Raw genomic sequence first — 57,671 nt, forward strand, 5'->3', positions numbered from 1 at the left:
CTAAAAACGTAGTGTCAGTGCGTTTATTAAGGGGCGTTGGTTTAGAAACGACAAGAGATTACCTAACAAAATTTGGTTTTGAGCGCTCAGAAATACCCCTTGACGAAACCATGTCGCTTGGTTCTGGCGCACATACACCTATTGAGGTAGCAACTGCTTTAGCGGTGATTGCGAACGGCGGCTTTGCCGTTAAGCCTTACTTTATTGAACGAATAGAAAATAGCGCTGGCGATGTTTTGTGGCAAGCAGAGCCTTTGTATGCATGTGATCCATGTACAGACCTAAATCGCGATGGCAGCCCTAAAAATAGCCAGGGTGAGGCTACGTCATCACCGCAAACCGGCACCGATGCTGATATTGAAGCGATGCTGGCAAACCAGTTAAGTGGCATTGCTAATGACACTGGCACTGAAGATGCCACCGATACTAGAGCGCCTATGCAATCAGCTCCGCGCGCCATTTCTGAGCAGACCGCGTTTTTAGTCGCAGAAATGATGCGCACCGCGGTGCGAGGTAACGGGCGCAATGATACGTATTGGTTGGGTACAGGGTGGCGTGCACGAAGCTTATTACAGCGCACCGATATAGGCGGCAAAACCGGAACAACAAACGATTCAAGAGATACTTGGTTTTCGGGGTTTGCGCCCGACTTAGTGGCCACATCTTGGGTCGGTTTTGATGACAACATACGTCAGCTAGGCAGAGCCTCACGCAATCAAAATTTGATCAATAAAAACCCGACGCGTTTTAACTATATCGGCAATGCCTTGATTGGTGCAGAAGATGGCGCAAAGGCAGCGCAACCTGCATGGATTCGTTTTATGGAAAAAGTGCTTGATGGTAAACCCGAAACAACAAAGGCAATACCTGAAGGAATTGTAAGAGTGCGTATTGATCGTAAAACGGGTTTGCTTTCTAGAAAAACAGATGCATCATCGATGTTTGAGTATTTCAAAAAAGGGACAGAGCCGACAACCTTCGTCACCCAAGACACCTTCGATTTGAATATTGAAGACGAAGAAACGCCAGAACCTATACTCGACGAATTATTTTAACTGATTGATTACTTGCAAAGGCCCTACATGTCTGCAAACGATACACAACGTTATTTATACACCCACTATTCTGGTCCAGCTTTACTTGAAACACCGCTGCTAAACAAGGGTAGTGCATTTACTGAACGCGAGCGTAAGTCATTCAATATTTTAGGGCTCGTACCACCGCGCTATGAATCGATAGAAGAGCAGGTCGATCGAGCTTACATGCAATATAGCAGCTTTGTTAGCCCCTTGAATAAACATATATTTTTGCGCGCAATCCAAGACAACAACGAAACCTTGTTTTATGGCTTGCTGCAAAAACATATCGAAGAAATGATGCCAATTATTTACACACCAACGGTGGGTGAGGCGTGTGAGCGTTTTTCTGATATCTATCGTTCTTCACGTGGTTTATTTATTAGCTACGATGAGCGACATATGATGGCAGACATTTTACGCAATGCGACTAAGCGTAAGGTAAAAGTTATCGTAGTTACTGATGGTGAACGTATTCTTGGTCTGGGCGATCAAGGGATAGGTGGCATGGGGATCCCGATTGGGAAATTATCACTTTATACCGCCTGTGGTGGTATTAGCCCTGCGTACACCTTACCGGTGATGCTTGATGTGGGTACAAACAATCAAAAACTACTTGATGATCCAATGTATATGGGCGCAAGGCACCCGCGTATTTCGCAGCAGCAATACGATGAATTTTTGGATATGTTCATTCACGAAGTGAGTGTGCGCTGGCCAGAAGCGATGATCCAATTTGAGGATTTCGCCCAGCCAAATGCCATGCCACTGTTACAAAATTATCGCGACAAAGTCTGTTGTTTTAACGATGATATTCAAGGGACTGCAGCGGTCACTTTGGGTACTATTTTAGCGGCTTGTCGAGCGCGTGGTGACAAGTTGTCGCAGCTGAAAGTCGTATTTGTTGGCTCAGGCTCGGCGGGCTGTGGAATTGCCGAGATGTTAATTCAGCAAATGCTGCACGAAGGTTTAAACGAGAGTGAGGCAAGGGCACGCGTGTTCATGATTGATCGCTTTGGTTTATTAACTGAAGGGATGGACAACTTGCGTGACTTTCAAGAAAAGCTAATGCAGCCGCTTGCGAGTATTGCATCTTGGTCTTACAGCACCGAGTATCCATCATTACTTGATGTGGTGACTTACGCTAAGCCTGATATTTTGATTGGTGTATCTGGTCAGCCCGGTTTATTTACCGAGCAAGTCATAAGGACCATGTCTGAAAACTGTAAAACGCCTATTATTTTTCCCTTAAGTAATCCTTCAAGACAAGTAGAAGCAAGACCAGAGCAAGTAATAGAATGGACCAATGGCAATGTTGTAATAGCGACGGGTTCTCCGTTTAACGCGGTCACTTATAATGATAAAGTGTTTCCTATCGCACAATGCAATAACTCTTATATCTTTCCTGGTATTGGTCTGGGTGTTATTGCCTCTAAAGCGCGTCTTATTAGTGATGAAATGCTAATGGCAGCGAGCAATGCACTGGCCGAAGAATCCCCGCTGGCGAAAGGGGAATCTGATTACTTACTTCCTCGCTTAACACAAATAAGCGTGCTTTCACGTAAAATCGCGTTTGCGGTGGCGAAGGTGGCTATGGAACAAAATTTAGCCTTAAGCTTGTCTGATGAAGTGTTAGAGCAACGCATCGAAAGTAATTTCTGGAAAGCGGAATATCGGCCCTATAAGCGCGTAAGTTTTTAGGATGGTTAGCGAGTAATCACTTACTCGCTTTATCATTTTAAATCGATGTTTCAGGCCATTACAAAGGCATAATAAATACTTTGGAATTGCGCGTGAAATTGTAGATGTCCTTCTTAGAGCTAGGCAAATCGTCTATGCTTTGCTCTACAAAGCCTTGCTCTAAAAACCAATGGCTAGTCACGGTGGTTAGCACAAACAGTTTACTAATGTTTGCATCAATAGCCTCTAATTTTAGTGCATGTAGCAACCGTTCACCCCTGTTTTTACCTCGGTAATCACGATGTATGGCGACGCATGCCACTTCACCCATCTTCTCTTCTGGGAAGACATACAAGGCTGCGCAGGCGATAATCATTCCGTCACGTTCAATCACTTTGAACCTTTCGATTTCGTTTTCTAATTTCTCTCTAGAACGGGTGAGTAAAACGCCGCTTTCTTCTAAAGGCTTAATTAATTTAAGAATGCCACCAACATCGTCAATGGTTGCCGTTCTGAGTTGCTCATAATGAGTTTGCATAACGAGCGAGCCGTGGCCGTCCCGTGTAAATAACTCTTTTAGAATTGCGCCATCATTGTGATAACTTACACAGTGTGCCCTCTGAATACCCGCGGTCACAGTATCTACCATGGCACTTAAGCAAGTGCTCTCGGCTTGAATTTGATTGCTCTCGATGAGTGGCTTTAACCGATCTAATTCTATGGTGCGAATTAATTCGTCAGCTTTATATATGCCGTCGCCATCACTTAGGGTAATTAGTTTGTCGGCCTTTAAGGCTATTGCTGCTTGGGTCGCCACATCTTCATGAGAGAGATTGAAGACTTCTCCTGTAGGCGAATACCCCATTGGTGACAGCAGCACAATAGAGCCGTTGTCAAGTTGGTCTTGCACCCCTTGAATGTCAATCCTACGCACACTGCCGGTGTGTTCAAAGTCTATACCGTTGCGTACGCCCAAGGGCTTCGCAATCACCATGTTGCCAGAACAAACACGAATACGCGCACCGTGCATAGGCGAGTTAGGTAGGCCTAAGCTCAGCAGGGCTTCGATTTGGCTGCGTAATGAGCCTGCAGCATCTTTTACGCACTCAAGGGTTGCCTTATTGGTAATTCGCAAGCCATCAACAAACTGCGCCTGTATAGATCTTAAGGCTAGGCGTTCATCTATTTGCGGGCGCGCACCATGCACAATTATTATACGAATTCCCAAACTATGCAGTAGAGCAATGTCTTGAATGAGTCGCTCGAAGTTTTCACTTAGCACCGCTTCTCCACCAAACATGATGACGAAGATTTTTCCGCGGTGCGCGTTCATATACGGAGCAGAGTTTCTAAATAAACGTACACTATCTTGATGAGATAAACTCATTGACCTGACACTCCTAAGTCGCTTGTGCCGTTAGTGCATCCCAATTCTCTAACTCTACATAGAGGGCTTGGGTAACTGTTTGTTTACTGGTACCACCTAATTGGTCGCGTTTATTTAAAACAGCATCGAGTTCTAGCCATGGATAAACGTCTTCATCGATATCTTTATGGATAGCTTTTAATTCAGCTATTGGCATTTCTTCAAGCGCGAGGCCTTTTGCTATAGCAGCAACTACTGCTTGGCCTGAGATATCATGAGCGGTTCTAAAGGGAATATTTTTAGCCACTAAATAGTCAGCCAATTCTGTTGCATTCGCATAGCCTTGCTGAGCGGCCCTACGACACGCTTCTTCATTGAGTGCCATGCCGTTTAAAACTTCAACGCCAATACATAAGCAAATATGCCATTGGCTGACGGTATCAATCGCGCCTTCTTTATCTTCTTGCATGTCTTTGTTGTAGGCTAAAGGTAGGCCTTTCATGGTAACCAGTAGCGCTTGTAAATGGCCAAAGACTCGGCCACATTTTCCGCGCATTAATTCGAGCGCGTCAGGGTTTTTCTTTTGCGGCATTAACGACGAACCCGAGGTAACGTCATCTGATAGCTGTAAAAAACCAGCCTCACCAGAATTATAGAAAATAAGATCTTCAGCCATCCGCGATAAATGCATCATGCTGGTACTGGCCACAAATAGTAATTCGAGCACGAAATCACGGTCTGACACCGCATCTAGGCTATTCAAACATGGGCTCGAAAAGCCTAAGCTTTCAGCGATTTGATGGCGGTTAACAGCAAAGGTCGTTCCAGCTAATGCACCGCTCCCTAATGGACATTGATTCATCCGTTTGGTGAGGTCGTCGATTCTGCTGATGTCACGCTTTAGCATTTCAACGTAAGCTAAACACCAATGCGCGAAGTAAACCGGTTGCGCGCGCTGCAAATGGGTGTAGCCTGGAATAACCACATCTTGATGACGATTTGCACAATGCAAAAGCGCACCAAGAAGGTTAACGCAATCTTGTTTTAGAGAGGCTAAGTGGTTTTTGACCCATAGTCTAAAATCGGTTGCGACTTGGTCATTGCGACTGCGGCCTGTATGTAGCTTACGCCCTAAGTCTTGCAGCTCCTCAGTAAGGTAAGCTTCTACAAAACTATGGATATCTTCTTCCTTTGATGCCGCAAAGTCGATTTCGCCATTTTGTGCTTTGTCTTGCAAATCACTCAAGACAGTCTCTATTTTTGCTTGTTCATCTGCACTTAATACACCTGCTTCTTTCAGTGCTCGTGACCACACGATTGAACCAAAGATATCTTCAACCGCCATAACGTGATCAAAAGGTAAAGAATCATTTACCTGTTTGAACATGTCACTGCTGCCTGCCTTAAAGCGTCCGCCCCATAAAGCCATAGTTGTTATCCCTTATTTCAATTTGTTTAAATGACTGATGCGGCTCGACAAGCTGAATAGTCTTATAAACCCTTCTGCGTGTGATTGGTCGTAAACGTCATCTGCACCAAAGGTTGCAAAGTCTTCTGAGTATAAGCTGTTGGGCGATTTACGCTGTATAACTGTAGCGTTGCCTTTATATAGTTTGACTACAATCTCGCCCGTTACAAGCTCAGCAAAGCTATTTGCGGCGGCTAATAGAGAGTCATTTAGGGCCGTGAAATAGCGACCGTCGTACATTACATGGGCGTACTCTAGGCCGATTTGCTCACGAAACTTAAACGCAGATTTGTCGAGTACTAAACACTCTAAGCCTTTATATGCTTTCATCATGATGGTGCCGCCGGGAGTTTCATAACAACCACGAGATTTCATGCCAACCAAACGGTTTTCTACAATGTCGATTCGACCTACGCCGTGGGCCGCACCTATGCGATTTAGCTCTACTAAGGCTTGATAAGGAGACAACGCTTTGCCGTTTACATGGGTAAGCTCACCTTTTTCATAGCTTAGACTTACGGTTTCAGGCGTGTTGGGCGCATCTTCAGGATCTACCGTCATGGTCCAAATTTGTTTACCAGGTGCATTCCAAGGATCTTCAAGCTCACCGCCTTCGTGCGAAATATGCCAAGCATTCGCATCTCGGCTATAAATCTTAGTTGCTGACGCGCTTGACTTCACATTACGACTGGCAAGGTAATCGAGTAAATCTTCGCGTGAAACCATGTCCCATTCACGCCAAGGCGCAATAACGGGTAAGTCAGGTGCTAGGGCAGCAAAGGCCCCTTCAAATCTTACCTGGTCGTTTCCTTTACCGGTACAACCATGACTCAATGCATCAGCCCCGACTTTACGGGCAACTTCTACTTGCGCACGCGCAATAATAGGGCGAGCCATTGACGTACCCAACAAGTAATCGTCTTCATAAACGGCACCTGTTTTTATGGTTGGGTAGATAAACTCTTTAACGAATTGTTCTTTTAAATCAACAATATGGCATTCACTTGCGCCCGAGGCAATTGCTTTGGCCTCTAGTCCTTCAAGCTCTTCTTCACCTTGACCAACATCAGCGGCAAAGGCAACCACCTCACAATCGTAGTTTTCTTTTAACCACGGCACGATGGCACTCGTATCAAGTCCGCCTGAATAGGCTAGAACCACTTTTTTCACGTCTAATTTCGCTTTACTTGCTGTATTTTTCACAATGACCTCTAAAACTGACTAATATCAAATTCGGTTAATAAATAGCAAAGAATGGCATTTTGCGCATGCATGCGATTTTTGCTTTCTTGCATAAGTAGGGATTGCTCTGAATCCATCAACTCACCTGTTATCTCTAGGTCTCTGTGCGCCGGCTGACAGTGCATCACATAACTTGCACCTGCTTGTTGCATAAGTGCTTTGTTGACCTGATAAGGCATAAATTTATCTTTTATATCGCTCAGTGGCGTATCGTCGCCCATCGACAACCACGTATCTGTATAAATCACGTCGGCTTTAGTAAGTGTATCGATATGATTACTAAGGGTAAATTCTACCTTAGCATCACTCGCCATTTGTGCGACTTTTTGGGCGATACTAGGGTCAATTTCGTGACCTTTTGGGGTAATAACAACTTGGTGGCAGCCTAACAAAACCCCTAAAATCAAAAGCGAGTGGGTAACATTGTTGCCATCACCGACATAAGCTAAGGTCTTACCTTTAATATCGCCAAAGGCTTCTTTCATAGAAATGTAATCAGCTAAGGCCTGGCAAGGGTGATACATATCACAAAGTGCGTTAATGACTGGAATGTTGCCAACCGAGGCTAAATCTTCAAGGGTACTGTGCTTATACACACGGGCGACTATGGCGTCGGCCCATTGCGAAATGTTAGCAGCGACATCTTTTGGGTCTTCGCGTTTGGCCATGGGCTGTCCTTGGCTATCGACATACACCATATGACCACCGAGCTTATTAATGCCAATGTCAAAACTAACTCGTGTGCGCAATGACGGCTTTTCGAAAAGTGCAACTACCGACTTACCTGCCAACGGCTGACCAAAACGCTCAGGCGTTTGTTTAAGCGTAATCGCAAAATTGAGGAGTGAATTAGCGTCTTTTGCTGTCCAGTCGCTGAAACTAAGTAAATTCACAAGCGTTCCTTTTTAAGTTCTATTGTGTGTAACACGTATGACCGATTGCAGCGTCTATACGTTCGTGGTTATTATTGCTGGCTTGGCTGTTTTTCAGGTAGTATTTCAGTACCGCAATGCACATTCTCTATAAAGAGCTGTGTCGCGTCATCCCAACTACCAATGGTGACATTCTGCTGTATCGAGTTAGCTGCAAATTGCGCTGCTTTTACTTTTACCGCCATGCCGTCTTTGATGACACCTTCGTTTATGAGTTGTTCACTTAAACTGGGGCTTAGCTTTTCAATCAATTGTTTGTTTTCGTCTAGTACGCCTTTCACATCGGCGAAAAAGTACAACTTAGTTTTTAATAGTTGGGCAATACAAATGGCGGCGTGATCAGCATTAACATTGTACAAACGCCCATTTTTATCTTTTCCGATTGAAGCGACTATAGGGACCATATTGGCTTGAATCAATGCCTCAAGCAAGTCTGCACTTTCAGCAACAGGTACACCCACTGCACCTATCTTGGCAGGGTGCTCTGTACAGTTGGCGATATTTCCGTCGGCTAAACTGACACCCACAGCATTAATACCATATTTTGCCGCTTCTGCGACTAACTGTTTATTCAATTCTCCCGCCAGTACGCTTGTTACGATGGGCATATGTTCATCGGGCGTAATGCGTAAACCATTTTTGCGGGCGCTCGCGATCCCAAGATCATTGAGGCGGTTTAGCACTTGATCGCCACCACCATGCACGAGCACTACAGCGCGATTATTTTCTTTAAGCTTTTTAATGGTGCTCAATAAGCTTGAGTCAAGGGTATTGTCATTGCTTAAAGTAGAGAAAAAGCTACCGCCAATTTTAATGACTATCGGAAACTCTGCAGACGAAACCGCCATGTTATAGAAGCCCCATTGTTTGTGTTAAACCCAAACGAATATTACAACATTGCACTGCTTGCGAGGAAGCCCCTTTTAGCAAGTTGTCAATGGCGCTTGTGACAACAACACATTGTTTCGTTGGGTCAAACGCAAAACCTAAGTCACAAAAAGGTGTGTGAGTCACTTGGTCTAGTTTAGGCATGCTTTGCTTAACTCTGACTAAAGGCTGGTGGTCATAATATTGGGCATAAGCTTGTTGAATATCTTCTAAACTTACGTTTTTATTGGTAAAAGCGGTAACCGTAGACAAAATGCCACGCTTAAAGGCGCCAAGGTGGGGCGTAAAAATGACCGGCGTATTTGCATATGTCTCAATTTCAGGTGTGTGCCGGTGTCCCAAAACACCATAGGCTTGCAAGCTTACTTCATAGAAACTGGTGGTAGCCGAGGCTTTTTTGCCGGCGCCGCTTACACCGCTGGTTGCATTAATAACGGGCATTTTATTGCTGTCTAGCAAGTTGTTTTCTAAAAGCGGTTTTAAGGCTAATAAGGACGCGGTTGGATAACAGCCAGCAACAGCTACATATGGCGCGCTTTTAATTGGATCGCTATACCATTCAGCAAGACCATAAACGCCTTTTTCAACAATGTCACCATGTTGATGAGCAAAGCCATAGAAGGATTCGAAGATATTCGTGTCGGGTAAACGATAAGCGCCAGATAAGTCAAATACAGCCGCTTTTTTATTGATCATACTCGGCAGATGATCGTGACTAAACTCATGTGGCGTTGCTAAAAAGATAACGTCAAAATCATCGCCAAGCGTGCTGATGTGTTCATTTGTTAAGGCTTGTAAACTCAAGTCACAGATGCCGCTGACTTCGGCGTGAACCTCATTTACTTTCAAGCCGTCGTATTGACTGTTCTCAGACACAAAACAGTGCGTTAAGGAAAGTTGCGGGTGACGGCTAATAATCTTGATTAGCTCAGCCCCAGTGTAACCACTGGCGCCTACAATACAGGTTGTATACATAATGAATTAACTTTATCGATAAATTATTGAGTAAAAAAACGGTGGCTGGCATTTACGATTCGACTATTACAGCACGAAATCATGCCAAGCGCACCAAGCGCTATCTAATATTTACATCCAACGATATCGTCGGCCTCTAAAAGAACAGCGTATTGAGGGAGGAACTAAAATGAAACTACATAAAGTTGCAAACACACATAAACCTATTTAATCAAGCTGATGGCAACTAACCATATGTTTAACGTATGTGCGTATATTAACGAAAAAATATAAATATGCAATAATAATGTATATATATTCATTAATTTTTTATTGTAATTGTTGCCAGCTTGTTTCTATTTGGTTTTGTTCAGTGCTAATAAAGAGTGATTCATCGCTAATGGTGATTGACCAATCCATGGTGCGCTTTATTTCTTTGGCTAAATCCTGAATTTGCGCCCATTCAAAACTAAATACTTTTATTGGTAAATCAGCAAACTGTGCTTGATTTTGCTTCCACCACACCGCCGACTTGCTATTGAAGCTGTAAATGAAGGTTTCGTTAGATAGCCTGCATGCTTTTTTCATACGTTCGTAACTGGGTTCGCCAACATCAATCGAAAAATTAAGTTGGTCGTCAAGGCCTTTGTGCCAAATATCAGGCTCGTCTAAAGCACTAAGGCCTTTTGTAAAACGCATGAGTTGGTCACTATCGGCATGAGAATGCAGGCAAAACGCAAGCAAGCGTACTAGCATTCGCTCACTTGTCTCAGAAGGATGCTGACCAACGGTTAGGTTGAGTGTTGGGTAGTGTTGATGGTTAAGATCGGCAAGGGCGATACTAAACTTGTATATGGTAGGTTTTAGAGCCATAAAATATTACTTATGTACAAATGTGTACGCTAGCATAAGCTTTATATTGGGTAGATATCAAATGCTTATGAATACTCTTTTTGAATGTGCTTAATTTAAAGCTTAGTACTTGTTTTATTCTTGTCCATGGCCCATCATTGTCTTGTTAAAGGGCAGTCTCCCCTCACTATTTTCTGTTTTCACTAATCCTGTTATTTATTTTTGGAATCTACTTGTCTCGACTTTCGACTACCAATAGCGCACTTTTCGCGGTATGCGCAGGCTATCTTATTGCTCCAATGGGCATGGCGGCAGTAAACGTTGCCATTCCGGCAATGGCCGAAGACTTGCACGCTAATGCAACGAAAGTCGCATGGTTACCTACGCTTTATATTCTCGCAAATGTTGCACTCATGTTGCCCTTTGGAAAGCTAGCTGATAACTACGGTCGTAAGCGTATTTACACTATTGGGCTAGCCTTAAATGCGCTCAGCGCATTAATGTGTGCAATTGGCACAGATATTAATTGGATATTGTTTTGGCGTTTTGTACAAGGTGGTGCAGGCGCTATGATTTTTAGTACAGGCGTTGCCATTATTACGTCGGTTGCCCCAACCCATAAACGAGGTGCTGCGCTAGGTGTATTAGCGGCTTGTGTTTATATTGGTTTGACCTTAGCGCCTGCAGCGGGGGCTGGCTAACTGAGTTTTTAGATTGGCGAGCAGTGTTTTATTTCCAAATCCCGCTAATGCTAGCACTTATCATTTTTATAAAACTTGCTTTGCACGGAGAATGGAAAAATGAGAAACACTCACGCTTTGACTGGGCAGGCTCTACCATATTTGTTCTTTTTTCGTTCAGCCTCGTTTATGGATTTAGTAAATTGCCCTCTGTTTTCGGGTTTATATTAATGTTCGTTTCATTTGCCAGTTTAGTTGGATTTATTATTCATCAAAGCCGTGACAAGCAACCTCTCATTCGCGTGCAAATGTTTCGAGAGAGCCGATTATTCAGTTTGTCGTTATCGACCTCTTTTTTAATGTACGCAAGCAATTTTGCCATCATTTTTTTGCTTAGTTTATATCTACAATATATTAAAGGCTTTAGCCCAGCCTATGCTGGACAAATCTTACTTGTACAGGCCTTATGTATGGCCGTTGTTGCGCCTTTTGCCGGGACGTTGTCAGATCGTTTTGGGCCCCGCTTTATCGCAACCATTGGATGCGCGATTGTCGCACTCGGATTTTTGTTTATGAACCAGATAGATATGACATCAACTGCCTTATATATTGCCGTCTGTTTATCGTTACTTGGTTTGGGCTTTGGTTTGTTCTCAACGCCAAACAACAGTGCAATTATGGGCGCGGTGCAAGAGCAAGAAGTTGGCGTTGCCTCCGCATCAATGAATTTATCGCGAACTATTGGTAATTTGGTCGGTATGAGTATCGTTAATTTGATGATTCATTATTATCTTGGAGATGCCACCTTCAGTAGTGAAAATAACCTGGCATTGATGGAGACTATTTCACTCGCCCTTATGATGTCATTGGTTTTTGTCATAATCGCGACCTTTATATCAGCTCTGCGTGGCAAACAATAAAGTATAAGGGCTTATGTCAGTTACATTGTAAGCGATATGAGCTTAAGGTTGTATTAGACGCGTGTAAGCTCCTCTTTATTAGGTTTTTTTGCCGCCATTTTTTTCCTTAATTATTTACCGTCACAGCCGATACCCTTCTATAATGTTTTAACCAATAACGTAATAGAGCCTCACTATGCAACCCACTATGCAAAAAGACCCGCGCCATTTAGAAAATGTATCCACGCTCAGGGTGTTTGTGTGGGTGTTGTTGGCACAATTTGTGTTGAGCGTCATCATTGGCTTTGTGAGCGATACGTTAATAATGGGCGTCACTACAAGCTTAGTTATCATTAGCTTGCCATGCTATTTTATTTTCAGCAAGCCAGACCTAAGCGCTAGCAAACACATCGTTGCCATTGCTACGCAACTTATGGTCTCTTTGCATCTACAACAAACCATGGGCATGACCGAAATGCATTTTCAGGTTTTTGTGATGCTTGCATTTTTGTCATTTTTTCGTGATTGGAAAGTTATCGTCACAGGTACGCTTGTTGTTGCTGTTCATCATGTCGCTGGATTTGCATCGCAACACATGGGCGGTGCGCTTGTGGTTTTCGAAGCAGCTGAACCTGCATTCTTAATACTTGCCATACATGCCTCGTTTGCGGTTTTAGAGTGTGTCGTTTTAGCGTTAATGGCAAATAAGGCACAAAAAGAACATGCGGTGGCCTATCAAATGAATAGGGCGATTTCCAAAATCATGGCAAGGTCGGGTACTGTTGATCTTAGCGATGAGCATTTTCCTACCGAGCCAGCATTAAAAGAGTTCAGGCATTTGCTGATATCTGTTAAGTCTTTAGCGCAGCGTTCAAGCAATGTTGGTCAAGGTCTGCTAACTATTGCAGAAAAAGTTAAAGTATCTTGCGTTGCCCTAGACGGCACGGTTGAACAGCAAAACATGCAAGTGACCAGTATTTCTGAATCAATGAAAAATATTACCCAAAGTATTGGAGAAGTGGCCCAACTATCTCAAAATGCCAACACTATTGCCGATGGTGCAAAAACCAGCACACAAGATACCCGTGTATCGATAGATTCAAGTCAAACGAATATTGCTCGCCTTAAATCTACTCTGCAAACGACGGCGGGCGCGATTGGTGACTTAAGCGGCAAATGTGAAAATATTTCTCTGGTAATGCAGTCAATAAAATCTGTTGCTGAACAAACAAATTTACTCGCATTAAACGCGGCGATTGAATCAGCAAGAGCTGGCGAACATGGCCGCGGTTTCGCTGTGGTTGCTGATGAAGTCCGAAACCTTGCGATAAAGTCGAAAGAAAGCGCTGAGGAAATTGAGTTGATCACTTCTCAACTCACCGACAGTGCAAATAACTCTGTTGGCAATATGAACGAATGTGTTTCTATGGTTGAATTAGCGGTTGAATCATCTGAGTCTGCCACCGAAAACATGGGCCAAGTGTTTGTTAGTATTGAACAAGTAAACAATAATGTTACTCATGTTGCAAAATCTGCAACTGAACAAGCTGAGGCATCTAAATTAATCAGTAGTTCGACAGATCATTTATACAACTTGTTTAAGAATGAGCATGAGCAAGTTGAAGCATTGACGCATGATGTTTTTGAGCTAAATAAACTGGCAGATGAGCTGAGTGCTCAATTGCAATACTTTCGATTCAACTAAGATGCTCACTCCATTTTAGGTATGAATAAACACAAGCTAGTTGTTGGCGTAGTGATTATCACGTGGTTCATGATAGCGTCAATTGCGATATTTTGGTTGTCAACGGCAAGTAAATCTGACTTTGATCCAAACATGACTTTGTCGCAGGCGATAATGTCATTGTCATTCGAGCAAGACCTTGCTTCAGCCCTTTCGCAAACACAGCAAATCTCATTGTCTGCAAATTCACCGACTATTTTCCACCTCACGCAGGGTAGCTGTTATTGTGAGTTTTTGGCTAAAACCCACCAGTCTTCACTAAAGAACTGGTCAAGCGCTGAGGGTTTTGAAAATGTAGAACTTGATGTAAACGAATACCCACAAATAAAACGCTTTGTTCCTTCTACACCAGCAGTTGTAGTGCTTGATGCTGACAAAAACTTACTCTATTTAGGACCGTATAGTCGAGGCAGTGGCTGCTTTGCAAATAGCGGTGAGGTCGATATTTATTTGCAAGAATGGGTAGATACTAAAGACAACTTAGCGAACCCGCCAAAGGCGCTTATCGATACCGATGCGAGTGGTTGCTACTGTAATACTTAGGCCGCAAGTAGATGCATAAAAAAGCTCGCAGTATTACGTGCGAGCTTTAAATGTTTACTTGGAACCCATCTGGATTAGCTTTACGAAGCGCGCTTTCCTCGCTTTTTCATCTTTTCCATAATTTTGCCCAACTTTTCTTTTTGGACCGCGCTTAATACAGCTGCTTTTTCGTATCTCGCCTTGGTTTTTATCAAACCATGCTCAAGCATATTACTTTTAGCATTATCAAACATCGCTGACCACGAGGCTTCATCAAAGCTTTCAGCCATCGTAATTGCTTGCATTTGGTCGCGATAAGATGTGGAGTTTGCTTTCAAATTTTCCATCATCTCTTTACTTTGCGTATCAATGGCGTCCATTGCTGCGATTTGAGTATCGCTTAATTCAAGTATTTTGTTTAAGCGTTTCTTGCCTATTTCACCTTTACGGCCTGAGCCGCGTTTGTGCGCTTTGTCGCCTTTGCGGTCTGAATCGCGTTTATGCGCTTTGTCGCCTTTCTTACCGCGTTCTTTTTTCTCAGCTTTTTCACTTAAGCTAACTTTTTGCTCGTCCGTCAACAAGTTGTATGCCTGGTTGCGTGCTTTAGCGCGGTTAAGGGCGATTGTTTTACCTTGCTCAATTTGACTAAGAAGGATACTTCTCGCTGTTGCTTCATCCCAAGCCGGCATATCCATTAAGTCTTTCATTTGTGCTCTTATGGATGATTTCTCGCCTGTATATACGCTATTGTTCTCGCGAGTGGTCTTAAAAATACTGCGTATCTCTTGCTTCTGTTGCGTAGATAAATCTAGCTTACTGAACACCCTCATTGGGTCTTCTTCGTGGCGATCGCCTTTGGCCATCGCTAAGGGCACGCTAGCTAAAGTGAAACATGCTAAAGTAGCAAGGGTTAGGATTTGTTTTTTCATAATCATTCCTCAATATTCATCTCATGTAGTTAATATAATAGCTTCACTATGCTGACTTACATTGAATGAAGTTATTGCTTGAGATAATAATACCTATATTAGTGCAAAGTAGTGCCAAGCAATTGTAAAGCTTGTGTAAAGATAGTTCTTTTTCAATAAGATGTTTTTACACTAAGCAGCATAATTGCATTACACTTATTCAATGCAAGCATCTTACAAAAGGATGATGATGAACAAAATCCTCATAATTGACGATGACAAAGATCTTACTGAATTGTTATCTGCCTACTTGAGCCAACAAGGGTTTGAGATAAGCGTTGAAAATTCCCCCTTAGTGGTTTGGAAAAGCTTAAAAGCAATGTGTTTGATATTCTTTTACTCGATGTGATGATGCCGGATATCGACGGTTTTGAAACGCTCAAACGTTTACGTGGTTTTTCGGCAATCCCGGTAATTATGCTCACGGCAAAGGGCGATGATTACGATAAAATCCTAGGCCTAGAGCTTGGCGCAGACGACTATCTTCCAAAACCCTTTAACCAAAGAGAGCTGGTTGCTCGAATTAAAGCCTTAATTAGGCGCATGGACCCACAACAAGGTTTTAGTCAGCCGCAGCAGCTTAGCTTGCACAATATCTTTTTAAATGAAGCTAATCAAAGCGTGAAAGTTGGTAGTGCTGGGATAGAGATGACCTCTACTGAATTTATGCTGCTTGCACAGTTAATGAAAAATCCAGGCCAACTGCAGACCAAAGAGAAACTAAGTGAAAGCGTACTCGGACGTAAACTTAGCGCCTACGATCGAAGTTTAGATATGCATGTGAGTAACATACGAAAGAAGCTATCGCAGAAGGGTGTTAGCGATGTAATTAAAACCGTTCGTGGGAATGGTTACTTAATGCAATTAAAGACCTAGGAGCATAGTTTATTAACTTTGTACAAAGACTAAATCCCCGTAATTCGCTTTTTGGCAGAATCCTCGTTTGGTTTTGGACTGCAGTTACCCTAATGGTGGTGATGGCATTTTTTATTGCCCGTTATTTTGGACAGTCTTGGGATATAAACGCTGTTGATACCGAGCGAGAACAGCGTGTGTTGAACGTTCAGAAGTCGGTTCAAAAGCAATTGTCTAATGATATTAATATTGAACGAGCTATGCGCAGAGCAGGTGCACGCGGTTACTGGAGTTTGATGGCTATTAATAGCAAAACTGATGACATCATTTTAGCCTTTCCGCCGCCTTTACTCGAACAACGAAATCGTTTTTTGTCGCTAAAGGACTCTGAAATTCCCTTGCTTATTAAAACTCGCAATATGGAATTTGTTGGTCCTTTATTAGTTAGATCAAAAGGCCAAGAATATCAATTGTTTATAGGTAGATTGCTGCGCCGTGATCAAAGAGCGGACGTTGCTTTTGCCATTGCATTTGTGGTGTTTTTGATAACCGGTACGATTGCTTGTATCGCAATTTCATGGACCATCGCAAAGCCAATAAAAGAACTAAGTAAATTAAGTAAAGAATTTGCGCAGGGTTTATTAAACGAGCCCTCGGCAAACAAAAACAGTACGCTAAAAAAACGCAAAGATGAGCTTGGCCAATTACATAACGATATTTATGACATGGCGAGTAATTTAGCGAAAAGCTTAGCTCAGCAAAAGGCGCTAATGGCAAATATTTCTCATGAACTGCGTACACCCTTAACCAGGTTGCAGTTAGCGTTGGCAATGTTGCAGCCAGATGGCGATGAACAAACCCGTTATGCCACGCGTATCGAAAAAGATATAGGGGTGATGGATACCCTCATTGGGCAAGCCCTACAATTAGCGAAAATGAATGATGAGAACCATGCGCAGTGGTTGCAAATGGAAAGTGTAAGTTTGCATGCTTTACTCATTCCTATTTTAGACGACCTGTCATTTGAAGCAAAAGCCAGTGAAATTTCATTGCAGGTCAATAACACAACACAGCAAACGCTAATTGTTGATTTAATAAAGACTAGCTTCATTAGTGCCATTGAAAATGTTACTCGCAATGCAATTAAATATAGCAGCAAAGAAGTCGTTGTCAGCATTGAAATCCTTGAGCCGTCTACGACAAATGAAGCAAGCATGCTGAGTATTTGTATTGAAGATGACGGCAACGGTTTATCAGATGCTCAGCTTAAGCATATTTTTGAACCTTTCTACAGAGCACCATCTGGGACACATTATCAAGGCACGGGCTTAGGTTTAGCGATCGCGAAAGCGAGTGTGGAATTGCATAAAGGACACATAAGTGCGCAAGCGTCTGAATTAGGCGGTCTGCGGCTCACTCTATTGTTTCCTATACAACAAGAAAGTAGCGACTAAAGCCTTACATTTGGTGCTTGATTAGCAGGTTTTTATCGGCTATGTTGAGCACCATTTCGATTAATCTGTCTTTGGATAATGTAAGCTTTCAAAGCAACTGAGGTAAGCCAAGAGCATGTGTGAACTATTAGGAATGAGCGCAAATACACCAACTGATTTGTGCTTTAGTTTTACAGGCCTGACACAACGTGGCGGCAACACCGGACCTCATGCTGATGGTTGGGGCGTTGTTTTTTTTGAAGGCAAGGGCATTAGAACCTTTCATGACTCGGCGGCCAGTTGTGCATCAGAAGTGGCTAACTTGGTACAAAAACTCCCTATAAAAAGCCACACCGCGATATGCCATATAAGGCAAGCGAATGTTGGCGGTACTTGCTTGTCAAACACCCACCCATTTGTGCGTGAATTGTGGGGAAGCAACTGGGTTTTTGCTCACAATGGCCAAGTGAAAGATTTTAGCAGCACAAAAGGCATTTACGAAGCTATTGGAGACACCGATAGCGAGAACATATTTTGCGACCTGATGAATCAAATTCGACAAGGTTTGTCTCGCGATGCTGACCAAAACGAGTTTTACGCTCTACTTACCAAACTTGCACAAAGCTACGCCAGACAGGGCGTATTTAACTGTTTGCTTAGCAATGGAGATTGGTTGTTTAGCTTTTGTAGCACCAAACTGGCAAGCATTACTCGCCGGGCACCATTTGGCCCAGCCCAATTAACTGATGCCGACCTTACTGTCGATTTCGCGGGTGAAACCACCCCCAATGACATTGTTAGTATTATTGCAACAGAACCACTGACTAGCGACGAAAGGTGGCATACTTACGAACCTGGCGAGTGGCGCGTTTGGCGTCTTGGTGAAGTTGTGGCCAGTGGTAGAGTTGCGCTTTGATAGTAACTTTACATTACGGATGTATGCTATTTTTAGTGTATGACTTACTCGTTTAAATAGAAGTGAATACTGCTGTATATGCCTCATTACATAAGCCAAGAATCTGATGTAACTACTTATCCAAAAACAAAATTTATGGCTTTTTATAATGAAAAGTTCAGTACGGGTTACTGGAAACAGGCCGGTGGCGCGGATATTTTTTATGGTTTTGTTGTTAATCCAAACGCAAGTAAATGCATCGTTGTGTCCCAAGGGCGCTCAGAAAGCTTGGTAAAATACGCTGAATTTATTTACGAGCTATACCAAAATGGCTACACGGTTTTCAGCTTCGATCATCAAGGCCAAGGGCAGTCTAGCCGTTTATTGCCAAACCCTCATATTGGCTATGTACGCAATTTTAACGACTACGTCAGCGATATGCATACACTGCTTAGTAAAGTACTCGAGCCTGTCCTAGAAAAGCACCAACAACAAGGACTTGAAAAGATATTGCTTTGCCACTCAATGGGCGGTGCGATTGGGACCTTGTTTGTTCAGACCTATCCAAGGGTTTTTACTAAATTAATATTAAGCGCCCCCATGCTTGGCATCAAAACACCCATTGGTGAAACACTCACCTTGTTTATCGCAAAAATGGCTTTGTGGTTTCGCCGCTTAGCTAGGCTACCGGCAAGCTATTTTTTTGGGCAGGGAGATTACAGTCCTTATCCATTTGACAAAAATAGGATTACAAACAGTGAAATACGCTATAGAGTGTTCCGCGAGATGATGGTGGACTACCCACAAAATCAACTTGGTGGAATTAGCTTTGACTGGCTTGTTCAGGCTATTGTTAGTATGCGCAAAGCGCGACAGAATGCTGCACTTATTTTAATACCTACCTTGGTTTTGCAAGCTCAGCAAGAACAAATTGTCGATAACACAAAGATTAACGATTTTGTCAAAGACCTCCCCAATGCTAAATTGCTTCGTGTTGCTAAAGCGCAACACGAACTCCTATTTGAACAAGATAGTGCCAGGACTTTGGTGTTAGAAGAAATATTCGATTTTATTGAAAAATAGGGCAGCAGAGCAAAAGGGGAGCAAAAAGGGGGTCAGTGTTACTTTTTAATTCAAAAAGTAACACTGACCCCCTTTTTGCTCCCCTTTGCATTGCGTTCTTTATAGTTTAACTGATACGCCTAATGTTACGCGGCGGTCTGACAAACTTTGCTCACACAATAATGTATCCTCATTAAAGCACCATCTTGTGCGGTCTTCACGTGTTAGATTAACGCCTTCTAAGCCAATTGATACTGTATCGTTAACATCGTAACCGACACTCATATTTAATTGACCGCGTGCACCCACTACAGGCGGTAAACTAAAGCGCATCCTGTTTAGAGTTTCTGTAAACGCATCTCTATAGGTGTAGCGAACACGCACATTTAAATCATGTTTGTCATAAAATACAGTAAAGTTGTATGAATTTTCTGACAAATCATCCAGAGTAATACGCTGAGTGACAACATCATCTGCAAGTGTCGCTGTGCTATTGTCGGTATCAGTTCTACCTAATATCTGATTAATCGCTGCTGTAGCGGTTCTAAAATCAGTCAGCCCTTTTCCAGATTCTTGATAAGTGTAGTTAGCGATAAAACCAAAACCTGACGCCCAACCGAGTTCATCTTCATAGGCGCTCAAATCAAACTGGCCGGCAATTTCTATACCGCTTTGCGTTTCGGTGCCATCTGCATTGATGGGGCGACTACTCACAACACAAATACCGTCAGTAGTTGAGGTAGAAAACACATTGAAATTTTCAAATGGAACGTTAGGGTTAAAGATACCGCCGCCAGGACAGTTTGGATCTTGTTCTCGTTCTATTTGGCCTGAAGCACCAATTGGCTCAGCGGGTTCAGACGTAATTGTCGTTATTAAGTCTTCACGCTCTTTATGAAACAGCCCGACACTTACGTAACTTGATGACGAAAAGTAGTATTCTGCCGATAGATCGTAAGACCATACGGTTTCTGGTTTTAGGTCTGGATTACCAATGGTAACCCGTGCAGATACACTTGTTGGAAAATTAGCCGACGTCGATAAAGAGTTAAAATTCGGTCTACGCAAATCTTTACCAATACCGGCTCTCACAATTAACTCGTCTGACAGTTCGGCAACCAAATTGATTCTTGGTAAAACAAAATCGTAATCGCTTGATGCGCTGGTTTGATTGACGACATCGTTAACAACCTCGTTACCCACTGCTTCTTGTTCGGTCGTGACATATCTAAGTCCAACATTACCTCTTACAAGAGCATCACCAATCTCCATATCGTAATTGCCTTGCACATAAAGTGCCGTGGTCGTTTCTTCAATATCAAAAAATGATGTGGTTTGTGATTCAGGTGCGGCTAAAGAAGAATTCACTTCTGCACCCTGTGCGAGGTTATTTGCTGCAATAGCTTGATTAATCAAATTAATTACAAAGTTGGGATCTTGAGTCGAGATGTCGTTATCTATAATCAAGTAATCAGACACGAACAGCTGTCTACTATCTACATCGCCAAAGTTTGGAGCACCAGGCACCACAATATCAGAAAACAAATCAGCTCTGGGTCGGTTCCAGTTTCTAAATTGGTTACTGACCGATTCTGATTGGTTCTTATTGCTTGTTTGGTTCCAGCGGATACCGGCGTCGATATCAGAGAAGAAAATCCCCATATCAGACACATCATAATTAAGGTCAACTCTAAATGCTGTTTCTGCGCCTTCACGCTGTCCCAAGCCTTGACCAAGATCGCGTAATGCATAGTTAGCAGGATTGAGAAGTTCTTGTGTACTTGGTGTTTCTGCTAAATTAGGAGCGATACCAAATTCGAAAGTGTTATTATTAATTGCGAATATCGCCGGAACACCATTATCTGCAGATGTCGTTGGGCTTGGCGCGGTGCTGTTTGGATTAATAAAATCTAAAGCTGAGTTTAACGAAGGGGTTTTTGTGTCTGAGCTTGAGTGTGACACTTCTGCTTTAAGGGTATAATTATCACTTACGTACTCAGTACCAAAAGCAAAAACTGAACTTTCGGTTAAGCGTGTACTGTTGTTGTTAGAGGTTCTTAGATTTGGATCGCTGCCACCTACACCTAAAATCCCGCTAGTAACTACTTGAACTTCACCTAAGTCTAGTTGGCCAAATTTTCCATCTACTGAACCTAAATCAATGGTCGTGAATCCAGTGTTTGTAGTATTGTCAACTACACCGTTACCACCAGTTCCCGAGAAAAATGCTCTCGAGTTGTTATTCTGTCGCTGTTGGTCATTGAGTGTAGCATCGAAATAAAACGATAAATTATCTGTCTTTTGTAACTCAATTGAAGCGGTTAAGTTTTTAGTTTCGTATGATGCTGCGTTTAGAGGTTGGTCTAAAAACTGAGTGCGCAAAAAGGGAAATGCTTCCGCGCTACCACGGCCAGAATCAGGGGCTACCACTCTATCGCGGTCAAAACGAGGGTCGGCAGAAGCAACTTCTTGTTCGGCATAACTGCCAGTAACAACAACACCTACTTTACCAAAATCTGTCTCCCAATTATCGCCAAATGTGCCCGATAAACGCGGTGAAGTCGCATCAGCTAAGTCACTATTCTCACCTTGTACTCTAAATTGAACCAAGCGCTCTGAGAGGCTATTGCCTCGTAAGGTACGCAAATTAATCGTGCCACCTACAGAACCCTCGACTGTTTTTGCGTCAGGCGCTTTTATAACTTCAAGAGATGAAATTAACGCAGCCGGCAAATCGTCGAAACTAATACCTGTTCTATCACTTCCAGAGGTGACTGTTGAGACACCATTTATTTCAACTCGGTTAGCCCCTGTTCCTCGAATCTGAACGCTTGTGCCTACGCCCGCTGTTCGGTCAATTTGCACGCCTGTAATGTTTTCTAGTACTTCGGCTAGATTGTTATCTGGTAACTTGCCTATATCTTCTGCTTGAATAACTTCTTTCAAGCTATTCGCGTTGCGTTTTTCATTGAGTGCACTTGCTAATGCACTTCTAATACCTTTAACTTCAATGACTTCAGTCGATTCTTCAGATGATTCAGCTGATTGTTGTGCTTCAATTCCAAACGAAACGCTGCCAAGAGCGATTGAAACCGCTGCCGCCAACTTTAACTTTTTTACATAAAAACTAGTCGACATAATATTTTCCTTTTTGTGGTGTGTTTATCTCAGTGTGCACACAAACTATAAACAGTATATTTACAAAATCAACCTTAATTGGTCGTTTTCTGTCATATTCGGTCTTTATGTAATTGGTTTTTTGTAGAGTAAGAAGCTATTTATTTAGCTTAACGACTAATACCATCTGATTTATAAATTTTTATAGCACTCTTTTTTAGGTGTTTTATTTTATAAGTGCATGTAATCTAATTGCTTTTAAAGAAATGTGAAAATAAAGTAATTGAAATGTGTGTTTTAGTTAAAGATTTGGGTGGATTATCTATTCGTCATTATAATATATTATCGGTCATATGTAATCACGGGCGCTTTTTAAGTTGCCTCATTTTAGCGCGGTGTCGTATGGGTATAAAAATTATTGGCTTTAGTTTTTTGATTTTTAGCGCTTGTTTGCAGGCAAACACTTATCCATTTGATGTGTCTGAACAGTTGTCTGCATCGGTCAACATAGATTCATCAGTGCAAGAAAAATTTAACAATGATCTGCTAGGCACTAATATATTTAAGTTTGAAACGAAAACTGAACAAGATCTTATTCATACGTTTAACCCACTCACTATTCGGTTTCCTCATGGGCTATGGGCTAATTGGTATGATTGGGAAGGCGATTATACCCGCCTATATGGAGATGAAACTGTATCGTTTACAAATACAAGCGGGGGAATTTCGAATCGTATTGTAGATCATTTGGCCAGTATTCGTATTTTTGAGAGCGCTAAAACAAGAATCGGAATACATGGACTAACTGATTTAAATACATTGAGAAAAACCCAGTTTGACGCAGGTTATGACATGGTATGGACCTTCAACATGAGTGCCGATGGCCCCGATTTTGATAATGGAAGTCCTGTTTCTGTGGCTAGGTATAAAGACCTTGTTGCTCGCGGGTTCGAAGTTATTGATATAGAAATGGGGAACGAAAATTTTTACCCCGGCCAACGTAGTTCAATTATTCCTAATACCGAAGATTACATCGCACGCGCAAAATCTATGTCTAAAGCTTTGAAGGCAATGAACCCCAATATCAATTTATCAATTCCGCTTTTAAGGCGTGAAAACACAGCCAATCCAAACTGGAATAGCGACCTCACACAAGATAAGGATTATTTTGATGCCGTCACTGTACATACCTACGTTGGAGCTAACCCAGATGATGAAAGTACTAACGATGAGGCTTATAAAACGGCACTAGAAGCCAGATTGCATTTGGCCAATTCAGTTAATAATTACGCTAAGCTAGTTGCGCCTAACAAACCAATTTGGTTAAGCGAGTGGGGAGTGAAATCCGGTGGACCGAATGCGGCTTCTGTTTTAGGAATGGCAGACGCTTACATTTTTATGAGTGAAAACCAAGACACTTACCACAGAGCAAACTGGTTTAGTGTGAACGGTAAGCTGAATTCGTTTTTAGTGTGGGAAGAATACGTGTCTCCCTCTGGCATTATAAGACCGCGCATTAAATATCCCCTCGAGAAAACCAGTTTTGGTGCTTCTTATGAACTTATTCGTTCGATTTTCGAAGATAGTGTGATGTTAAAAAGTGAAACCACAACTGAAGAGTTACGCCAAGGTGTTAACGCTATAAGCGTTCGTAGTGTAGTAAAAGACGAGCAAGTGGTTTTATTGGTTTTAAACATGACAGATAAATCAGCGCCATTGGAAATTAAGCTAGATAACCAAAAATATAACGGCAATGTAAGTCATTATACTATGGCGTTTAACGCATTAAACGAAGAGCGTACAGTACCCATCGAACAAGATCCTTTGTTATTGATTCAAGAAGGTGTGCAAGAAGTCACTCTACCTAAATTATCGTTAAACAAAATTATTTTAACCGATACTGATATTACGCCTGATGTTTTTGACGTTTCTATGCACACTCAGTCTCAAAAATATGCTTTTGAGTACGGAGAAACAATAAATCTGCGGGCCTCCACGTCCTCTAATATTAGTGAAGTAACATCCCTAAGCTTTAAAGTTGGTGATAAAGACTTAGTTAGCTTCACTGCAATGCCTTTTGAATATAGTTGGATACCTAGCCAGCTTGGGCTCCAAAAAGTAGATGTAATTGCCACTCTTGCGAATGGAAAGAGCGCTTTAAACTCGACAATGGTCAACGTGACAGGCGATGAAGTATTTAACGTAACAATGGAGCAACCAAGCTCTACTATAGTAGAAGTAGGAGAGTCACTTACATTGAATGGCAACGCATCAACAAACTACGGTGAAATCACGTGGGTTGATTTTAGAATAGATGGCGTATCTGTTTTCAAGGATACTGAAGCACCTTTCTATTTTGAATGGACACCAGAAACCGTTGGTCAATTCAAATTTGATATACTTGCGAGCATGGCTAATGGCATTACTAAAGCATCATCGAGTGTTAATATCACAGTTAATGCGGCGCAAACAGACACAACAGCACCAGAAACGCCACCGATAAGCCCTCCACCACCAAGTGCATCTGGTGGTGGTAGCATGGGCTATTCGTTAATAGTCTTGGCCTTAATAAGTGTTTACCGAGTCAAACGCAAAAAGGGGGTCCGCAAAAAGGGGGTCAGTGTTACTTTTTAATCCAAAAAGTAACACTGACCCCTTTTTGGACCCCCTTTTGCTCGCCCCCTTTTTCTCAAAAATCGGCGTTTTGATCAACGACTTGAACTTGATTGCGCCCCGCGTCTTTGGCTTTATATAATGCTTCGTCAGCTGCTTTTCCTAACTCCTCAAAGGATGCGTAGCTTGAATTGTTGTTGGCTAGTCCGGCGCTAAAGGTAAGTTCGTTAAGTGCTAAGTTACTTTGTTTAAACTCTTGTGTAGTTTTTTCAAGAAGGCGGTTTGCGAAGTTAATGCCGTCTTGCTCATTACTGTTGGGCAGAATGATTAAAAATTCCTCTCCGCCGATTCGACCAGTAAAATCTGATTTACGCAATACACTAGTGAACACTTGCGTGAGAAACACCAGCACTTTATCACCCATGTTGTGACCGTATGTATCATTTATTTGCTTAAAATTATCTATATCGATCATCAACAAACACAAACTTTGCTGGTAGCGCTTGCTGGTGCAAAACAATTGTTCCCCAACTTCCAGAATACTTCTTCTATTGGGTAAGCCAGTTAGTGGGTCTTTACTCGCAAGGGTTTTATTATTGAGGTAAAGTTTAAAGATAACAACTAACATCAATAGGGCTAACACTGCAAATACGACAAGCCCTAGAATCGTCCAAGTTTGGCGCTCTTGCATGCGTTTTTCTTTTTCGAGTTGTTGTTGAAGTATGCTATTTCGCTCATCTAAATATGAATTGTTAAGCTGTTCTTTTTGCAAATTAAATGCACTGTTTAAACGCGCAGTTTCTGCTGTAATATCTAAGCGAGCCTTAGCTAATAAGGCTCGCTCAGACATCGACATATAGTTAAAGGCCTGCTGATAGTCGCCTTTTTCATTTAACAATAACGCGTAATTATTATAAGCATCCCATTGCCCAGCTAAGTCTTCTGTTTTGGCTACTAAATTAGCTGCTTTATAAGCATATTCTAGGGCTTCGTCTAATAAATCATTGTCAAATAAAGTAGCACTGTAATGTACATATGCATTTGCAATATCTGTTTCATTGCCTATCTTTTCGCGAATTTCTACTGATTTAGATATCCATTCCAAAGCAGCTGTAAAATTTTGGTCTTTCCCGTAAAAGTAAGATTTTAATAAGTAGCCATATGCAAGTGTGCTTAAATCCTCTAATTGGCGTAGGGTATTAATCGACTGATCAAGTAGCTTAAATGCTAGTGGCCGCTCACCAACAATATTGATCATTTGCGCTTCTGCCATCAAAGCTATTGCCCTAAAATGTATAGCTTCATCAGGCAAACTATTGTGCGCTTTTTGGTAATATTCGAGAGCTTGTTCGTAGTTTTTAAGTTCATAACTGACTATGCCCAAATGGTAAAGACTAAGCCCGTAAATCAATGACCAACTGTTAGATTCTGCTTCAATATTTAGCTTGGCAAGCAAGTCGGTAGCGTCGTCGTACTGCTGTAAAAATGCTAGGTTTAGCGCTGAATACAAATCCAATGTGGCTTTAATTTGTTGGCTTTGGTGTGATTGAGCAAGTTTTTCAGGAAATTGTGCAAAAATATCGTATGCCTGCTGGTAATATTCGTCTGCATTTACATGATGGCTACGATAATAAGCGTCGTAACCCTTAAATATATACCATTTGACCGCATTGAGGTCTTTTTGTTGGTGAACTTTTTTATCTGATAAGCTTTCAAGTAAGGGGGCTAAGAGATCTGTTCTATCGTAACTTAAATATAAAGATGCTAATGAAAGCTCTTGTTTTATTACAAATAAGGGCTCGTTTGAACTTGATATGTCTGTTTGTAAGCTAGCCTGAATTTGAGAGAAACTTTGCTGTTTTAGTGCATGTGAGAAAAACGACTCAGATTGCGCTTGGGCGTAAAGGGAAAACCCACCAACTAAGGCAACAATTAAGACTAACTTTGCCAAAAAATAGATGCAAATTCGCATTGAGCTCACCACCTTAAAGACAAAAATAGTTTGATGTTTAATTCAATCAAATTACATAGTTCCAAATATCATATTCAGGTTATTATTTATTAAAATATGGAGTGTCTAAAGATAGTACGCAAAGTTATCGACCTTGCCTAATAAAAAATTGATATTTTCATGCGGGTATAAATTATTGATTGATAACATTAACTTCAGGAGAGCTTTGCTTTACTGCGGATTTAGAGAAAGTTTTGAGGTCACACTACTTTGCAGGCAAAGTAGTGTGAAACGAAAATATTAATAGGAGATTTCTTTATTCGCTTAGCAACTTAAGTAAACGACCGCTGCTTCCATCTTCAAGCACAAATATATCACCAGCACTATTTTGTTCGACTTCTCTTACCCGGCTACCCCATTCGTAGCGCGCTGCTTCTTCTACTATTAAGTTTGGGCGTTTGTTTTGTTCGCTAAAGGCGACTCGAATCAGCGCCGTAGAAGACAAACCGCCTATAAAACCGTTGCCAGTCCATTCGGGAAATTTATCCCCTTTATAGATGATGAAGCCTGCTGGACTAATTGCCGGCACCCAATCTTTAAGAGGCGCTTTAAACACCGGATTTGATTCGTGGCTGGGGATTTTTACACCCGAATAATGCTCGCCTTGTGAAACCACAGGATAGCCATAGTTTCTGCCGACTTCGATTAGGTTGAGTTCATCGCCGTGGCGTGGACCCATCTCATGAACCCACAAACGTCCTTTTTGGTCGAAATCAATGCCCAGAGGATTTCTGTGTCCTAAGGTCCAAATTTGGCTTGTTACATCACCGTTACCATAAAACGGATTGTCTTTGGGAATACTGCCGTCTTGGTTTATGCGAATTACCTTGCCTAAATTGCTAGCCATATTTTGAGCTGGGGTGAATTTTTGTCTTTCTCCAGATGTGATAAACAAATAACCTTCAGGAGAAACCGCTAGGCGATGTCCATAGTGGCCGTTGCCCGTCATTTTTGGCGATTGTAACCAAATAACTTCACGCTCAGATAACTCTGCACCTGAACTAGTTATCGTTAACTTCGCGCGTTCTACCGCTGCACCGCTGAGTGCGTCGTTTTTATCGTCACGGTCTACGTAAGATAAAAATACGATGCTGTTTTTGCTGAAATCAGGGTGAACGATGATGTCGCCTAATCCACCTTGACCGCGAGCTTCGGTTTTGGGCATATTATCAACGGCAAAGCGTTTTTTACCTTGTTTATCTAGTACCCATAAAGTGCCGGTTTTTTCAGAAACAAGACTGTGTCCATCAGGTAAAAAGGCCATAGCCCAAGGTGACGAAAAGCTTTCTAACACTTGAGCATTAATCGTCGTGTTGTCAGTGCCTTGCATGCTGACCTTCTCTTGTGCGAACCCTGCGCCTGCGAAACAAAGCGAAAGGCTTAACATTACTGTTTTTATTTGTTTTTTCATTGGTTACCTAATATTTTGCTTTTTCCCTAACTGTTTACGAAGTTTAAGCGAAAAAGGCTTATAAATTTGAGTAAGAAAACGCACCAACTGCACTGCTGAATATAAAAGAGTCTGGAATACTTTAACTAGTGCCATTTATATTGCGCTTTCGCTTGAGCAATCAGAAAAACTGCATAAACCACTACTTTTGGTTTACTATTAATCTAAAGAGGAGATTAAGATGGCCAGAATAACAGGATTAGGTGGTATTTTTTACCTTGTGAAAGACCCAGCCAGCACAAGAAAATGGTACAAAGATAAACTCGGTATTGATGGCGACTATGGTCCTCAGCTTGATTGGGCACTTGAAGAAGGAGATAAGCCTTATTCCTTGATTAGTCACTTTAAAGACAACAGCTACCTGCAACCCAGTACTGCAAATTTTATGATCAACTTACGAGTTGATGATCTCGATGGCTTTGTTGAATTACTCAAAAGCAAAGACGTTGAGATCTTGGACAGCGTAGATGAGGGTTATGGAAAGTTCGCTTGGATACTCGATCCCGATGGCGTAAAAATCGAGCTTTGGCAGCAAGTCGAAGCGCCTTAAATTATAAGGCGAATTACAGAAATGGCTTCGTACAGACACCTTTGGTATTGCGATTGATATGATGATTATGGCACTGGAAAAAGTATAGCCAACCATATGTATTCAGATTAGCAAAACGCAATTTGTTAGTTCTATTATGGTTACTCGCAAAATTTAGCGAGTTTAGGTTTAATATGATTTGGAAAAACCACTTGTTGCCACAGTGTTTTACAAATAGTGTTAGGGTTATCCCAATTACCATCGAGGATCCATCTGATAAAGGCATCACAATTAGTCGGATATTCTATTTTTACGCCTTGTTTTTTGTGCAACCAATGGTCAATGTCATCGGCTTGCAATGTATTTAACACTTCACATAAGCCTAGATTTTTAAGCGTGTAAGCGTTAGATAATTGCTCGTACTGTTTTTGCAAAGGCTTGACTAATATAGGCAAACCCAAACTTAAACATTCTGTTGATAATTCAAATCCGCAGTTGCTGATCACGCCTGAACAATTCAACAAATCTTGTTTAAAGCCTTGGGTTGATAATGGTTGCCAACGGATATTAGCATCTGATTGGACATCTTGAATATTAGGGTGATAACAAATAAATTCCCAATCACTTAAAATGTGTAGTTGTTCTCGAATGGTCTTAAGGTTTTCAAAGGGTAAATAAACCAAAATGCGATTCGAATGATCTATATCTTTAGCACACTCAACAGACTTATTTATTAACTCTTCAGAGACAAAAGGAGGGATGATGTGATGGCCGAAGTGATACCAATGCGTCCCTACATTGTATTGAGTTGGGGCAAAATATTTTGTAATTAATTTATCTAGCATGCCCTGGCTTTGCTTTGGTACATTATGAAGAAAGGCCGCCTGATGACTAATTGACAAGGATGGCACTCCAGCTCTTTTCGCTGCCCACGCCGACACAGGCTCAAAATCATTAATCAGCAAATCATATTTTTTTATATTTACGTTTTTAATGTCATGAAAAAAATTAGATGAGATATTTTTAGCGATCGTACGAAGGTGGTTAATTCGGCCATTTTTTGTAACAAAGGTAAGTCCACGCTTGGATTGGTAGCCAGGAAATACGTCCATATCGAAAAATTTTTCAGGCTCTCGACCACTGAAAATATAATCTACTTCAATTTGAGGCTGTTGTGAAAAAGCTTTCGCCATGTGTCGCGCTCTAGTAATGTGGCCGTTGCCTGTGCCTTGGACCCCATACAAAATCTTCACAAAGCACCTAGTGATGGAGTGAATATTATTGCGACTAGGGTTCCTAAACCGGCACCTGCGATCACATCTAAAGGGTAGTGAACTCTCAACACCAATCTGGACAGTCCAATTAGGCTTGCCCAGCCATAAGCAAGAATACCGACAGAAGGATAAAAATGTGCCAGTACTGTCGCCATTAGGAATGCTGCCGCTGTATGCCCAGATGGCAAGCTAAACTTATCACTAGGCACAATATGCGCTTCAAATTCAAATCGTAAATCGCAAGGTCTGGGTCGTTTGATGGTCTGCTTTAGTACTACATATATAGGCAATTCGAGTGCGTATGCCAATAGCGCAGTGTAAACAAAAGGCGTTCCGTGGAGGTCGTCGGTGCTGTACAAGATACCAGCGAGAATCGCATATACATAGCCATCGCCAGTTCTTGAAATCATTCTAAATATCTTAGAACCGCATTTATTTGCCTGGTTGTTTGGACGATTTGCAATCCAGTAAAAAACTTGTTCATCGATATTGGTTAAAAGTTTCATGTCAGGTTTTCATGGTTGTACTTTTATGCGTCGATGTTACTTAGTGTTTATGAACGAAAAATGACACTATTTCGAAGAGATTGTGACAGCATTGAGCGTGGCTTTTGATAAATACGTATAGATCGCGGCCACGCAATAGAACAGCAACTACATGTTAAGATGCTGCTTCAATCCAGACCGGTACGCCGTTAAGTACTGCGTTGCCCGATAGCTCATCAAGTAGCATTTCATCGGTGAGATCATTTACGCTCACGCCAGCGTGTTGCTCTGCTATGCTCCAGCGCATGCCTTTTTTGTTGTGTCCCCAGCCATGGGGAATTGAAATAACGCCGGGCATGATTTTGTCGGTTATCTCTGCTGGAATCATAATTTCTCCAACACGAGATCTTACCTTTATCATTTGCTTATCTGTGACGGCAAACTTGTTTGCGTCATTGGGGTGAATTTGAGCAGTACAACGTGATAAGCCATTGTTAGTGCCTTTTACCATCCTTTGGCTGTTGTGAAGCCATGAATTATTGGTTTTTAAATGACGACGGCCAATCAGTTGTAAGCTATTTTCATCTTCTTCGCCACTATCACAGAAGTGATCATCTAGTCTCGCTAAGTCAGTCATAAAATAGTCAAAACACATATCGATTTTCTTATCGGCGTGAAAAATAGCTTGAGGTAAATCGGGTTGCAATGGTCCTAAATCAATACCATGGGGCAGGGCTAATAAGGTCTTTATACTAATTGCTTCGCCTTCATGCTGATAACGGCCCATCTTTAGCATATCGTCTATAACGCCTTTAGGCTCCTTTTCCCATAGCAGTGAGTATTTGTCGGTATTAATGCCATTAAGCTTATCTAAACGCTCTGCAAGCCCAAGATATATCTGCCAATCAGTCTTACTGTTTGGCTCTGGTGTAAAAATGGCGGGTGAAAACTTAGCACTATTTCTAACCGCAAAATTATGAAAAATCACGTCGTAATGATCACGCTCTAGTGCAGTAACAGGGGGCAAAATAATATTCGCATGGCGGGTCGTTTCGGTGATGAAAAAGTCGACCGCGACAACAAAATCAAGGCTTTCAAACGCTGCATCTAACTGCTGACCATTGGGCGTAGTAAGTATTGGATTTCCAGCGCCTATGACCATGGCTTTAATTTGGCCCTCACCGGGGCTAGTTATTTCTTCTGCTAAGGCTGACACCGGAAACTCACCCGCAAAGGCGGGTAATTTGCGAATACGGGTGTGAAAGTTGCCAATAGTGCCCCGACCTGAATGAGGAAGTAAATCAGCTGCTGGCTGGGTAAACATCATGCCACCGCGCCTATCTAGGTTGCCGGTGAGCATATTAAAAACCATAATCAAATATTGCGTTAAGGTACCAAAAGCTTGCACGCTTGCGCCCATACGACCATAACAAACCGCAGACTCGGCGCTACAAAAGTCAGTGACTATTTGTTCAATCTCGCTGGCACTAATACCAATTTTAGTGGCAACTTTTTGTGGGCTATAAGGCGCGACATAGTGCTCAATACTCAATAAATCTGGTGCATGTTCTAACAAGTGCTGGGGCTTGACTTTGTTTTGTGCAAACAAGGTGTTTATCATTGCTAATAGCAAAAGTGCATCACTACCGGGTTTGATAAAATGGTGTTGGCAGCTGATATCGGCGGTTTCAGATTTTTTAGGATCAATGACCACAACCTTGCCATTGCGTTTTTGAATCGCTTTTAGGCGGCGCTTGATATGCGGAACCGACATAATACTGCCGTTAGACGCTAGGGGATTGCCGCCAATAATCATAAAATATTGGGTATGGTCAATGTCGGGAATAGGGATTTGCGACTGATGCCCAAAAAGCTGGCGACTAACAATATGGTGAGGTAGTTGGTCTACCGAAGTCGCAGAATAGCGATTGTGAGATTTTAAGGCACGGTAAAAGTAAGGGCCAAATAATATAGAGCCCATATTATGCGCATTTGGGTTACCTAAGTATGTTGCTACCGATTCGACGCCATGTTTTTGCTGAATGTCGAATAGGCTGTTAGCGACTTTATCTAAGGCATCATCCCATGAGATTTCTTGCCAGCCATCAGCGCTTCTTTCTAGCGGCGTTTTGATGCGATCAGGGTCGTCATATAAGTCTTTGAGTACAATGGCTTTAGGGCAAACATGACCTTCACTAAAGGGGTTTTGTTTATCACCCGCGATTGAGATTATTTCACGCTCATTTGTTGTCACTTCAATGCCACACATCGCTTCGCATAGGGTGCAGGTTGAATAGTGCGTTTGTTCGCTCACAAACTTCCCCCTAAGTCGTTTTCAATGGCGGTATCTAATGCCTTTAAAAGCCCAGCGCGCGCCTTCATTTTAGTGTTGAAGTGGGCTTTCATATCTAGTTTTGTCATTGCTTGAGCAATAAAATTCACAGTTGGAGCAAACTCAGCCTCGCTAACGACTTTATCTAAAAAGCCTGCGCTAACCGCGTCTTTAGGAGAAACCATTTCAGCCAATATTACGCTGCGATTAAAAAATACAGGGGCTAACCTTCCGCGCGCTATTTCTACACCTGCATCATGCATACTCATGCCGATTGCGACTTCGTTTAAACCTATTTTAAAATCACCATCTAAGCCGATTCTATAGTCAGCACTTAAGAGTAAAAAAGCGCCCTTCGCTACAGCATGCCCTGGGCACGCTGCCAACACCGGATAAGGAAATGACAATAGCCTGCGAGATAATCTGGAGCCTTTTTCTACAAGCTGCATGGCTGAGCTCATGCTTTCACGCATGACTTTTAAATCGTAACCGCCCGAAAACATGCCTGCTTGGCCGGTTAAAACCACCACGCACTTTGCCTCTTGTGCTTCATCGAGTGCTAAGTTGAGTTTATCAATTACTTCATGAGAGATAGCATTTACTTTGCCATTGTTGATGGTGATTGTGGCGATATTATTTTCGATTTTATTTATGACGACTTCGCTCAAAATACGCTCCTAATTGATTTACCTTGCGCTTCAATTAAGTGATTATGAAGCGTCGTGTTTAAAAATTTGTTAATACATAATAAGAATATAACACGCAATAAATATCCACTCACCATTTCTCATGATGATCTATAAGTAAACATTCAAGCCGCAAATTTCTACTCTCTACAAATGATTCTGTGCTTAAGGGACGACTTTTAATGGCAAACTGATACAATCCAACTCCCAGAAAAGATTTAATAAAAGAGTGGCCCTGCATGCTAGATGTTGTGTTGTTTGAACCCGAGATTCCACCAAATACCGGAAATATTATCCGTTTGTGCGCCAATACCGGTTACAAGCTCCATTTAATAGAGCCTCTTGGTTTTGACTGGGACGAAAAAAGGTGCGCAGAGCCGGCCTAGATTATCATGAATTTGCCGATACTCAGCGCTACCCCAATCTAGAAGCTTACTTAAATACTAGGCAACCTAAACGCGTGTTTGCCTGCACGACTAAAGGGACGGCTTACCATCATGAAGTGAATTATGAAAAGGGTGATGCCTTGCTTTTTGGGCCAGAAACACGAGGCCTTCCAGAAGAAGTGATAATGGCCTTGCCGCCAGAATGTCGCGTGCGTATTCCGATGTCAGCAAACAGCAGAAGTATGAACTTGTCAAACGCGGTGGCGGTGTTTGTATATGAATCGTGGCGACAATTGGGCTTTGAGAATGCGTGTTAGCATTTTTAGGCCCATGCGATCGCTATTCAGAGGTTTGTTCGCGTCCTAGCAAGGCGATTGCCGCTTCTTCAGCAGATTTATCTTCGTACAACACTTTATAAATTTGCTCACAAATGGGCATTTCTATTTTTTGTGATTTTGACAATATATGCACTTCATCCGTGTTGCGATAGCCTTCTACGACTTGTCCAATGCTGTCTATGGCGTCGTCTACATTCATCCCTTGACCAAGGGCCAAGCCAAAGCGTCGGTTTCTAGATTGATTGTCGGTACAGGTTAATACTAAATCACCCAAACAGGCCATGCCCATAAAGGTTTCACTTTGTGCACCAAGCGCAATACCAAGACGTTTCATTTCGGCCAAGCCACGAGTGATAAGCGCAGTCCGCGCGTTCGCACCAAAACCTAAACCATCGGATAGACCCGCGCCAATAGCGATTACATTTTTCACTGCGCCGCCTAGCTGAACGCCAATAAGATCATCGTTGAGATAAACCCTAAAGCGTTTTGGATCATGTAATAGTGCTGCAAATTCGCGACCTAAGCCTTCGCAGGTGCTTGATAGCGTGATGGCGGTGGGTAAACCTGCTGCCATTTCAGCGGCAAAAGTAGGGCCCGATAGCACAGCGAGTGGCGTATCTGCCCCTAATATATCTTCGGCGACTTCTTGTAAGAGTCTTCCAGTACCAGGTTCTAAACCTTTACTTGCCCATATTACTTTGTGATCAGAGGTGATAAACGGCGCAATAGTATGCAGCATGTCTGCAAAAGCATGGCTAGGTACAACTACTAGTAAGTACTCACTATTTTTTATTGATTTAGCTAAGTCAGCGGTGGGAATAAGGCTTTTAGGAAATGTAAACTTTGCAAGATATTTTTCGTTGCATCTCGCTTTTTCCATGTTCTTCATGGCTTCTTCGTCACGCCCCCACAAATAAGTGCGGTGCTTGTTACGTGACAAACAAAAAGCCAAGGCAGTGCCATAAGAACCAGCACCAAAAACCGTAATATTGCGTGAAGAGTTTGTCACTATATGGTTTTCCTTAACTAAATTGGGCGGCTGCAATGTCAGCCGCCCTTGGGTTTTGTTTACGCGTCTAGTTTAGGTGCTGCGTCGCCACCTTCTGCTTGAGCAGCAGCTTCTTGTTGACGTTTTTGTACATATTGCGCAAAAATAGCATCAAAATTCACAGGAGCTAAGTTAAGCACTGGGAAAGTCCCTCTGTTCACTAGGTTCGACACAACTTCGCGCGCATACGGGAACAATAGGTTAGGGCAATAAGACCCAAGCATGTGTGCTTTGTTGTTATCTGGTAATTCACCAATAGCAAATATACCCGCCTGTTGTACTTCACACAAAAAGCCAGTTTCACCTTCGTTAGTAGCAGTAACAGTGACAGATAAAACCACTTCATACAAGTTTGCGCTAAGCTCTTGAGTACGCGTGTCGATATCTAGCTTTATTTCCGGCTTCCATTCTTTTTGAAAAACAGCTGGCGAATTAGGTGATTCAAATGAAATATCTTTGGTGTATATGCGCTGCACATTGAATTGGATTTCTTGTTGTGGTGCAGCTTGTGGTGTAGGTTCGTCAGCCATGTTTATTTCCTATTAATTACTTCTTTAAGTACATGCAAACGTGCATGCGTGTTGTTTAAAATAGTCTGCAATGCTAAACGTTGTGTTTACAGTGCAGACGCTGGTATTGAAATCAGGCCTTCAATAATGGGTCGAGCTTGCCTGTCGCTTCAAGCGCGAATAAATCATCACAGCCGCCAACATGAGTTGTGCCGATAAAAATTTGCGGCACAGTTGACGCTCCATTAGCACGTTCAATCATGCCATCGCGCAATTCTGGATGTTTATCAATTTCAAAATCTGTGTAACTTACGCCTTTTGCATCTAATAAGCGTTTGGCGCGAATACAAAAAGGGCAGTAGCCTTTCGTATAAATTTCAATTTTTTGCATTTTGTTCTCTACTGTTAGGTCAAGTTACTTCGCTAGTCTAAGCATTTAGTACTCAGTGCTACGGTTTATTCGGCGATATAGACCTACCTAAATACGACAATCTTTCTTTTTGCTATTTACTGACCGGTAAACTAGCACCTTGCCAAGCGTTCATTCCGCCCGACAATACAAATACATTATTAAAACCAGCTTTCACCATTTTCGCAGCAGTGCCAGCGGCTAAGTTACCCATCGCGCACACTACGATAATGGGTTTATCTTTGTGTTTTTCAAGCTTCGTGAAGTTCGCTTCGCGCACTTCTTCAGGTTTTAGCTGTTTGGCGTCTATTATGTGCCCCGCTTTAAAGTCTTTTGCAGGTCTAATATCTAGTACAACGGCGTCTTCTTTATTGATAAGCAAAGTGGCTTGATGATTATTCACCCGCTTCGTTTTTGACAAAATAGGTGATATGAATGAATACACTAACATCACAACCAAGGCCACCCATAATCCAGAGAGCAGATACTGGTCTTTTACAAACTCGATAAACGTTGAATCCATGAAACTTTATCTCACTTTAATTTTTTAAATGCGTTTAAGGGCGGGAATTATATATAAACCTCATGGAAATAACACCCAATTAAAGCGTATATGTGCGCTTTGAATCTACTTTATTACATATCAATTATTTCAGGATAGGTAAATAACTGGTAAATTAGGACTTATTACTTGGATTTATTTTATTTGCCTAAAACAACATGCCCACAAAATGTGTGCATAACTTGTTCAATTTCGCTTTTAAGGACACATATGACTGCTAAGAAGAAAACACTCGCCCTATTTATTTTAGACGGTTGGGGCTATCGTGAAGATAAAACCAATAACGCAGTAGCGGCGGCAAATACGCCAAATCTAGATAGACTTAGTAGTGAATATGCGAGCACATTAATTTCTGGTTCGGGATTAGATGTTGGCTTACCGCCAGGCCAAATGGGAAACTCTGAAGTTGGACATGTAAATTTAGGTGCTGGACGCGTTGTCTACCAAGATTTCACGAAAATAACGAAAGCGATTGAAGACGGCAGCTTTGTAGAAAATGAAGTATTAACCAGCGCAATAGATAAAGCAGCAAAAGCAGGTAAAGCGGTCCACGTTATGGGCTTGTTGTCTGATGGCGGCGTGCATTCGCATCAAGACCATTTAATCGCGGCAGCCAAACTAGCGAGCGCTCGTGGCGTAAATAATATTTATCTCCATGGCTTTTTAGATGGCCGTGACACGCCTCCGCAAAGCGCCGAAAAATTCGTTAAACAAGCGCAAGACGCATGTGAAGGCATTGAGGGGGCGTGCGTCGCTAGTTTAATTGGCCGCTATTATGCCATGGACCGAGACAATCGTTGGGACCGGGTTAAACTCGCCTATAACTTAATTGTAAAAGGTGAGGGTGAATTTCATGTCGACACCGCCACTCAAGGTGTTGCTGATTCGTATGCGCGAGAGCAAAGCGATGAATTTGTAAAAGCAACCGTGGTTGGTGACTATCAAGGAATGCAAAGCGGCGATACCGTATTGTTCATGAATTTCAGAGCCGACCGCGCTCGTGAGCTTTCTCATGCATTAATTACCGATGGTTTTGAAGGTTTTGACCGCAACCCTAAGCCCGACATCAATTTTGTTATGTTAACCGAATTTGAATCTACACTTAAAGCGCCTGTCGCCTACCCGACTGAAAACTTGGTTAACGTCATGGGTGAGTGGCTTTCAAAGCATGGCAAAACCCAATTAAGAATTTCTGAAACAGAAAAATTTGCCCATGTCACCTTTTTCTACAGTGGCGGTAAAGAAGATGAATATGAAGGCGAGCAGCGAATTCTTATTCCTTCTCCTGATGTTGCTACCTACGATTTACAGCCTGAGATGAACTCTGAAAAACTCACCGACGCGCTAGTCGAGGCGATAGACGCCGGTACTTTTGATGTGATTATTTGTAATTTCCCTAATGGCGATATGGTAGGTCATACTGGCAATTTTGATGCGGCTGTTAAGGCCTGTGAAGCGGTAGATGCGTGTATAGGTAGAATTACTGAAGCTCTCGCACGAAATGATGGTGAGTGTCTAATCACCGCCGATCATGGCAACGCAGAGCAAATGACAGATCCAAATACGGGTGTGGCGCATACCGCTCACACAAGCGAACCTGTTCCGTTTATTTATTTTGGCCGTCCTGCAAATGTACGAAGCGGCGGTACTTTGAGCGATGTAGCGCCTACCATGCTTCATTTGATGGGAATGACCCCACCAAGTGAAATGACAGGCACGCCCATTGTAACCCTAAAATAGAGTAGTCAATTTGCATATCATTACTGCGAGGCGCTAGCATTTGCTAACCCACTTAAGGCTGTTAAATGCACGAAGTCGTTCGGCACTTGTAAAAGCTTGCCGAACCCTTTCATTTGGGTTCATTTTTTGTGTGCTGGTGGCGCATAACATATGGGCGCAAAGTAATGAACAAAACGCCTCAGACACCAAAGAGCTTGAAACAATAAAAAGTTTGATTGAGCAAACTCAAGCGCAGTTAGACAAAAAACTTGCGGTGTCAGAGCGCTTGCAACAAGAGCTTAAGCTGGCAGAACTAAAAATAGCGCAAACCGCGACTTTGCTGAATCAAACCGACAAAAAACTAAGCAAAACACGCAATGAGCTAAGCTCTTTAACGGCCGAAAAAGCATCAATCAAAACGCGTATTCGCAATCAGCAAAGTGCTTTGTCAAGTCAGTTGAAGAGTGCTTATATGGCTGGCGATTACGATTTCGCTAAAATGATCTTTAATCAAGATGAGGCTGGTAAATTTGAGCGAGTGCTTACTTACTATCAATATTTGAACAAGGCACGCCAAGCAGAAATTGAAAATTTCCGTGGTCTTATAAAAGCCTTAAACACGGTACAGCAAGAACTTGATTCTCAAGAGCTATTATTAGCGGGCCTACTCAAGCAACAAGGAAGCCAGTCAGCACAGTTACGGAGTCAACAAAAGCAACGTTTTGAAACCTTCAAGTCTCTTGAAGAACAAATAAGGTCTGATTTAGCCCGCGTGGCTTCATTGCAACAGCAAGAAAGTGATTTATTGGCAGCCATAGAGCAAGCCGAATTAGCAGCCCAACAAGCCCAAGAGCGGAGCAATATTAAATTGCTAGGCTTATCTGGTAAAGAACGCCAGCTACTAGTGCCTACAGCAGGCAGTATTCAACGTTTGTTTGGTAAGCGCAGGCAAGGGCAAGTGCGCTGGAAGGGTATTATCATTAACGGTAAGTCGGGCGCGCCAGTAAACGCTGTGTCAGATGGTGTTGTCTTATATGCTGATTGGTTAAAAGGTTTTGGGCTTGTCACCATTGTTGATCATGGTGAAGGTTACATGAGTGTTTACGGTCGCAATCAAGCTTTGCTAAAAAATGTGGGTGAACTCGTCAAAGCTGGCGATACTATTAGTCTGGTAGGCACCAGCGGCGGCCAAGAGCTCGCTGGTTTATATTTTGAAATTAGGCACAAAGGTAAAGCTTTAAATCCAAGCCAATGGTTAAAACGTTAGCATTATTCACTCTATCGCGACAACAAATAGGGGCGCAGTAGCTCCATTGATATTTGATGTAATTGTTCCGCAATAAGCTGAGATTGCGCGGTTAAACTAGGCAGCTTAAGACGTTTATCTCTGTAGTAGCCACCCGTATTCTTATCGAAGTTGCGTTCGGTGCTTAGGTAGATACCCGTTTCCGCCCCTTTTGCTCCATTGCGAAAAAAAGTGCGAAGTAGGGGGTGTGCCCATCTGAGAGTTTTCGGCAAAGCTTTCTGCGTCATGTCAGTGTCAACTATTCCCGGGTCAAAACAGTTTATGCTTATATTTGTACTTAGAAACGTCGATAAGTAGCGTGTTGTCAGTACAGTGCAGAGTTTCGAGTTCTGATAAGCAAGCATTGCGCTATATTCTGAATTCTCAAAGTTGACATCATCCAGATTTAAATTGGCATTAAAATGCTGAAAAGATGAGGTATTGACAATTTTTGACGACTCAGCTTTTCTTAATTTTGACTCCAATAATAGCGTTATTAGAAGCGGGGCTAAATGATTCACAGCAAATGTCATCTCAAGGTCGTTACTACTAAAACAGAGGGAATCACCAGGGAAAACGCCAGCGTTGTTAATTAATAAATCTACTGACCTCACTCTTTTTTTACCTTGTTTACAGCCTTAGAGATACTCTCGAGTGAAGATAATTCACAATCTACAAAATGAACATCTTTTTTAATGTTCGTGGGTAGCTCTGTGAGCAGTGACTGAAACTTGTCTCTGTTACGTGCAAGAATGAAAAAATCAGCATCGATTTCTTTTGTCAGGCTTTTGAACCAATTCACTCCAAAACCTGATGTTGCCCCTGTCATCACCACTACTTTTCTATTCATGTTCATATGTAAGCTCATTCATTAATTTGGAAGCCTATAGCCTAAATGTTAAAGTATGGTTTAAGTCAAACAAGAAATTTAATTTTGTGAAAATAAAAGACATGTCGTTAAAGACAAGCACACCGGCTTCAACGCTTCGATACTATGAAAAAATTGGGTTGTTGCCGACTATTTCGCGTCAATCCGGCCAGCGAGTCTATAGTGAATCAATGCTATGGCGAGTAAACTTTATTAATGCTGCAAAATTAACGGGCTTCACGCTTGAAGAAATAAAATCACTTTTCCAACTAGCTGATAATAATAATGACTGGCGTTATGCGGCGAAGCAAAAATTAGATGAAATTAATAAGCAAATTGAACAGTTGCAAAGAATGCAGGTGGCTTTGAGCCATGTCGTCGAGCAAGATTGTTTGGATGACGGTATTGCAATGTTTGCAAATAAAAAGGAACTATCAAACATTAAGGGGCGCTAAAATACCTTTAATATAAATAGTCCAAATATGACGGATAAAATCTATTAGTTACTGTGTTACTTACAAGCGAAGGAGCCTCCCATATCAAAATGGAAATGGTCTTTGTGTAAAGCGTTGAATTCTGGGCCAAGCACTGTTTTAAAGTAATCGCAGGCAGTTTCGTGCACCGCTCTGATAAAATCTCCTTCATTAGAGTCGCTTTCCCAATGATTAAGCACGCTAACTTGCTGATTCCCTTCTAGTACAAAACCCGCTATATCAATGGCATTTGCATAAGCATGCTCACTGCGCCTGCCTGATGACGCGCCGTTTATATTTCTGCAGGAGTATGTACCATAATGAAGCACTTTGTTTACGCGTTTATTAAGGTGTTTTTCGGCAAGCCTATTTAAATCGTGGGTTTCCCATAGCGCAAGTGCCACTAGGGCAGGGCAACTAAGCTGAATATTTCCGCCGTAAGAAATACTCGATTGACGAAGTTGCACAGCATTGTTAAAACCGCATGACTCTCCTGTTGTGCGGTCTTTAATAAGACCAAAATCAAGCTCACTTGCCTCTAGCACTTCAAGACAGGCTTCAGGATTACGTTTTAATCGCGTGATTTTAAATTTAGTAACAAAGCTTGGTTCTTGCGCTATATCTAAGCGTGTAAACGGATGATAATTGGCAGGTAGTGCATTGTGCAGAGTTAGCAAAACCATTAGTACAAAAAGCAATAAACCCAAAAGCCAATATTTAAGTCGCATAATAATGAGTATCATATATTGTTGTGAATATAGCTTCAGAAGGCAAAATAATTCCAATAGTATTAACGTATAATTCGTACATATTCTAATCCCTTGAAAGTAAAACAGCCATTTTATTGATCCATGGCAATGAAGGATGCGCTGTTAGTGCTCAATAATCACCAACTTTTGCCGAAGTGCTAAGAGAAAAAATAAAACCTACAAAGATGACGGCTATACTATTGCGACCGTTACTTATGATTATAATATTACCGTATACAATTATGACTAAGATAGATGCTATATGCGAATCCATTTGGATAGCGCCGAGCATTCTCTTTAATAACAGGAAAAAGTTCATTGTCTTCAAGTGACCCTTATATTCTCGTCCTTAACTGCGGAAGTTCATCAATTAAGTTTGCCATTATGCAGGCAAGCAGCGGTGCCACGCCTTTAAAAGGCTTGGTTGAGAATCTCTTTACCGAGCATAACCTTATTCGCTATGAATACGAAAACGAGAAAACGTCTAAGGATTTACCCGCAAATACTGATCATAAAAATGCATTAGAATACATCGTTGCCTTACTTTCACGATTTGAAGTACTGAAACAAAATCTCGTAGCGGTGGGTCATCGAGTGGTGCATGGCGGAGAACATTTCACGGCTTCGGTAATAATTGATGAGGAGTCAATAAACGCAATCGATAAAACAGCGCAAATGGCGCCGTTGCATAATCCAGCCAATTTAGCCGGTATTCGTAGCGCGCAATTGGCCTTTCCACATCTACCGCAAATTGCGGTATTTGATACTGCGTTTTTTCAAACACTGCCCCCACAATCTTTCTTGTATGCGCTTCCCTACGAAATGTATGAAAAGCATGCTATCCGTAAATACGGATTTCATGGAACAAGTCATTACTTTGTTGCCCACCAAACGGCTGATAAATTAGGGCTAGCCTATGAGAAGTGCAATCTTATCACGGCGCACCTTGGCAACGGTTGCAGTATCACCGCTATAAAGCAGGGGAAAGCGCTAGATACAAGTTTAGGTTTTACGCCACTTGAAGGGCTAATTATGGGCACTCGAAGTGGTGATATTGACCCCAGCCTGCCCAGTTTTATGATAGATCAACTCGGCTATAGCGCCCAAAAAGTCAATGAGATTTTAAATAAACAATCTGGTTTATTGGGCATATCGGGGCTGACTAACGATTGTCGCGAGCTAGAAGAACAAGCAAGTCTTGGCAATGAGCAAGCACAGCTTGCTTTAGACATGTTTTGCTATCGATTAGTTAAATATATTGGCGCATATATGGCGGTGCTAGGCCCTCTGCACGCATTGGTGTTTACGGGTGGTATTGGCGAAAACTCTGCCTATATCCGCCAACATGTGGTTTCGCAACTTGCTCATATGGGCTTTGCACTTAACGCCGAAAAAAATGACGAGATTCGATTTGGCCGCTCTGGCAGTATTCACGCTAGTAATAGTATTCCTATTTGGGCAATCGCAACGAATGAAGAGTGGGTCATTGCCCAAGATGCCGCCCGACTTTCGCAAACACGATAATTTATAAAAGTTTTTAAAGGTAAGTAATGACTCAACGGATAATGTTAATTCCTATAGGTACCGATGCTGGTTTAACAAGTGTCAGCCTTGGGCTGGTTAGAGCGCTGCAGCAACAGAGCCTAAAAGTGAATTTTTTCAAACCCATCGCGCAACAAAGACGTAGCAGTGATCTACACGAAAAGTCCACAAGCATACTGCATAACATGGGCTTTGCAAAAATGGCAACCCCTTTAAGTGCCGCTTATGTTGAAGATTTGATGAGTAAAGACCAAAGCGATGACTTACTTGAAGAAATCGTCCAATTGTTTGAAGCGCAAGCGGTAGATGAAGATATTATTGTTATTGAAGGGCTTATTTCAACACCTGAACATCCCTATGCGGTCAAGGCCAATCGCACAATTTGCAATGCCTTAGACGCTAAAATAGTACTGGTAGCTGCACCTTCAAGAATGTCGATGAATCAACTCAACGATAAAATTGAAATAGTGGCCGATAGTTATGGCGGGCGCAGGGGTAAGCGCATAATCGGCTGTATTTTGAATAAAATTGGCGAACCGGCTGACCTTGGTGGGCGTTTAGGAGCTGATTTAACTGAGCAATACGATGATATAAAATCAATAGGGTTTATTAAGTCATTAATGAGCCAAGCGGTGTTTAAAAAGTTTCCACTTTTAGGCAGCATCACATGGAACTTTGAACTCTTAGCACCGCGCGTGCAAGACATAAAATACCATCTAAATGCGCAGTTACTTAACGAAGGGGATTACTTGCATCGCCGCTTGCGCAGTGTGCATTTATGCGCAAGAGAAATCCACAACATGACCTCGGTGTTAAAGCCTGGTGCCTTGTTGATAATCTCTGGCGATAGAAGTGACATTATAGTTTCAGCATGTTTGGCGTCACTAAATGGCACTAAAATAGGCGCGTTACTGTTAACCGGGGGCTATCAACCAGCTCCTGGCATTCTGAAGCTTTGTGAACATGCTTTTGAAACTGGTTTGCCGATGATGCTCGTGCAGGAAAACACGTGGCATACCACCACAAACTTGCATCGTTTTAACCAAGAAGTGCCGGTGGACGATACCCAAAGAATTAACCGTGTGATGGATCATACCGCCAGTTGCATGAGTGAAAAATGGCTAAGCGAGCTTTCAACTACAGTGAGAACAGCTACCAGACTTTCGCCACCTGCGTTTAGATATAAATTGACGCGCTTGGCGCAATTGGCCAATAAAACGATAGTATTGCCCGAAGGCGATGAGCCGCGGACGATCAAGGCGGCAGCAATTTGTAGTGAACGAAACATTGCCAAATGTATTTTATTGGCCGAACCTGAAGAGGTTGAGCGCATCGCCAAGCAACAAGGTATAAGCCTACCTGTAGGCGTTACGGTAAAGCGCCCTAGTGAGCTAATCGAACAATACGTCGAACCGCTCGTAGCTTTGCGCCAGCACAAAGGCATGACACATGTGGTTGCAAAAGAAGCGCTCCAAGATACAGTAGTTTTAGGGACAATGATGTTACAGCAAGGCGATGTTGACGGCTTGGTTTCAGGGGCTGTGCATACAACCGCTAATACGATTCGCCCAGCCTTGCAATTGATAAAAACAGCGCCGGGTGCGTCCTTGGTTTCGTCCATCTTCTTTATGTTGCTGCCAGAACAAGTGCTCGTATATGGTGATTGTGCAATAAACCCCGACCCTAGTGCTGAGCAACTCGCTGATATCGCCATACAGTCGGCAGATTCCGCCGCTTTATTTGGTATAGAGCCAAGAGTCGCTATGCTAAGTTATAGTACGGGAGATTCAGGCACCGGCGCGGATGTTGAAAAGGTCAAGCTAGCGACCAAAATCGCTCAGCAAAAACGCCCTGATTTATTAATCGATGGGCCAATGCAGTATGACGCTGCAGTGATGGAGAATGTGGCAGCTGCAAAAGCGCCTAATAGTAAAGTGGCTGGTCAGGCTACTGTGTTTATTTTCCCAGATTTAAACACCGGCAACACTACTTACAAAGCAGTGCAGCGAAGTGCTGACCTGATTAGTATTGGCCCTATGTTGCAGGGTATGGGAAAACCGGTAAACGATTTAAGTCGTGGTGCTTTGGTGGATGATATTGTCTACACTATTGCCCTTACGGCAATTCAGGCAAATACCTAATAGGCCTAGTGACTCTTTACACTGGTGGGTCAACTTTATCTGCGGTGCTGGTGTTCATTCTGAACCAGCCCGCAATTGAGTAACGATCTCGTTTTGAAGGTTTTACTTCATGTTCAAATTCTTCACTTAAAAACACAACGACGGTGCCATACTTAGGCAGTATTGTTATGCTCTTTTCGCTATCGTCGTTGGTGTATATTACGAGCTCTCCGCCATCTTCGTCTTGCCACTCGGGATTTAAATAAGTGACCAAAGAAAGAACGCGATTAGCCTGTCCTTTGAAGGCATCTAAGTGGCGCTTGTAATAGTTGCCTTTCGCATAATGAGCAAAATGACTTTCAAATGAAAATAAGCCCAAAAATAAACGGCGGTTAAGAAATACCTGGAGCGCTTGCGTCCAGTTCAACCATTGTATGCCGGCAGGGCTGTTACCATGTATCCAAACAATCTCGTCATTGCGCACTTTTTCGTTTACTTGTTGCTGAGATTGGCGACCAATACTTGCTTCATTGAATTTATGTTCAGGCATATTACTTAAATGGAAGTGCAAAATGTCAGACAAGTCTTTAGGTACAGCGTTATGTTGGACGCTGTATCCTTTTTGCATAATATCTTGTGCGATGCTTTCAAATAAAGTGTCGGTAGGTGTTTGACCATCTACAAGACGAAGGCTTTGTGTATTCAAGTAACAGGACTCTTAATAATTTTGCGCTTTTTACTTGAAAGTATACGAACATGCAAGGTATTTACATTTAATTAGCGCATTTGGCTACTGCTGGGAGTGAAGTCCCACCATGTTTCCTTCAGTATCAATGATCAGCGAGATAAAGCCATATTCGCCAATTGACATTTTGGACCGCTCAACCTTGCCGCCTGCGGCTACAACGCGCGACTCTTCGGTGGCGCAATCATCACAGGAAAAGTAAACTAAGGTACTGCCACCAGGGGATATTCCTTGCATTTTTACCAATGCACCACTGGCTCCATATTGTTCATAGTTTGCCCCAAAAGCCATCATTATGACGGACTCATTTGTAGGATCACTAATTGATTCAAACTCAGTTTTTAGCACTGCTTGATAAAATGCTGTGGCTCGGGGCATGTCGTCTACGTATATTTCAAACCAACCTACTGGATTTTGCATCTTGAATTCCTTTTTGTTGTTATAAAATAGCCTGCTTTTCTTATCCTATACCCAAATGTTCGTAGCGAAAAGAAAAAAGGCCAGTGTTAAGATGCAAAATAGTTACTGCACCTTAACGCTGACCTTTTTTCCTTTTTTATGTTGTTAGCTTTCTATGATGTAATCGTCGCCGCAAGGGGTCGTGAAAACCTCATTTTCGGGTGATTTTACAGCGATTTCGCAGCTTGATTGTTTTTTGATGATGCTCAGTTCGATATGCGCATCGTCTTGTTTAAGTATGATTGAAGTAGGTGATTCTGGCTGTCCGGCAAAAGCGACAAACTGTTTGCTTTGTTCAAGTCCGCAATGTGTGCCATCGGCAAAGAATGCCATTATGTGACGAAAGTAAACAACGTATTGCTTCACATCTTTGTGCGAGCCAGTTTGCAATGCGAAATGCTTATCTAGAAGGGCAATCGCTTGCTGCTCATTTTCAAATGCGGTGGCATTGACTTTGGCGCGACGATTGACAAAAGGCATGATCTTAGCTGTTGGAAAAGATTCAATTTGACGACGGTTCATATCAGCAATGGGCATGTTCATAATATATTCTCCGGTGTATCTTCTAGTAAGTACTGCTTATTTAGACTACTTAGTGTGCTGTTTAGCGCAAACGCGGTTTACAAAAAAAACAAACAACAAAGGGTCAACTTTTGAAATAGTGGCTTTCGCTATTTCCATGTACACAGAATAGATTATTTTTATGCGCAATTTCACAATAGAAATTTCACATAGTAAATTTTACAAAAAAGGTTAATAACTTGTTAAATAAAGATGCCGATGACATGACACTAATTTTGTCGTGTATCTAATAAATTATTATGACAGCAGGTGCGACATAGCTGGCATTAGGGTTATAGGATTTTAACGTGCAAAGTGAATTTATACATTTCAATTTTATCCAAAACCCTTGTCCTAAAAACTACAGATTTTAATGTCTTGGCCTGACGACACGCAAATAATACTCAATGAGCGTCAATCCATTTCCCCTTTTCACCCAATAGACCTTGCGTCACATTTACACCAGCATGAAATCCGATTGGGATGGCAAGCCCTTTAGGCCAGTATGTCAGCAATCATGCAGTTTTTGTCTATTAATTTAAGGCGATTTTTGCGATGTAGCAGGCGCGTAAGGTATGAAAATTTTCAACCGTTACTTAGAAATGATTGGCAGAATGATAATTGTTTGGGTTTCACATTGTCCTTTATAAAAATAGTAGGCTATTGCTATAAATATTCGACTAAGGTTCTTCAGTTCCGTCGATTTTTAACGCGGCTTTATCAAATGTATAAACCATCGAAATTTCTGTTTTATTTAACTGGCCATACCGCTTAGCTTTGTTAACGATTAGTGCATCTGGAAAGTCGGCTTGCTTAGTTTTACCTCCTGCTTTTATTGGTTTAGCGTTCATAAAATCTTTAAGAGCGCCCCAAACAGCATAATCATCTTCAAACTTAATTTGAAACTCAGCAAATAGAGCATGAATAACATCTACAATCTGCTCCTTGCTCAAACCGTAGCGCTTGCCTTTTAGCGTCCAAATCGTTTCCGTCAATACTACATCCGTTATAAAGAACTTCTTCAGTGCCAAGGATCAATTTGTTTGCTTTTGCTGCTTGTTTTGCATCATCCTGCAATAAATAGCGAAGCAGAACATTTGTATCAATAGCGATCATTTACGAATAGCACTTTCTAACGATTCTTGCTCTGTTACATTCATATTAGCTTTAATGTCTTTTAATAGACCTTTAGCCGCACCCGGTTGCTTTTTAACAATAGAGATAACGCCTTGTCTATCGACAAAGCTCTCTATATCGTCTCCTGCATTGATATGTGCGACAACACACTGTTCAACGGGCAATGTAATTTGTCTTTTTGTGCTTACTTTAGCCATAAATATTCTCTTTACCATTTGACAGTTAGTAAAGAATACCACTTCTTTACTAACTGTCAAATGGCAAAGATGCATTTTTTATGTTGTCAATGTGTGCGTGGGGGCAACTTTAGTGCTCAAAAATCTCAAGACTCTTAGGTCAGCTATCAGGCAATGGTGGAACATTCAGCACTTCCACAGGCTCTGGCTTTCGATTAGATTGAGTATTAGCAAAGCCGTACCAATACATCCCAACACCATAGCCCATTTGTACGTCATTCCAGCTCCATACTTCCATATCTAGCTGCAACGAACTGCCAAATGGCATGGTGTCTAGGGCTCTGACGCGTGTTTCGGTACTATAGCCTTTGGTATTTCTTCGGGTATCTGATTTGCGATTGTTTTTATTGTAGACATGAGCTCTAGGTTGAGAGTGGAATGGATGTTGGTAAAAATCAGTGCTCATCCCGCCCCATGAATATCCGTAGTAGTCTTCAGTCCCCGTGCCAAAAATGGATGGGAATGATTCACCGTCTACAAATATTTTCTCATCGCCTTCACCCCACCATTTTTCTACGGGATTCATTATTGTTAAGGTGTCACCAACGTATACCCCTTTGCCTTTCAAATTAATATAATTCCAATCGGAATATGGACGCGTGGCCACAGGATATTGCCCCCGCCATGCCGCATTAAAATACATGGAGTTCTCGTCCCATTGCCAGTCTCCGGTGGCGACATCCAAACTAACGTTGATAGGCTCTTTGCCTAAGTTAACAATCGTTACTTTAGCGTTTTCCTGATAGGGCATGACCCACCGACTCGTTAGAATGCCGTCGTCAGACACCGTTCTGAACCAATCTTCAAAGGGATTGAGTCCTATGCCGGTTCCAAAAAAATCTCCAATGGGTGTCCAAACAGTTTCTTTGCCGTCAAATTCTATTTTAAGCACAACTGAGCGGTAAGCTTCGGTGTTAGAATAATCATCAAGTTTTACTCGTATTTGGCGAATGGCAGCCTCACCGCTGGGCGTGTCTATGCTAAGTTCTTGCTTTGATGTTAGTGAGCTCTTCACAGACGAAGATTTCGTTATACCAAATGGTTGAGGAATTTCTAAACGCTGTCCAATAGCATTCATAGTTGCAGCCGCAGAAGCAAAGTCTGCTAGATTAAAAGATTTAACCTTGATGTTGGCGTCGTATTCTCGATAAGTAAATTGATAGAAAAATGGATGCGCGGATGTGGTGATTTTCATGCCTTTTTCATAAGGGATTGGAAAAAATGAGACAGCAGACAAAAGGGACTCATGGGCAAATGGATAAGGGAATATACCTTTGCCATTGAGTAAGTCGAGCATATTACCTTGCAGTACCGGTTCGGATTCACCATCTAAATAAAAGCGAATAATGATGTTTGTTTTTGGTCTTTTAAATGTCCGCCAAGGCATCCAAGTTCTTACAAGAGCGCCTGGTCCTTTGTGATCCATCAATACCCATTCTTTGCGACCTTGATTGATTTCTGTTCGGATAAAATTTTTGTGAGTATCGTTGGTATTTGCATCTTTATTTGCAAACCATCCCGTGGGTTCCATCTTTGGTGGCTCTGGGCTTACGGAATTTCGATCGTAGCTACTTTCTTGCCGCAGTCTAGAATCGGCTTTAGGATAAGATGCCAGAATATCTCTGTTGCCCATTTCTTCGAGCAAAGATTCAATGGTAACCACGTTGCTACTTTGAGAAATTGTACTGCTAGTGTCTCTTTTACTTTTCTGCTCAGTCACGCAGCCCGAAAAAAGAAAAAGTGTAATCAGGACAAGACCCAAATAACGATAACTATTCATAGCATTTAGCCTTAAATAAAATAATGAATTAATACCAAGCGGTGAAACGAAAATGCAATAAGGTATTGGTTTTTCCGCTGATCCGCTGGCCAAAACACAGCACATCTGTGGAGTGTGAAGTGCATATGTACAGAAAATAAAATTGATTTCTATATTTAATTATACATAATGATAACATCTAGGCAACAAACATAACGATTTTCTTTACGTACACTATAAATAAAATTACACATAGTGGCAGAGCTTTTGAGTGGCAGAGCTTTTGAGGCTTTTTTGTGTAATGTGAGAGTCAAGCCTCGCGAAAGCGGCTTTCTTTTTTATCTAGTGCAGTTTGTATATTTATATCAACCTAAACATATAAGGGCCTTGCTAACTTGTTAATCACTTTTATGCGTAAAAGCTAGTAGCTAGAAAACCTAGCAAGCTATTAATTCAGAACACTGATTAAATATGAAAATAAAACGCATTAACCCAAACTAAAGCCACATAATTGCGTTAAAAATTGAGTCATAAAATGAAAACAAATTATATTCTCATCGTATTGCTGCTTGTCGTCTCATTTATGGGGAAGGGCCAAGAGCACGATTCGTCAGCTAAATTTAAGCAAACTAAACCTAACGTAGTGTTAATTTTGGCAGATGACCAAATGTGGGATAGTTTAGGTTTGTTAGAAAATAGCGAGGTAATAACTCCAAACCTTGATCTGTTAGCAGCTAAAGGTGCAGCATTTAGCAATGTATATAATATGGGCTCGTATGCACCAGCGGTGTGTGTTGCCAGCCGCGCAATGTTAAATACAGGGGCGTTTTTGTGGAACGCTGAAGCGATCTCTAAGTATAGACGCGTTAAGACACAAGCTAATAACGCCAGCAGCCAAACGGCAATTAATTATGTTCTCGAAAAAGATGCGCCAGAGGCATATTGGTCGCAGTACATGAAGCAGGCTGGATACGACACCTACTTTACGGGTAAATGGCACGTGCCGGGTGTGGACGCCAACAACATATTTGACCATACCCTAAATGTAAGAGCGGGCATGCCTAAAGCGCATAGCAAATTTTACAGTCGTAAGTTTGAACCAGGCAAACCAGATGATGTTTCGTATAACAAAGAATTAGGTGGATTTTGGCAAGGGGGTAAGCATTGGAGTGAGGTACTTGCCGACGACAGTGAAACGTTTTTCGAGCTCGCAAAATCAAGTGATAAACCCTTCTTCATGTATTTAGCCTTTAATGCACCACATGATCCACGTCAAGCTCCTAAAAAGTATATTGATATGTACGATGTTAATAGCATAAACGTGCCCGAAAACTTCTTACCAGAGTATCCATATAACGAAGAAGCGGGCAGTGGACGTAATTTACGCGACGAACGAACAGCGCCTTTTCCTCGAACCAAGCATGCAATTAAAGTTACGCGTCAAGAATACTTTGCCTTAATTACCCATATGGATGAGCAGGTAGGGCGAATTTTACGCGCGCTTGAAAAAAGCGGCAAAGCAGACAATACCTATGTTTTTTTCACCGCCGATCACGGTTTAGCGGTGGGTGATCATGGCTTTGTTGGTAAACAAAATATGTACGACAGCAGTATGAAAGTTCCTTTCTTAGTAAGCGGCCCGGGTATACCTGCGAACAAGACAGTAGATGCACCTATTTACCTGCAAGATGTTATGGCAACGTCATTAGCTATTGCAGGCCTTGAGAAACCAGCTCAAGTTGATTTTAAAAATATTTTGCCCTTAGCTCAGGGTAAAACAAACAACAGCGAATACGATAGCATTTATGGCGCTTATACCTTTTCCCAGCGCATGTATCGCAACGATAAGTACAAGCTAGTTATCTATCCAAGAGCAAATGTCGTCAGGCTATATGACATGAAAAACGACCCACTAGAAACCACAGATCTTGCTGAAGGTAATAAACCTCCGGTGAGCTTATTAAAAAGTTTGTTCGCGCAATTTGAACGGCAGCAGAAACTAATGAACGATCCATTAGATGTTAGTTCTGTCCTTGATAACTATCATTACAAACTAAGCCCGGCCAACTTTGCGCGATAACGTTTTTCATCCTCAGGTAAATAAGCAAGGGATTGTGCTTTCTCTAGTGCTTGGCGAGTAGCTAATAATTTGCTTTGTTGGGCATATATATTTGCTAGTAAATAATAGGGTTCATGTAGGTAGCTGGCTTTTTTTGCAGCCTTTAAAAAGTGTGCTTCCGCGAGTACTAAGCGACCTTCTTGAAGGTGGACTTTGCCGCGCTTTATCCACGTATAGGGATTGTCTTCGGTCACAGTAGCAATGTTTTGGCTCAATTGATTTGCACGTTTAAAGTTGCCACGCTTTCTTAGCAGTGACGCGAAGTTGTCAATTGCAGCAAAGCTTGCAAGCTTGTTTTTATCCATAAAGTCATAAAGCTTATAGGCTAAATCTTCTCGCCCTTTTCGACCATACAAAATTGCCAGTAGATTGAGTGTATCTGGATGGCGGCTGTCTAGTTTATTGGCTTTGAGTGTATAAGCGAACGCCAAATCAAGCTGATTATCTATCAGCGCATCTGCGGCTAAATTATGCCAATACATTCTTTCAACATCGTTTTGTGACACCTTCGAAGACTTTACATCGCCAGACGCTTTGAAATAATCGATAGTGATATAGCTAAATGTTGTACTTTTTGAGTCTGGGGAAACCCTTTATCAACCAAGGTTAGGTTGACGTGGGTTGATAAAGTTTGAATATGTCCATTAGCTGCGGAGTTATACTCAGTAAAAACCGGTGCGCTGTGAACTTCTCTATATTGATAATCAATACCTACAAGTTTTGCAATCGCGGTCGACAATACCGCTAGTGACATACAATTGCCTTGTTTCTTCGCTAGTGCATTTGTCGCGTTATAGGTTTTACCGTGGTAGGTGAAGTTATTGTTGAGGTTGAATAAGTAGTTGGCCACACGCTGATGGGGACTAATATGAGCGATATCAAGATTATAGAAATAGTCAAAAAAGTCAGCTTTTTGTTGGTCAGATAATTCAAATATTTGGTGTTGTGATGTATCTACGGGTATAAACAACTGCGAGTATATTTCAGGGACGTTTGCGACTAATGTACTTTGATTAGCCGGTGATGTATCAGCTAATTTTGAAGTGAGTTTGTGATAGTTACTGCTTGTTGAACATCCCATTAAAAGACTACTCAGGCATAAACCTGCTAATAAAGGCCAACTACTGCGCATATGCTTACTTCCCATTATTTGTTCTTTTAAAACCAGTCTAACTAGTATCGTAACTTATTATTGAAGGTGTAAACCAGTGTTTTAATCAAATCCAATACAAATCAGCGCATATCAAATAACGCTAAATATACTCATTTATCAATCCTTCCTCAACTCGGAATCAAAACGCTAAGTTTATTTATGTTGAGCCAAATTTTGGCGATAACCTGTACGTAAGCGATATTTTTTTATTTCATTGTCAAGCAAAGCACTTGACAGTAACTAGCATGTTGGTAGCAAAAAATTGTTCAAACGCGTTCGCCACAATTATTTATGGTTGTTTTTTATACTGTGCAATACTGCATTCGTACATGCATCTTCTGCTACCTTGCAAAACTTCGATTTTCGCTCTCAACAAATAGACTTTATTCATTTAGGTGATTCTAAACGACATTTGTCCAACCCCAACCCCAACGTCACGGCAATCGAGCAAGATAATAAGGGCTTTATTTGGATTGGCACTCAATATGGTCTAAATCGATTTGATGGCATTAATACTCGCAAATACACCACTCATTCAAATGATAAAAACAATATTGCCAACAATTGGATCACCGATATTTATAACGATTCACAAGGCCGTTTATGGATTAGCACTAAAGATGGGATCAGCCTGTATCTGCCAGAGCAAGACGCCTTCGCACTAATTACAGACCCTCAACAAACTAGAAATCATTATATCAGTATTGCTGAATCAGCCGGCGGCATCCTATGGTTCGCTAATGCAGAAGTAGGAGTGCTCCGCTACGACAGCCATAAAAATGAAAAGTACTTTTATACTGCAGAAGAAAACGCGGCTGGCAGCCTTAGTAGCAACCTGACGGTGTCAGTGTTGGTGGATTCTCATCAGCGTTTATGGGTATCAACCAACAGCAGTGGTTTGAATATTAAACAAGCTAATGAAGAACGCTTTAGCCACTATGGCCAGCAAACTGATATTGCACTTCCAAGCGATAACACGCGCAGTTTTTATGAAGATAATCAGGGGAATATGTGGGTCGGTACGGCTGATGCTGGTGTGTTTATCTTTGACCCCTCTACGGGTGTCAAGGCTCATTATCAGCACGATCCAAAGCAAGATGACAGCCTTTGCTCTAACGATGTGCGTGATGTTTATCAAGATAATCAGGGGATTATATGGCTAGCGACAGGTGCGGGTTTATGTGAGTTTCATGCACCTGATCAGATATTTATTCGCCACCAACGCGACAAAGGGCGAGTCAGCAGTTTGATTGACGATACTGTTACTGCCTTGCTGCAAGATGCTGGCGGAGTGTTATGGGTAGGAAGTTTCAGTGGTGTGAGTCGTTGGAATGCAGAGCTTGCGAGTTTTTCTCAGGTTTCTAGGGCATTCTCAATAGGCAAAGCATTGGCAAGTGACGATATTTTATCGTTTGCCCAAGATAGCGAGAACAATCTCTACATAGGTACTTGGGGTGGAGGCTTAAGTGTCATAGACAGTCAGTCCAATACGCTAAGCACGCAATTGCCTAGTCCTGAAAAGCCAAATGGTTTGCAGGAAAATATAGTCATGAGTTTGTTGGTAGATAGCGCTGATAACTTGTGGTTAGGAACATTTAGTAAGGGCTTGCATAAACGAGAAAAAGGACAGACTAATTTCGAAGTATTTCAACACCAAGCTGATGATCCATTAAGCATTAGCCACAATGCTATCAGCAAAATTTTAGAATTGAGCAATGGCGATATTGCGGTGGCTACTTACGGCGGCGGCATAAATTTATATCAGGGCGATGGCACTTTTAAACGCCTTGTATTTGATGCCAATAATGAAAATAGTCTATCGAGTAACAATGTGCTCGATATAGTGGAAGGCGATTCAGGGGCACTCTGGATTTCCACTGACGGAGGTGGTCTAAACTATTATTCAACGCAAACGAAACGCTTTGTCAGATACAAAAAATCTAAGGGCGACTCCAACAGTTTGGCCAGCAATAGCCTCTCTTCTTTGCTTATCACAAACGATTATTTGTGGATAGCAACGCAGGATCAAGGGCTTGATAGAATTTCTAGAAAACAAGCCGATGCTTCAAGCATTGTATTTGAACACATGCGAATGCGAGATGGCCTTCCAAGTAATGCTATTTATGGGATGGTTGAAGACGACAAAGGGTATGTTTGGGCGAGTCACACTAAAGGGCTTAGCAGAATAAAGCCTTCAGATGGAACGACACTGAATTTCACCACAACGCATGGATTACAGGACAATGATTTTAATAGCGGCGCACATTTCAAGGGCAATGATGGCCGAATGTATTTTGGTGGAGCAAAAGGATTTAACACCTTTACCTCAGACCAAGTCCCGATAAATAAATACAATGCACCGATTCAGTTAACCCAGTTCAGTAAATTTAATCAGCCAGTCCCTTTGCATACAGTGTTAAATGAACAAGGCAGCATTGCATTAGACTACACTGATTCGGTAATTGGTTTTGAATTTGCACTATTGGATTACTCGCGCCCACAAGACAACCAGTATGAATATCAAATGCAGGGCATGCAGGATGAATGGATAGCATCGAACACAAATAGCATTACCTTCTCAAATTTAGCCTCGGGTGATTATGTGTTTAGAGTCAGAGGCGCCAACAACGACGGTGTATGGAGTACAAATCAAATAGCCATACCTATAGTTATTGCTCCGCCGCCTTGGCAAACCGTATATGCGTATGTTGTTTACATCATGTTGCTACTGTTGACGCTGTATTATTTTTACCAAAAGCAACGTGCTAAATCAGCGGCGCTAATACAATATCAGGAAAAGTTAGAAGCCGACGTTAAGCAGCGCACCTTAGAGTTACAAAGTGCTAACGATAATTTAGCGAAAGCTGTAGTTGATACCCAAGCGGCTAGGGAAAAAGCCGAAGAAGCTGGTCGCGCAAAGTCTAACTTTCTTGCGACTATGAGTCATGAAATACGAACGCCAATGAACAGTATTTTGGGCATGAGTGAATTAGCGCTTAATACTGAACTAAATCCTACGCAGCGCCGCTATATCAAAACGGCATACCGCTCTGGGGAGATGTTATTAGAACTTATCAATTACATTTTGGATTTTTCCAAAATGGAAGTGGCTAAGATTGATCTTGAACACGATACCTATGATTTGCATAAAACTATTGAAGAAAGTGTTTTTGTGATTGCTGACAGGGCCCACGAAAAGAATCTGGAGTTAGTGACTAACATCGCAGCGACCTGCCCAAGGTATGTCTTAGGGGACGCATTACGATTGCGCCAAATCGTTATCAATTTAGTCGGCAATGCTATTAAATTTACAGAAAGTGGTTATATAGAAGTTGCGCTTGATTGTGATCAGACAGATTTTCGTTTACAGGTTATCGATAGCGGCATTGGAATGTCTGATGAACAACAGGGTCGTATTTTTGAGGCCTTTGAACAGGCCGATAATTCTACCACTCGACGTTTTGGCGGCACAGGCCTTGGC

44 protein-coding genes and 4 pseudogenes (2 of these 48 only partly in view) are annotated in these 57,671 nt (G+C 42.0%); 19 read left to right on the top strand and 29 right to left on the bottom strand.

Annotated elements, in window-relative coordinates; genetic code table 11:
• On the top strand, positions 1-1,055 hold the 3' portion of the coding sequence (locus tag AC0L6H_RS08200) for a penicillin-binding protein 1A (protein WP_473393694.1). It extends 1,666 nt beyond the left edge of the window; the window shows 1,055 of its 2,721 coding nt (coding positions 1,667-2,721); the start codon falls outside the window, past its left edge; its stop codon occupies positions 1,053-1,055.
• Between the two features lie 27 nt (positions 1,056-1,082).
• Positions 1,083-2,777 (top strand): NAD-dependent malic enzyme, encoded by a 1,695-nt coding sequence (locus AC0L6H_RS08205; RefSeq protein WP_473393695.1) that lies wholly within the window; start codon positions 1,083-1,085, stop codon positions 2,775-2,777.
• Between the two features lie 58 nt (positions 2,778-2,835).
• On the opposite strand, the gene argA is transcribed toward AC0L6H_RS08205, so the two are convergent.
• From argA to AC0L6H_RS08240, 7 genes are all read right to left on the bottom strand, one after another.
• Complete coding sequence (gene argA / locus AC0L6H_RS08210) at positions 2,836-4,143, bottom strand: amino-acid N-acetyltransferase (RefSeq protein ID WP_473393697.1); 1,308 nt, start codon at positions 4,141-4,143, stop codon at positions 2,836-2,838.
• 13 nt (positions 4,144-4,156) lie between these two features.
• Entirely contained in the window at positions 4,157-5,551 is a 1,395-nt protein-coding gene (gene argH, locus AC0L6H_RS08215) for an argininosuccinate lyase (RefSeq protein ID WP_473393698.1), read from the bottom strand.
• Between the two features lie 12 nt (positions 5,552-5,563).
• The gene (locus AC0L6H_RS08220; RefSeq protein ID WP_473393699.1) at positions 5,564-6,793 is read right to left on the bottom strand and encodes an argininosuccinate synthase; all 1,230 of its coding nucleotides are present in this window, start codon (positions 6,791-6,793) and stop codon (positions 5,564-5,566) included.
• A gap of 8 nt (positions 6,794-6,801) precedes the next feature.
• Positions 6,802-7,725 (bottom strand): ornithine carbamoyltransferase, encoded by a 924-nt coding sequence (locus tag AC0L6H_RS08225; RefSeq protein ID WP_473393700.1) that lies wholly within the window; start codon positions 7,723-7,725, stop codon positions 6,802-6,804.
• Between the two features lie 71 nt (positions 7,726-7,796).
• Complete coding sequence (argB, locus tag AC0L6H_RS08230; RefSeq protein WP_473393702.1) at positions 7,797-8,612, bottom strand: acetylglutamate kinase; 816 nt, start codon at positions 8,610-8,612, stop codon at positions 7,797-7,799.
• A gap of 1 nt (position 8,613) precedes the next feature.
• Complete coding sequence (gene argC / locus AC0L6H_RS08235; protein WP_473393703.1) at positions 8,614-9,627, bottom strand: N-acetyl-gamma-glutamyl-phosphate reductase; 1,014 nt, start codon at positions 9,625-9,627, stop codon at positions 8,614-8,616.
• A gap of 309 nt (positions 9,628-9,936) precedes the next feature.
• A complete protein-coding gene (locus tag AC0L6H_RS08240; protein WP_473393704.1) occupies positions 9,937-10,479 on the bottom strand; it encodes a YaeQ family protein in 543 nt (180 codons plus the stop codon).
• 212 nt (positions 10,480-10,691) lie between these two features.
• Here AC0L6H_RS08240 and AC0L6H_RS08245 point away from each other — a divergent pair.
• From AC0L6H_RS08245 to AC0L6H_RS08255, 3 genes and pseudogenes are all read left to right on the top strand, one after another.
• Positions 10,692-12,058: pseudogene (locus AC0L6H_RS08245) on the top strand (MFS transporter).
• Between the two features lie 187 nt (positions 12,059-12,245).
• Complete coding sequence (locus AC0L6H_RS08250) at positions 12,246-13,742, top strand: methyl-accepting chemotaxis protein (protein ID WP_473393705.1); 1,497 nt, start codon at positions 12,246-12,248, stop codon at positions 13,740-13,742.
• 21 nt (positions 13,743-13,763) lie between these two features.
• Entirely contained in the window at positions 13,764-14,324 is a 561-nt protein-coding gene (locus AC0L6H_RS08255) for a DUF6436 domain-containing protein (RefSeq protein WP_473393707.1), read from the top strand.
• A gap of 80 nt (positions 14,325-14,404) precedes the next feature.
• On the opposite strand, the gene AC0L6H_RS08260 is transcribed toward AC0L6H_RS08255, so the two are convergent.
• Complete coding sequence (locus AC0L6H_RS08260; protein ID WP_473393708.1) at positions 14,405-15,232, bottom strand: Spy/CpxP family protein refolding chaperone; 828 nt, start codon at positions 15,230-15,232, stop codon at positions 14,405-14,407.
• 223 nt (positions 15,233-15,455) lie between these two features.
• On the opposite strand from AC0L6H_RS08260, the pseudogene AC0L6H_RS08265 reads away from it, so the two are divergent.
• The 4 genes and pseudogenes from AC0L6H_RS08265 (at position 15,456) to AC0L6H_RS08280 (ending at position 19,537) form a co-directional block, all read left to right on the top strand.
• Positions 15,456-16,147, top strand: a pseudogene (locus AC0L6H_RS08265) (response regulator transcription factor).
• A gap of 101 nt (positions 16,148-16,248) precedes the next feature.
• Entirely contained in the window at positions 16,249-17,580 is a 1,332-nt protein-coding gene (locus AC0L6H_RS08270) for an ATP-binding protein (RefSeq protein WP_473393709.1), read from the top strand.
• Between the two features lie 115 nt (positions 17,581-17,695).
• Positions 17,696-18,475 (top strand): class II glutamine amidotransferase, encoded by a 780-nt coding sequence (locus AC0L6H_RS08275; RefSeq protein WP_473393711.1) that lies wholly within the window; start codon positions 17,696-17,698, stop codon positions 18,473-18,475.
• A 135-nt stretch (positions 18,476-18,610) separates the two neighbouring features.
• Positions 18,611-19,537, top strand: a complete 927-nt coding sequence (locus AC0L6H_RS08280) for an alpha/beta fold hydrolase (protein ID WP_473393712.1) — start codon at positions 18,611-18,613, stop codon at positions 19,535-19,537.
• A 99-nt stretch (positions 19,538-19,636) separates the two neighbouring features.
• Here AC0L6H_RS08280 and AC0L6H_RS08285 read toward each other — a convergent pair whose 3' ends face one another.
• Positions 19,637-22,654, bottom strand: coding sequence for a TonB-dependent receptor (locus tag AC0L6H_RS08285; protein ID WP_473393713.1), 3,018 nt, complete (start codon positions 22,652-22,654; stop codon positions 19,637-19,639).
• Positions 22,655-23,035: 381 nt separating this feature from the next.
• Here AC0L6H_RS08285 and AC0L6H_RS08290 point away from each other — a divergent pair, with 381 nt between their 5' ends.
• A complete protein-coding gene (locus tag AC0L6H_RS08290; RefSeq protein WP_473393715.1) occupies positions 23,036-25,267 on the top strand; it encodes an Ig-like domain-containing protein in 2,232 nt (743 codons plus the stop codon).
• 55 nt (positions 25,268-25,322) lie between these two features.
• On the opposite strand, the gene AC0L6H_RS08295 is transcribed toward AC0L6H_RS08290, so the two are convergent.
• Positions 25,323-27,218, bottom strand: a complete 1,896-nt coding sequence (locus AC0L6H_RS08295) for a diguanylate cyclase (protein ID WP_473393716.1) — start codon at positions 27,216-27,218, stop codon at positions 25,323-25,325.
• A 295-nt stretch (positions 27,219-27,513) separates the two neighbouring features.
• Positions 27,514-28,668 carry a PQQ-dependent sugar dehydrogenase gene (locus AC0L6H_RS08300; RefSeq protein WP_473393718.1) on the bottom strand — a complete coding sequence of 385 codons (1,155 nt, stop codon included), beginning with the start codon at positions 28,666-28,668 and terminating at the stop codon, positions 27,514-27,516.
• A gap of 220 nt (positions 28,669-28,888) precedes the next feature.
• Between AC0L6H_RS08300 and AC0L6H_RS08305 the strand changes: the two genes are divergently transcribed.
• The gene (locus AC0L6H_RS08305) at positions 28,889-29,257 is read left to right on the top strand and encodes a VOC family protein (RefSeq protein ID WP_473393720.1); all 369 of its coding nucleotides are present in this window, start codon (positions 28,889-28,891) and stop codon (positions 29,255-29,257) included.
• A gap of 140 nt (positions 29,258-29,397) precedes the next feature.
• Here the strand turns inward: AC0L6H_RS08305 and AC0L6H_RS08310 are convergent, their stop codons facing one another.
• From AC0L6H_RS08310 to AC0L6H_RS08325, 4 genes are all read right to left on the bottom strand, one after another.
• Positions 29,398-30,489, bottom strand: coding sequence for an MJ1255/VC2487 family glycosyltransferase (locus AC0L6H_RS08310; RefSeq protein WP_473393721.1), 1,092 nt, complete (start codon positions 30,487-30,489; stop codon positions 29,398-29,400).
• Entirely contained in the window at positions 30,486-31,016 is a 531-nt protein-coding gene (locus AC0L6H_RS08315) for a phosphatase PAP2 family protein (RefSeq protein WP_473393722.1), read from the bottom strand. Before AC0L6H_RS08315 ends, AC0L6H_RS08310 begins: the two co-directional genes overlap by 4 nt.
• Positions 31,017-31,170: 154 nt before the next feature.
• Positions 31,171-33,309 (bottom strand): molybdopterin oxidoreductase family protein, encoded by a 2,139-nt coding sequence (locus tag AC0L6H_RS08320; RefSeq protein ID WP_473393723.1) that lies wholly within the window; start codon positions 33,307-33,309, stop codon positions 31,171-31,173.
• The gene (locus AC0L6H_RS08325; protein WP_473393724.1) at positions 33,306-33,995 is read right to left on the bottom strand and encodes a crotonase/enoyl-CoA hydratase family protein; all 690 of its coding nucleotides are present in this window, start codon (positions 33,993-33,995) and stop codon (positions 33,306-33,308) included. Before AC0L6H_RS08325 ends, AC0L6H_RS08320 begins: the two co-directional genes overlap by 4 nt.
• A 257-nt stretch (positions 33,996-34,252) precedes the next feature.
• Here AC0L6H_RS08325 and trmL point away from each other — a divergent pair.
• Positions 34,253-34,716, top strand: a pseudogene (trmL, locus tag AC0L6H_RS08330) (tRNA (uridine(34)/cytosine(34)/5-carboxymethylaminomethyluridine(34)-2'-O)-methyltransferase TrmL).
• A 22-nt stretch (positions 34,717-34,738) separates the two neighbouring features.
• Here trmL and gpsA read toward each other — a convergent pair.
• The 4 genes from gpsA to AC0L6H_RS08350 form a co-directional block, all read right to left on the bottom strand.
• A complete protein-coding gene (gene gpsA, locus AC0L6H_RS08335) occupies positions 34,739-35,749 on the bottom strand; it encodes an NAD(P)H-dependent glycerol-3-phosphate dehydrogenase (protein WP_473394498.1) in 1,011 nt (336 codons plus the stop codon).
• A 56-nt stretch (positions 35,750-35,805) separates the two neighbouring features.
• Positions 35,806-36,315, bottom strand: a complete 510-nt coding sequence (gene secB, locus AC0L6H_RS08340; RefSeq protein WP_473393726.1) for a protein-export chaperone SecB — start codon at positions 36,313-36,315, stop codon at positions 35,806-35,808.
• A gap of 112 nt (positions 36,316-36,427) precedes the next feature.
• The gene (gene grxC / locus AC0L6H_RS08345; protein ID WP_473393727.1) at positions 36,428-36,685 is read right to left on the bottom strand and encodes a glutaredoxin 3; all 258 of its coding nucleotides are present in this window, start codon (positions 36,683-36,685) and stop codon (positions 36,428-36,430) included.
• Between the two features lie 112 nt (positions 36,686-36,797).
• A complete protein-coding gene (locus tag AC0L6H_RS08350) occupies positions 36,798-37,226 on the bottom strand; it encodes a rhodanese-like domain-containing protein (protein ID WP_473393728.1) in 429 nt (142 codons plus the stop codon).
• Between the two features lie 249 nt (positions 37,227-37,475).
• Here AC0L6H_RS08350 and gpmI point away from each other — a divergent pair, with 249 nt between their 5' ends.
• Complete coding sequence (gpmI, locus tag AC0L6H_RS08355; protein WP_473393730.1) at positions 37,476-39,005, top strand: 2,3-bisphosphoglycerate-independent phosphoglycerate mutase; 1,530 nt, start codon at positions 37,476-37,478, stop codon at positions 39,003-39,005.
• A 136-nt stretch (positions 39,006-39,141) separates the two neighbouring features.
• A complete protein-coding gene (locus tag AC0L6H_RS08360) occupies positions 39,142-40,251 on the top strand; it encodes a murein hydrolase activator EnvC family protein (RefSeq protein WP_473393731.1) in 1,110 nt (369 codons plus the stop codon).
• A gap of 11 nt (positions 40,252-40,262) precedes the next feature.
• Here the strand turns inward: AC0L6H_RS08360 and AC0L6H_RS08365 are convergent.
• A pseudogene (locus AC0L6H_RS08365) lies at positions 40,263-41,137 on the bottom strand (SDR family NAD(P)-dependent oxidoreductase).
• Between the two features lie 68 nt (positions 41,138-41,205).
• On the opposite strand from AC0L6H_RS08365, the gene AC0L6H_RS08370 reads away from it, so the two are divergent.
• Positions 41,206-41,592: a MerR family DNA-binding protein gene (locus AC0L6H_RS08370; RefSeq protein WP_473393733.1), complete on the top strand. Its 387-nt coding sequence runs from the start codon at positions 41,206-41,208 to the stop codon at positions 41,590-41,592.
• Between the two features lie 56 nt (positions 41,593-41,648).
• Here AC0L6H_RS08370 and AC0L6H_RS08375 read toward each other — a convergent pair whose 3' ends face one another.
• Positions 41,649-42,338: an extensin-like domain-containing protein gene (locus tag AC0L6H_RS08375; protein WP_473393735.1), complete on the bottom strand. Its 690-nt coding sequence runs from the start codon at positions 42,336-42,338 to the stop codon at positions 41,649-41,651.
• Between the two features lie 339 nt (positions 42,339-42,677).
• On the opposite strand from AC0L6H_RS08375, the gene AC0L6H_RS08380 reads away from it, so the two are divergent.
• Together AC0L6H_RS08380 and pta are read left to right on the top strand one after the other, a co-directional pair.
• Positions 42,678-43,883 (top strand): acetate kinase, encoded by a 1,206-nt coding sequence (locus tag AC0L6H_RS08380; protein WP_473393736.1) that lies wholly within the window; start codon positions 42,678-42,680, stop codon positions 43,881-43,883.
• 26 nt (positions 43,884-43,909) lie between these two features.
• On the top strand, positions 43,910-46,042 hold the full coding sequence (pta, locus tag AC0L6H_RS08385) for a phosphate acetyltransferase (RefSeq protein WP_473393737.1): 2,133 nt from the start codon (positions 43,910-43,912) through the stop codon (positions 46,040-46,042).
• Positions 46,043-46,058: 16 nt separating this feature from the next.
• Here the strand turns inward: pta and AC0L6H_RS08390 are convergent, their stop codons facing one another.
• The 6 genes from AC0L6H_RS08390 to AC0L6H_RS08415 form a co-directional block, all read right to left on the bottom strand.
• Positions 46,059-46,727: a 2OG-Fe(II) oxygenase gene (locus AC0L6H_RS08390; protein WP_473393739.1), complete on the bottom strand. Its 669-nt coding sequence runs from the start codon at positions 46,725-46,727 to the stop codon at positions 46,059-46,061.
• 84 nt (positions 46,728-46,811) lie between these two features.
• Positions 46,812-47,186, bottom strand: coding sequence for a VOC family protein (locus tag AC0L6H_RS08395; RefSeq protein WP_473393741.1), 375 nt, complete (start codon positions 47,184-47,186; stop codon positions 46,812-46,814).
• A 144-nt stretch (positions 47,187-47,330) separates the two neighbouring features.
• Positions 47,331-47,768: an aldolase/citrate lyase/malate synthase family protein gene (locus tag AC0L6H_RS08400; protein WP_473393743.1), complete on the bottom strand. Its 438-nt coding sequence runs from the start codon at positions 47,766-47,768 to the stop codon at positions 47,331-47,333.
• A 698-nt stretch (positions 47,769-48,466) separates the two neighbouring features.
• Positions 48,467-48,781: a PIN domain-containing protein gene (locus AC0L6H_RS08405; protein ID WP_473393745.1), complete on the bottom strand. Its 315-nt coding sequence runs from the start codon at positions 48,779-48,781 to the stop codon at positions 48,467-48,469.
• 117 nt (positions 48,782-48,898) lie between these two features.
• The gene (locus AC0L6H_RS08410; RefSeq protein ID WP_473393747.1) at positions 48,899-49,120 is read right to left on the bottom strand and encodes an AbrB family transcriptional regulator; all 222 of its coding nucleotides are present in this window, start codon (positions 49,118-49,120) and stop codon (positions 48,899-48,901) included.
• A gap of 139 nt (positions 49,121-49,259) precedes the next feature.
• Positions 49,260-50,939, bottom strand: a complete 1,680-nt coding sequence (locus AC0L6H_RS08415; protein WP_473393748.1) for a glycoside hydrolase family 172 protein — start codon at positions 50,937-50,939, stop codon at positions 49,260-49,262.
• A gap of 514 nt (positions 50,940-51,453) precedes the next feature.
• On the opposite strand from AC0L6H_RS08415, the gene AC0L6H_RS08420 reads away from it, so the two are divergent.
• A complete protein-coding gene (locus AC0L6H_RS08420) occupies positions 51,454-52,998 on the top strand; it encodes a sulfatase family protein (protein WP_473393749.1) in 1,545 nt (514 codons plus the stop codon).
• On the opposite strand, the gene AC0L6H_RS08425 is transcribed toward AC0L6H_RS08420, so the two are convergent.
• A complete protein-coding gene (locus AC0L6H_RS08425; protein ID WP_473393750.1) occupies positions 52,965-53,543 on the bottom strand; it encodes a tetratricopeptide repeat protein in 579 nt (192 codons plus the stop codon). The two genes, AC0L6H_RS08420 and AC0L6H_RS08425, sit on opposite strands and share 34 nt — an antisense overlap.
• 11 nt (positions 53,544-53,554) lie before the next feature.
• Positions 53,555-54,184 carry a transglutaminase domain-containing protein gene (locus AC0L6H_RS08430; protein ID WP_473393751.1) on the bottom strand — a complete coding sequence of 210 codons (630 nt, stop codon included), beginning with the start codon at positions 54,182-54,184 and terminating at the stop codon, positions 53,555-53,557.
• Positions 54,185-54,452: 268 nt separating this feature from the next.
• On the opposite strand from AC0L6H_RS08430, the gene AC0L6H_RS08435 reads away from it, so the two are divergent.
• A protein-coding gene (locus tag AC0L6H_RS08435) for a two-component regulator propeller domain-containing protein (protein ID WP_473393752.1) crosses the window boundary here: on the top strand, positions 54,453-57,671 show its 5' portion. 1,341 nt of this gene lie beyond the right edge of the window; the window shows 3,219 of its 4,560 coding nt (coding positions 1-3,219); it begins with the start codon at positions 54,453-54,455; its stop codon lies off the right edge, out of view.

This window comes from Glaciecola sp. G7-5, from assembly GCF_055808975.1.

Excerpts from the sequence above, each read along its gene's own strand:
- AC0L6H_RS08205 (WP_473393695.1), top strand. The coding sequence starts at position 1,083 with ATGTCTGCAAACGATACACAACGTTATTTATACACCCACTATTCTGGT.
- AC0L6H_RS08260 (WP_473393708.1), bottom strand. The coding sequence starts at position 15,232 with ATGAAAAAACAAATCCTAACCCTTGCTACTTTAGCATGTTTCACTTTA.
- argH (WP_473393698.1), bottom strand. The coding sequence starts at position 5,551 with ATGGCTTTATGGGGCGGACGCTTTAAGGCAGGCAGCAGTGACATGTTC.
- AC0L6H_RS08305 (WP_473393720.1), top strand. The coding sequence starts at position 28,889 with ATGGCCAGAATAACAGGATTAGGTGGTATTTTTTACCTTGTGAAAGAC.
- gpmI (WP_473393730.1), top strand. The coding sequence starts at position 37,476 with ATGACTGCTAAGAAGAAAACACTCGCCCTATTTATTTTAGACGGTTGG.
- argC (WP_473393703.1), bottom strand. The coding sequence starts at position 9,627 with ATGTATACAACCTGTATTGTAGGCGCCAGTGGTTACACTGGGGCTGAG.
- AC0L6H_RS08315 (WP_473393722.1), bottom strand. The coding sequence starts at position 31,016 with ATGAAACTTTTAACCAATATCGATGAACAAGTTTTTTACTGGATTGCA.
- AC0L6H_RS08280 (WP_473393712.1), top strand. The coding sequence starts at position 18,611 with ATGGCTTTTTATAATGAAAAGTTCAGTACGGGTTACTGGAAACAGGCC.
- AC0L6H_RS08375 (WP_473393735.1), bottom strand. The coding sequence starts at position 42,338 with ATGCGACTTAAATATTGGCTTTTGGGTTTATTGCTTTTTGTACTAATG.
- pta (WP_473393737.1), top strand. The coding sequence starts at position 43,910 with ATGACTCAACGGATAATGTTAATTCCTATAGGTACCGATGCTGGTTTA.
- argB (WP_473393702.1), bottom strand. The coding sequence starts at position 8,612 with ATGGCGGTTTCGTCTGCAGAGTTTCCGATAGTCATTAAAATTGGCGGT.
- AC0L6H_RS08300 (WP_473393718.1), bottom strand. The coding sequence starts at position 28,668 with ATGAAAAAACAAATAAAAACAGTAATGTTAAGCCTTTCGCTTTGTTTC.
- AC0L6H_RS08255 (WP_473393707.1), top strand. The coding sequence starts at position 13,764 with ATGAATAAACACAAGCTAGTTGTTGGCGTAGTGATTATCACGTGGTTC.
- AC0L6H_RS08270 (WP_473393709.1), top strand. The coding sequence starts at position 16,249 with ATGGCATTTTTTATTGCCCGTTATTTTGGACAGTCTTGGGATATAAAC.
- AC0L6H_RS08410 (WP_473393747.1), bottom strand. The coding sequence starts at position 49,120 with ATGGCTAAAGTAAGCACAAAAAGACAAATTACATTGCCCGTTGAACAG.
- AC0L6H_RS08240 (WP_473393704.1), bottom strand. The coding sequence starts at position 10,479 with ATGGCTCTAAAACCTACCATATACAAGTTTAGTATCGCCCTTGCCGAT.
- AC0L6H_RS08415 (WP_473393748.1), bottom strand. The coding sequence starts at position 50,939 with ATGAATAGTTATCGTTATTTGGGTCTTGTCCTGATTACACTTTTTCTT.
- AC0L6H_RS08250 (WP_473393705.1), top strand. The coding sequence starts at position 12,246 with ATGCAAAAAGACCCGCGCCATTTAGAAAATGTATCCACGCTCAGGGTG.
- AC0L6H_RS08430 (WP_473393751.1), bottom strand. The coding sequence starts at position 54,184 with ATGGGAAGTAAGCATATGCGCAGTAGTTGGCCTTTATTAGCAGGTTTA.
- argA (WP_473393697.1), bottom strand. The coding sequence starts at position 4,143 with ATGAGTTTATCTCATCAAGATAGTGTACGTTTATTTAGAAACTCTGCT.
- AC0L6H_RS08285 (WP_473393713.1), bottom strand. The coding sequence starts at position 22,654 with ATGTCGACTAGTTTTTATGTAAAAAAGTTAAAGTTGGCGGCAGCGGTT.
- grxC (WP_473393727.1), bottom strand. The coding sequence starts at position 36,685 with ATGCAAAAAATTGAAATTTATACGAAAGGCTACTGCCCTTTTTGTATT.
- AC0L6H_RS08290 (WP_473393715.1), top strand. The coding sequence starts at position 23,036 with ATGGGTATAAAAATTATTGGCTTTAGTTTTTTGATTTTTAGCGCTTGT.
- AC0L6H_RS08295 (WP_473393716.1), bottom strand. The coding sequence starts at position 27,218 with ATGCGAATTTGCATCTATTTTTTGGCAAAGTTAGTCTTAATTGTTGCC.
- AC0L6H_RS08400 (WP_473393743.1), bottom strand. The coding sequence starts at position 47,768 with ATGAACATGCCCATTGCTGATATGAACCGTCGTCAAATTGAATCTTTT.
- AC0L6H_RS08350 (WP_473393728.1), bottom strand. The coding sequence starts at position 37,226 with ATGGATTCAACGTTTATCGAGTTTGTAAAAGACCAGTATCTGCTCTCT.
- secB (WP_473393726.1), bottom strand. The coding sequence starts at position 36,315 with ATGGCTGACGAACCTACACCACAAGCTGCACCACAACAAGAAATCCAA.
- AC0L6H_RS08275 (WP_473393711.1), top strand. The coding sequence starts at position 17,696 with ATGTGTGAACTATTAGGAATGAGCGCAAATACACCAACTGATTTGTGC.
- AC0L6H_RS08395 (WP_473393741.1), bottom strand. The coding sequence starts at position 47,186 with ATGCAAAATCCAGTAGGTTGGTTTGAAATATACGTAGACGACATGCCC.
- AC0L6H_RS08420 (WP_473393749.1), top strand. The coding sequence starts at position 51,454 with ATGAAAACAAATTATATTCTCATCGTATTGCTGCTTGTCGTCTCATTT.